General features: G+C 75.9%; 46 protein-coding genes (1 of these 46 running past the window's edge). 26 read left to right on the top strand and 20 right to left on the bottom strand.

Going from position 1 to position 57,509, the window contains the following annotated elements; all coding sequences use genetic code 11:
- The 7 genes in view from ACFY07_RS10850 to ACFY07_RS10820 are tightly spaced (at most 44 nt apart) and all read left to right on the top strand, a layout consistent with a single transcriptional unit that may run on beyond the window.
- On the top strand, window positions 1-1,339 hold the end of the coding sequence (locus ACFY07_RS10850) for a type I polyketide synthase (RefSeq protein WP_390868352.1). It extends 1,655 nt beyond the left edge of the window; only the last 1,339 of its 2,994 coding nucleotides appear in the window; its start codon lies off the left edge, out of view; the stop codon is at window positions 1,337-1,339.
- 44 nt (window positions 1,340-1,383) lie between these two features.
- Window positions 1,384-2,412 (top strand): 3-oxoacyl-ACP synthase III family protein, encoded by a 1,029-nt coding sequence (locus tag ACFY07_RS10845; RefSeq protein ID WP_390868351.1) that lies wholly within the window; start codon window positions 1,384-1,386, stop codon window positions 2,410-2,412.
- Window positions 2,413-2,455: 43 nt separating this feature from the next.
- Entirely contained in the window at window positions 2,456-2,695 is a 240-nt protein-coding gene (locus tag ACFY07_RS10840; protein WP_390868350.1) for an acyl carrier protein, read from the top strand.
- Entirely contained in the window at window positions 2,692-3,570 is an 879-nt protein-coding gene (locus ACFY07_RS10835) for a 2-oxo acid dehydrogenase subunit E2 (RefSeq protein ID WP_390868349.1), read from the top strand. The genes ACFY07_RS10840 and ACFY07_RS10835 overlap by 4 nt, the downstream gene beginning before the upstream one ends.
- Window positions 3,464-4,372: a 4'-phosphopantetheinyl transferase family protein gene (locus tag ACFY07_RS10830; protein ID WP_390868348.1), complete on the top strand. Its 909-nt coding sequence runs from the start codon at window positions 3,464-3,466 to the stop codon at window positions 4,370-4,372. Before ACFY07_RS10835 ends, ACFY07_RS10830 begins: the two co-directional genes overlap by 107 nt.
- A 13-nt stretch (window positions 4,373-4,385) precedes the next feature.
- Window positions 4,386-5,492, top strand: a complete 1,107-nt coding sequence (locus ACFY07_RS10825) for an alpha/beta hydrolase (RefSeq protein ID WP_390868347.1) — start codon at window positions 4,386-4,388, stop codon at window positions 5,490-5,492.
- Window positions 5,492-6,874 carry a wax ester/triacylglycerol synthase domain-containing protein gene (locus ACFY07_RS10820; RefSeq protein WP_390868346.1) on the top strand — a complete coding sequence of 461 codons (1,383 nt, stop codon included), beginning with the start codon at window positions 5,492-5,494 and terminating at the stop codon, window positions 6,872-6,874. Before ACFY07_RS10825 ends, ACFY07_RS10820 begins: the two co-directional genes overlap by 1 nt.
- Window positions 6,875-7,018: 144 nt before the next feature.
- Here ACFY07_RS10820 and ACFY07_RS10815 read toward each other — a convergent pair whose 3' ends face one another.
- The 4 genes from ACFY07_RS10815 to fdh are packed head-to-tail and all read right to left on the bottom strand — an operon-like array spanning window position 7,019 to window position 13,318.
- Window positions 7,019-7,834, bottom strand: coding sequence for a trypsin-like serine peptidase (locus ACFY07_RS10815; protein WP_390868345.1), 816 nt, complete (start codon window positions 7,832-7,834; stop codon window positions 7,019-7,021).
- Between the two features lie 38 nt (window positions 7,835-7,872).
- Window positions 7,873-9,039, bottom strand: coding sequence for an NrfD/PsrC family molybdoenzyme membrane anchor subunit (gene nrfD, locus ACFY07_RS10810; protein ID WP_390868344.1), 1,167 nt, complete (start codon window positions 9,037-9,039; stop codon window positions 7,873-7,875).
- Entirely contained in the window at window positions 9,036-10,058 is a 1,023-nt protein-coding gene (locus ACFY07_RS10805; protein WP_390868343.1) for a 4Fe-4S dicluster domain-containing protein, read from the bottom strand. The genes nrfD and ACFY07_RS10805 overlap by 4 nt, the downstream gene beginning before the upstream one ends.
- Window positions 10,055-13,318 (bottom strand): formate dehydrogenase, encoded by a 3,264-nt coding sequence (gene fdh / locus ACFY07_RS10800; RefSeq protein WP_390868342.1) that lies wholly within the window; start codon window positions 13,316-13,318, stop codon window positions 10,055-10,057. Before fdh ends, ACFY07_RS10805 begins: the two co-directional genes overlap by 4 nt.
- A 1,000-nt stretch (window positions 13,319-14,318) precedes the next feature.
- Here fdh and ACFY07_RS10795 point away from each other — a divergent pair.
- From ACFY07_RS10795 to ACFY07_RS10770, 6 genes are all read left to right on the top strand, one after another.
- The gene (locus ACFY07_RS10795) at window positions 14,319-15,083 is read left to right on the top strand and encodes a hypothetical protein (RefSeq protein ID WP_390868341.1); all 765 of its coding nucleotides are present in this window, start codon (window positions 14,319-14,321) and stop codon (window positions 15,081-15,083) included.
- A 211-nt stretch (window positions 15,084-15,294) separates the two neighbouring features.
- Entirely contained in the window at window positions 15,295-15,747 is a 453-nt protein-coding gene (locus ACFY07_RS10790; protein ID WP_230650215.1) for a MaoC family dehydratase, read from the top strand.
- Window positions 15,748-15,757: 10 nt separating this feature from the next.
- The gene (locus ACFY07_RS10785; RefSeq protein ID WP_390868340.1) at window positions 15,758-16,978 is read left to right on the top strand and encodes an acyl-CoA dehydrogenase family protein; all 1,221 of its coding nucleotides are present in this window, start codon (window positions 15,758-15,760) and stop codon (window positions 16,976-16,978) included.
- A 3-nt stretch (window positions 16,979-16,981) separates the two neighbouring features.
- Window positions 16,982-18,226, top strand: a complete 1,245-nt coding sequence (locus ACFY07_RS10780) for an acyl-CoA dehydrogenase family protein (protein WP_390868339.1) — start codon at window positions 16,982-16,984, stop codon at window positions 18,224-18,226.
- Window positions 18,223-19,359: an acyl-CoA dehydrogenase family protein gene (locus ACFY07_RS10775; RefSeq protein ID WP_390868338.1), complete on the top strand. Its 1,137-nt coding sequence runs from the start codon at window positions 18,223-18,225 to the stop codon at window positions 19,357-19,359. Before ACFY07_RS10780 ends, ACFY07_RS10775 begins: the two co-directional genes overlap by 4 nt.
- Before the next feature lie 149 nt (window positions 19,360-19,508).
- Window positions 19,509-20,393 carry a DedA family protein gene (locus ACFY07_RS10770; protein ID WP_390868337.1) on the top strand — a complete coding sequence of 295 codons (885 nt, stop codon included), beginning with the start codon at window positions 19,509-19,511 and terminating at the stop codon, window positions 20,391-20,393.
- On the opposite strand, the gene ACFY07_RS10765 is transcribed toward ACFY07_RS10770, so the two are convergent.
- A complete protein-coding gene (locus tag ACFY07_RS10765; RefSeq protein WP_390868336.1) occupies window positions 20,381-21,814 on the bottom strand; it encodes a dihydrolipoyl dehydrogenase family protein in 1,434 nt (477 codons plus the stop codon). The genes ACFY07_RS10770 and ACFY07_RS10765 overlap by 13 nt on opposite strands.
- 165 nt (window positions 21,815-21,979) lie before the next feature.
- Here ACFY07_RS10765 and ACFY07_RS10760 point away from each other — a divergent pair, with 165 nt between their 5' ends.
- Entirely contained in the window at window positions 21,980-23,164 is a 1,185-nt protein-coding gene (locus ACFY07_RS10760) for an exo-alpha-sialidase (RefSeq protein WP_390868335.1), read from the top strand.
- Between the two features lie 39 nt (window positions 23,165-23,203).
- On the opposite strand, the gene ACFY07_RS10755 is transcribed toward ACFY07_RS10760, so the two are convergent.
- From ACFY07_RS10755 to ACFY07_RS10745, 3 genes are read right to left on the bottom strand one after another with little or no spacing between them, the layout of a single operon-like run.
- On the bottom strand, window positions 23,204-23,644 hold the full coding sequence (locus tag ACFY07_RS10755) for a response regulator (protein WP_230649683.1): 441 nt from the start codon (window positions 23,642-23,644) through the stop codon (window positions 23,204-23,206).
- On the bottom strand, window positions 23,641-25,404 hold the full coding sequence (locus ACFY07_RS10750) for a CHASE3 domain-containing protein (protein ID WP_390868334.1): 1,764 nt from the start codon (window positions 25,402-25,404) through the stop codon (window positions 23,641-23,643). Before ACFY07_RS10750 ends, ACFY07_RS10755 begins: the two co-directional genes overlap by 4 nt.
- Window positions 25,401-26,660 carry a PP2C family protein-serine/threonine phosphatase gene (locus tag ACFY07_RS10745; protein WP_390868333.1) on the bottom strand — a complete coding sequence of 420 codons (1,260 nt, stop codon included), beginning with the start codon at window positions 26,658-26,660 and terminating at the stop codon, window positions 25,401-25,403. Before ACFY07_RS10745 ends, ACFY07_RS10750 begins: the two co-directional genes overlap by 4 nt.
- A gap of 280 nt (window positions 26,661-26,940) precedes the next feature.
- On the opposite strand from ACFY07_RS10745, the gene ACFY07_RS10740 reads away from it, so the two are divergent.
- From ACFY07_RS10740 to ACFY07_RS10730, 3 genes are all read left to right on the top strand, one after another.
- Entirely contained in the window at window positions 26,941-27,231 is a 291-nt protein-coding gene (locus ACFY07_RS10740; protein ID WP_390868332.1) for a hypothetical protein, read from the top strand.
- A 273-nt stretch (window positions 27,232-27,504) separates the two neighbouring features.
- Window positions 27,505-28,881 carry a cryptochrome/photolyase family protein gene (locus ACFY07_RS10735; protein ID WP_390868331.1) on the top strand — a complete coding sequence of 459 codons (1,377 nt, stop codon included), beginning with the start codon at window positions 27,505-27,507 and terminating at the stop codon, window positions 28,879-28,881.
- Between the two features lie 334 nt (window positions 28,882-29,215).
- A complete protein-coding gene (locus tag ACFY07_RS10730) occupies window positions 29,216-31,183 on the top strand; it encodes an amino acid transporter (protein WP_390868330.1) in 1,968 nt (655 codons plus the stop codon).
- A gap of 42 nt (window positions 31,184-31,225) precedes the next feature.
- On the opposite strand, the gene ACFY07_RS10725 is transcribed toward ACFY07_RS10730, so the two are convergent.
- Window positions 31,226-31,696: a hypothetical protein gene (locus ACFY07_RS10725; RefSeq protein ID WP_390868329.1), complete on the bottom strand. Its 471-nt coding sequence runs from the start codon at window positions 31,694-31,696 to the stop codon at window positions 31,226-31,228.
- A 190-nt stretch (window positions 31,697-31,886) separates the two neighbouring features.
- Window positions 31,887-32,438 (bottom strand): universal stress protein, encoded by a 552-nt coding sequence (locus ACFY07_RS10720; protein ID WP_390868328.1) that lies wholly within the window; start codon window positions 32,436-32,438, stop codon window positions 31,887-31,889.
- A gap of 641 nt (window positions 32,439-33,079) precedes the next feature.
- Between ACFY07_RS10720 and kdpF the strand changes: the two genes are divergently transcribed.
- From kdpF to ACFY07_RS10695, 5 genes are all read left to right on the top strand, one after another.
- Complete coding sequence (gene kdpF, locus ACFY07_RS10715; protein ID WP_230649698.1) at window positions 33,080-33,169, top strand: K(+)-transporting ATPase subunit F; 90 nt, start codon at window positions 33,080-33,082, stop codon at window positions 33,167-33,169.
- Entirely contained in the window at window positions 33,169-34,827 is a 1,659-nt protein-coding gene (gene kdpA, locus ACFY07_RS10710) for a potassium-transporting ATPase subunit KdpA (RefSeq protein ID WP_390868327.1), read from the top strand. The genes kdpF and kdpA overlap by 1 nt, the downstream gene beginning before the upstream one ends.
- Before the next feature lie 3 nt (window positions 34,828-34,830).
- The gene (gene kdpB, locus ACFY07_RS10705; RefSeq protein ID WP_390868326.1) at window positions 34,831-36,990 is read left to right on the top strand and encodes a potassium-transporting ATPase subunit KdpB; all 2,160 of its coding nucleotides are present in this window, start codon (window positions 34,831-34,833) and stop codon (window positions 36,988-36,990) included.
- Window positions 36,991-37,056: 66 nt separating this feature from the next.
- Window positions 37,057-37,686 (top strand): potassium-transporting ATPase subunit KdpC, encoded by a 630-nt coding sequence (kdpC, locus tag ACFY07_RS10700; protein ID WP_390868325.1) that lies wholly within the window; start codon window positions 37,057-37,059, stop codon window positions 37,684-37,686.
- Window positions 37,687-37,838: 152 nt separating this feature from the next.
- On the top strand, window positions 37,839-40,535 hold the full coding sequence (locus ACFY07_RS10695) for an ATP-binding protein (RefSeq protein ID WP_390868324.1): 2,697 nt from the start codon (window positions 37,839-37,841) through the stop codon (window positions 40,533-40,535).
- On the opposite strand, the gene ACFY07_RS10690 is transcribed toward ACFY07_RS10695, so the two are convergent.
- The 3 genes from ACFY07_RS10690 to ACFY07_RS10680 form a co-directional block, all read right to left on the bottom strand.
- Window positions 40,498-41,181, bottom strand: coding sequence for a response regulator (locus ACFY07_RS10690; RefSeq protein ID WP_390868323.1), 684 nt, complete (start codon window positions 41,179-41,181; stop codon window positions 40,498-40,500). The two genes, ACFY07_RS10695 and ACFY07_RS10690, sit on opposite strands and share 38 nt — an antisense overlap.
- A 139-nt stretch (window positions 41,182-41,320) precedes the next feature.
- Entirely contained in the window at window positions 41,321-43,873 is a 2,553-nt protein-coding gene (locus ACFY07_RS10685) for an ATP-binding protein (RefSeq protein ID WP_390868322.1), read from the bottom strand.
- Window positions 43,874-44,065: 192 nt separating this feature from the next.
- Window positions 44,066-47,743, bottom strand: a complete 3,678-nt coding sequence (locus tag ACFY07_RS10680) for a CDP-glycerol glycerophosphotransferase family protein (RefSeq protein ID WP_390868321.1) — start codon at window positions 47,741-47,743, stop codon at window positions 44,066-44,068.
- A gap of 617 nt (window positions 47,744-48,360) precedes the next feature.
- Here ACFY07_RS10680 and ACFY07_RS10675 point away from each other — a divergent pair.
- On the top strand, window positions 48,361-49,479 hold the full coding sequence (locus ACFY07_RS10675) for an LCP family protein (protein ID WP_390868320.1): 1,119 nt from the start codon (window positions 48,361-48,363) through the stop codon (window positions 49,477-49,479).
- A gap of 139 nt (window positions 49,480-49,618) precedes the next feature.
- Here the strand turns inward: ACFY07_RS10675 and ACFY07_RS10670 are convergent, their stop codons facing one another.
- The 3 genes from ACFY07_RS10670 to ACFY07_RS10660 form a co-directional block, all read right to left on the bottom strand.
- Entirely contained in the window at window positions 49,619-50,443 is an 825-nt protein-coding gene (locus ACFY07_RS10670) for a ZIP family metal transporter (RefSeq protein WP_390868319.1), read from the bottom strand.
- Between the two features lie 229 nt (window positions 50,444-50,672).
- A complete protein-coding gene (locus ACFY07_RS10665; protein WP_390868318.1) occupies window positions 50,673-51,446 on the bottom strand; it encodes a hypothetical protein in 774 nt (257 codons plus the stop codon).
- Window positions 51,447-51,629: 183 nt separating this feature from the next.
- Window positions 51,630-52,283, bottom strand: coding sequence for a hypothetical protein (locus ACFY07_RS10660; RefSeq protein ID WP_390868317.1), 654 nt, complete (start codon window positions 52,281-52,283; stop codon window positions 51,630-51,632).
- A gap of 799 nt (window positions 52,284-53,082) precedes the next feature.
- Between ACFY07_RS10660 and ACFY07_RS10655 the strand changes: the two genes are divergently transcribed.
- Both ACFY07_RS10655 and ACFY07_RS10650 read left to right on the top strand, forming a co-directional pair.
- A complete protein-coding gene (locus tag ACFY07_RS10655; protein ID WP_390868316.1) occupies window positions 53,083-53,955 on the top strand; it encodes a haloalkane dehalogenase in 873 nt (290 codons plus the stop codon).
- Window positions 53,952-55,007: an RNA polymerase sigma factor gene (locus ACFY07_RS10650; protein WP_390868315.1), complete on the top strand. Its 1,056-nt coding sequence runs from the start codon at window positions 53,952-53,954 to the stop codon at window positions 55,005-55,007. Before ACFY07_RS10655 ends, ACFY07_RS10650 begins: the two co-directional genes overlap by 4 nt.
- 87 nt (window positions 55,008-55,094) lie before the next feature.
- On the opposite strand, the gene ACFY07_RS10645 is transcribed toward ACFY07_RS10650, so the two are convergent.
- The 4 genes from ACFY07_RS10645 to ACFY07_RS10630 all read right to left on the bottom strand — a co-directional run bounded on the left by ACFY07_RS10645 (window position 55,095) and on the right by ACFY07_RS10630 (window position 57,272).
- Window positions 55,095-55,340, bottom strand: a complete 246-nt coding sequence (locus ACFY07_RS10645) for a hypothetical protein (protein ID WP_390868314.1) — start codon at window positions 55,338-55,340, stop codon at window positions 55,095-55,097.
- Between the two features lie 286 nt (window positions 55,341-55,626).
- Window positions 55,627-55,902, bottom strand: a complete 276-nt coding sequence (locus ACFY07_RS10640) for a CPCC family cysteine-rich protein (protein WP_390868506.1) — start codon at window positions 55,900-55,902, stop codon at window positions 55,627-55,629.
- Between the two features lie 198 nt (window positions 55,903-56,100).
- A complete protein-coding gene (locus ACFY07_RS10635; RefSeq protein ID WP_390868313.1) occupies window positions 56,101-56,412 on the bottom strand; it encodes a hypothetical protein in 312 nt (103 codons plus the stop codon).
- A 380-nt stretch (window positions 56,413-56,792) separates the two neighbouring features.
- Window positions 56,793-57,272, bottom strand: coding sequence for a GNAT family N-acetyltransferase (locus ACFY07_RS10630; RefSeq protein ID WP_390868312.1), 480 nt, complete (start codon window positions 57,270-57,272; stop codon window positions 56,793-56,795).
- Between the two features lie 127 nt (window positions 57,273-57,399).
- Between ACFY07_RS10630 and ACFY07_RS10625 the strand changes: the two genes are divergently transcribed.
- Window positions 57,400-57,509 (top strand): transposase (locus ACFY07_RS10625; RefSeq protein ID WP_390868505.1); only part of this gene is annotated, 110 nt, incomplete at its 3' end.

Below are 57,509 nucleotides of genomic sequence, written 5' to 3'. Positions count from 1 at the left end.
CCGGGCCGACGCGGCCCTCCGTCCGCACCTGGGCCTGTCGGTCCGCGACCTGCTGGACTCCGGGGACCTGCGGATCCACCGCACCGGCCTCGCCCAGCCCGCCCTGTTCGCGGTCGGCCTCGCCCTCGCCGAGACGCTGCGCGAGCTCGGTGCGGAGCCCGGCCTGCTGCTCGGCCACAGTGTCGGCGAGTTCGCCGCGGCCGTCGTCGCCCAGGCGCTCACCCTGGACCAGGCCGCCGCCCTGATCACCGCGCGCGGCCGGCTGATGGACGCGCTGCCGGACGGCGGCGGCATGCTCTCCGTCTTCGCCCCCGAGGCCGAGGTCCGCCCGCTGGCCGAGGCGGAGCCCCTGGTCGGCGTGGCTGCGGTGAACGGGCCCCGGCAGACCGTGCTCTCCGGCGACCTCCGGGCCCTGGAGCGGATCGCCGGCCGGCTGGCCGGGCAGGGCGTGGAGTCCAGACCGCTGAACGTCTCCCACGCCTTCCACTCGCCGCTGATGGAGCCGATGCTGGCCGAGTTCGCCCGCGTCGCCCGGGACGTCGGCGGGGGCGTGCCGCGCATCCCGTTCCACTCCACCGTCCGCGGCCGGCTCCTGGAGCCGGGCGAGGCGCTGGACGCCGCCTACTGGGTCGAGCACGTCGGCGCCACCGTGCGCTTCGCGGACGCCGCGAACGCCCTGTTCGCCGCCGGGCCCACCCACGTCGTCGAGATCGGCCCCACGCCGGTGCTGGGCGGCCTGGTGCGCCGGCTGCGCCCCCCGGCGGGGCTGCGCAGCCTGCACCCGCTGCCCGTCGAGGACTCCGGGCGGCAGCAGCTGGCCGAGCTGGTCGCCCGGCTGTACCAGGACGGACTCGACCCGGACTGGGAGGCGTTCTACCCGCAGGAGCAGCGCCGCGGGGTCCGCCTCGCCCCCTACGCCTTCTCCGACGCGCACCGCTTCTGGGCCGAGCCGCCGACCCGCCGCGGCCGCCCCCGGTCCTCCCTGCGCCTCCAGCCCGAACCGGGCGAGCCCCTGCCGCAGGAGCCGGCCGGACTGGTGCGGCTGGCCCCCGCCGGGCGCTCCGCCTTCACCGGCCGCGTCCCCGAGCGCGTCGCCGCCGCCGTGGCCCGGGTCGGCGGCTACAGCGTCGACGAGCTCTCCGCGCACTCCCGCCTGTACGAGGACCTCGGCTTCGACTCGGTGCTGCTGATGGAGCTCAAGAAGCAGCTGGAGCAGCAGCTGCCGGAGCTCGGCGCGCTGTCCGTCCCCGACCTGCTGCCCGTGCTCTCGTCGGTCGCCGAGCTGACCGCCTGGTGCGAGGCCCGTGCGGCGTCGGCGACCGCGACCGCCGCATCCTGACCCCTCCTGCCCGCCCTCCCCCCTCCTCATCCTTGGAGCTCCAGATGGAACTGACGGACCCGCGGACGGCGTACCTCGTCTCCGTCGGCACCTTCCTGCCGGGCGACCCGGTGGACAACGCCCGGCTGGCCGCCGCCCTCGGCGTGAGCGAGGAGTGGATCGAGGTCTTCATCGGCACCAGGACCCGGCACTTCGCCCGTGACGTCGAGTCCGGCGAGGTCCGCTTCAGCCTGGCCGACCTCTGCGCCCGCGCGGGCGAACGGGCCCTGGAGGCGGCCGGGCTGGGCCCGGAGTCGGTCGACTTCGTGGTCATGGGCACCGCCACCCCCGACCACCTGATGCCGGCCACGGTCAACCTGGTCGCGGACCGGCTGGGCATCGACCAGGTGCCCACCTACCAGCTCCAGTCCGGCTGCGCGGGCGCCGTCCAGGCCCTCGAGCTCGGGCGCACCCTGGTCGCCGCGACCGGCGGCACCGGCCTGGTCATCGGCGGCGACGTCTGCACCAAGCACCTGGACCTGCGCCGGGACCTGACCGGGGCCGCACCCAGCGAGCTGGTCAACTACGTGCTCTTCGGCGACGGGGCGGGTGCGGCCGTGGTCGGCCCGGAGCCCGCCGGCGAGGCGGTGGTCCTGCACCGGGTGCTCAACCGCCTGACGGGCCTGGGCCGTTCGCCGGGGCAGCTGATCGAGTGGTTCGGGGTGGCCGACCGGGACAGCGCCGGGCAGGCGGTCGAGGAGGACTACAAGGCCATCGAGCAGTCGGTCCCGGTCCTGGCCGGCGAGATCCTCTGGGAGCTGCTCGGCGACCTCGACTGGGCCCCGGAGGACCTGGACTACCTGCTGCCGCCGCAGCTCTCCGGCGTCATGACCGCGAAGATCACCGCCGAGCTGGGCGTACCCGGCGCGGAGGAGGTCTCCTGCGTGGCCGACACGGGCAACAACGGCAACGCCCTGCCCTTCCTGCAGACCGAGCGGCTCCTGCAGCGCATGACCAGCGGCCAGAAGGCCCTGGCCGTCGCGGTCGAGTCCAGCAAGTGGATCAAGGGCGGCTTCGCCCTGGAGAAGCTCTGAGCCGCCCCCGCCCCCGTTCCGTTCCCCCACCGAGGAGTTGACCGTGACCACGACGATCGCCACCCCGGCCGAGTTCGTCGGCCTGCTCCGCGACGCCACCGGGCTCGACCTGGGCGCCGCCGAGCTGGATCTCGACTACGACCGGCTGCCCGGCTGGGACTCGCTGCACCTGCTCAAGCTCGTCTCCGCACTGGAGCGGGCCACCGGCCGCCGGGTCCCCGTCGGCAGGGTGCTGGAGACCCGCAGCCTGGCCGAACTGCACTCCCTGGCGGTGGCCGGATGACCCCGCCCCGGTCGGAGCCGGTCCGCTCCCGCCGCCACACCGTCTACTTCCAGGAGTTCGCCGCCCGCCAGCGTCCGGTCTTCCTGGACACCGAGGTCGACATGGGCCGCGTCCTGGCGCACCGCGGGGCGCACCGGGCCGAGGGCCGCGCCTACTCCCACGTCGCCTACGTCCTGTGGGCGGTGGGCCGGGTGCTGGACCGCCACCCGGAGGCCAACGCGGTGATGGCCCCGGGCTGGCCGAGCCGCTGGCGCACGCCCCGGGTCGCCCGCTACACCGGCGGGGTCACCGCCAAGCTCGCCCTGGACCGGCAGCTCGACGGGCAGCGCACGGTGCTCTCCGCGCTGCTGCCGGGCCTGGAGCGGGCCTCCCTGGACGACGTCCAGCAGCGCATCGACCGCTACCGCGGTCCGGGGACGGAGCGGCTGCCGGAGTTCGCCGGGGTCCGCAGGCTGTCCCGGCTGCCGGTCGCGGCGGGGCGGCTGGCCTTCGCACTGGCCCTGCGGGACGTCCGCCGCCGCGAGCAGATCTTCGGCACGGTCGCCGTCAGCTCATTGGGCCACCAGGCCGTGGACGGCTTCCACTCGGTCGGCGGCACGGCGCTCACCGTCAACCTGGGCCGGGTGCTGGACCGGCCGGTGGTCCGCGACGGGGAGGTCGTCGTGGCCCCGGTGCTCCGGCTCGGCCTGGCCTTCGACCACCGCGTCCTGGACGGCGCCCTCGCCGCCGAGATCCTCGGCGCGCTCAAGCACACCCTGGAGGAGTTCGATGACGGCGTCGACGGTGCCGGGCGGGCCGCCGGCCACGGGACCGGCGTTCGGCCTGCCGATCAGGATCGCCGGCCGCTCGGGGCCCTGGCAGCAGATCCGGGCTGACCTGGACCGCCACGGCACCGCGGTCGTCTACGCACACGCCGAGGACTGGCGGCCCGACCAGGCGGCCGGGCCGCGGCTGAAGGAGCTGCTGGGCCGCCAGGACTGGGACCGCTACCTGGAGCAGCGCCACCCCGGGGTGCGCAGCCGCTTCGCCGCGTCCCGGGTGCTGCTCAAGTACGCGGCCGGCGCCGCCCTGCAGGTCCCGCCGGACCGGCTGGAGCTGGGCTACCTCGGCACCGGCCGCCCGTACCTGCGCGGGAACGACTCGCTCGACATCAGCCTCAGCCACACCGACGGGCTGCTCCTGGTGGGCCTCACCAGCCGCGGCGCCATCGGCGTGGACGTGGAGGACGCACACCGCAGGTTCCACGAGGCCGGGCTCGCACGGCACTGGTGCAGTGCCGAGGAGTCCGCGCGCGTCGACGCCCTCCCGGCGGAGCGGCGCGACCCGGAGCTGGTGCGGCTCTGGACGCTCAAGGAGTCCTACAGCAAGGCCCTCGGCGTCGGCATGCAGTTCCGCTTCACCGACTTCACCTTCGCCGAGGAGGAGGGTCGGCTCACCGTCCGCAGCGCCCACCAGGACAGCGGCGGTGAGGCCGCCTGGGCGTTCCGCACCTGGACGGTCGGCGCCGACTACGCCGTCGCGGTCGCCGTGCGCAGCTCGGGCTTCGGGCGGACCGACGACACCGCCGCGCACACCATGCTCGACCCGGGCTTCATGGACGCCGTCGCGTCGGTGCTCGCCGACGACCCCGACGAGGACGAGGCCCCCGGCACCGACCCCGCAGCCGACGACTGGTGAAAGGTGGCCCACCGTGGCCGAGTTGACCGAACTGAAGCAGTACGCCCGCCTGCACGCCCGCGGTCAGGGACTCGACCCGCGCCGGACCGCGCGGCTGCTGGCCGGCGTCCACGACGACGAGCCCGGCAGTCCCACCTCCTGGGCCCGGGTGTGGAGCCGGGCCGGCGACGAGCTCCTCGACCGCAGGCACTACCTGGACGCCGCCCGGCACTACACCCTGGCCCGGTTCCCCTACCCCGCGGACGAGTTCCGCGCCCGCGCCCAGCAGCGGGCGGTCGCCGCCGTCGACGCCTGGCGGAAGGAGCGCGGCGGCATCGAGCGCAAGGAGTTCGGCCTCCCCGGCGGGACGGTCCGGGCCTGGGCCTCGGGCCTGGACAGGGCGGCCTCGCGGCCGCTGCTCGTCGTCATGGGGGGCATCGTCTCCACCAAGGAGCAGTGGGCCCCGCTGCTGCCCAAGCTCACCAGGCTCGGCTTCGCCACCGTCGTCACGGAGCTCCCGGGTGTCGGCGAGAACGAGCAGCCCTACGGTCCGGACGCCTGGGGCTTCCTCCCGGAGCTGCTGGACCGCCTCGACGGCTGGGCGGACACCGCGGACACCTCCCTGCTGGCCCTCAGCTTCAGCGGCCACCTCGCGCTGCGCGCCTCGCTGGAGGACCGGCGCATCCGCCGCATCCTCACCGTCGGGGCCCCCGTGGCCCGCTTCTTCACGGACGAGCGGTGGTGGAGCACCCAGGTCCCCGGGATCACCAAGGACGTCCTGGGCCACCTGACCGGCGCAGCCGGCCACGACGCCCTCCTCGCCTCCCTCTCGGGCGGCGGCTGGGCCCTGACCCCCGACCGGCTCGCCTCCGTCACCGCCTCCTTGGGCTACGTCCTGAGCAGCCGCGACGAGATCATCCCGCGCGACGACAGCCGGCTGCTGGCCGCCGCCCTGGACCGGCTGGCCCTCAAGGAGTTCGACGACGTCCACGGCTCCCCGGCCCACCTCGGCGAGATGCGGACCTGGCTGCTGGCCACCCTGCTCCGCTTCCGCTCGGAGGCGGACCCGCGCGCCCGGGCGCTCGACCTGGTCCTCGCGGTGCAGGAGTTCGCCTCGCGCAGAAGAGGGGCCGGAGTCTGATGCCCTCCGCCGCCCCCACGGCGCTGACCGCGCTGGACTCCACCTTCTGGAGCCTGGAGTCCCGCGAGTCCCCGATGCACCTCGGAGCCCTCCTGCGCTTCGGGCCGGGCGGGCCGTCCGCCGACGTGCTCCCCGTGATGCTGGCCGAGCGCGCGGCCCGCTCCCCCCGGCTGCGCCAGATCGTCTCGGTGCCGCGCAACCCCTTCCAGGCCCCCCGATGGATCGCCGACCCGCACTTCCACGCCCCGCGCCACGTCCGCGTCCACGCCCTGCCGGGCGGGGGCGCGGCCGTCGAGCGCCTCACGGCCTCGCTGATGGCGGCGGCGCTCCCGCGCGGCCTCCCCCCGTGGGAGCTCCACCTGCTCGTCGGTCCGGGGGGCCCCGAGCAGGGCTTCCACCTGCTGGCCAAGCTGCACCACGCCACCGTCGACGGGCTGCGCGCGGTCGAGGTCGTCACCCGTCTCCTCGACCGCCTCCAGCGCTCCTCCCCCGCCGCCCCCGGCCGCGGCGCCGCCCCCACCCCCGGTTCCGCCTCCGGTTCCGCTTCCGCCTCCGTCCCTGCGGGCCGCCCGGCGGCACCTCCCCAGCCGCCCCCTCTCCTGCGCCGCCTCACGGACCAGGCACTGCGCTCCGCCTCGGTCGCCACCGACGTGGCCGCCACGGCGCTCGCCAACGCGGTGCGCCCCGGCGGCCACCCCCTGCACGGCCCGGCCGACGTCACCGACCGGGTGCTGACGCTCCGCTCGTTCCCGCTGGCCGACCTCCAGCGCATCCGCCGTGCCCACGGCGGCACGCTCCACGACGTCGTCCTCGCCCTCCTCGCGGGCGCCCTGCGCCGCTGGTACCTGGGGCTGGGACACGACCCGGAACGCCACAGCACGCGCGTGCTGGTCCCGGTCAGCCGCCGCACCCGGCCCGGCGAGACCCTGCACGGGAACCAGCTCTCCGGCTACCTCGTCACCCTGCCGCTCGCGGAGCCCGACGCGCTGGTGCGGCTGTTCCGCGTCCGCGAGTCCATGTCCGCCTGCAAGGACCACGGGCCGTCCCGCGGGGCGGGGGCGATCGCCACCCTCCCTGAGGTCCTCCCGGCCGGCGTCCAGCGCTTCACCGGCCCCCTGCTCCGCCCGACCGCGCCGCTCCTCTTCGACGCCCTGGCCACCGACGTCCCCGTGCCCGGCCTCCCGTTCACCCTCGGGGGCGCCCCGCTGGCCGCCGTGCACGCCCTGCCCCCGGTGGCCCACGGCCACCTCCTCGCCCTGGCCGCCAGCCGCTACCGCGACCGGGTCCACCTCACCGTCCACGGCACCGTCTCCGGGCACCGCGACCCGCGCCTCCTCGGCCCGGCCCTGAGGGCGGAGCTCGCGGAACTGCTGCGGACCTGACGGCAGGCCGTCCCGCGCGCCCCGGCCCGGGGCCGGGACGCGGCCACCGGCCGCTCCGGCTGCCCGCCCCGCCCGCGCGCACCGGCTCCCGCCGACCCCGGGCGCCCGGCCCCCGCGCCGACGGCGGCACGGGCCCCGGCGGGTTCAGCCGCCCGCGGCGACGGCGCGGCGGTAGAGGGCGGTGACGGCGGGCCCGAAGACGGAGCTGTAGGAGACCTCGTCCGTGTCGCCGCCCTGCTCGTGGCCGCCGATGACGCCGACGACGGTGCCGGTGCGGGCCGGGTCGGCGCGGTCGGTGCCGGTCACCCAGGGGCTGCCGCTGGTGCCCTGGCTGTAGGAGGAGCAGGCGATGCGCAGCTGCCCGGCGCTGATCCGGGTGGCGGTGTTGGTGCAGGTGAGGGGCTCCTCGCCGGAGTCGGGGTAGCCGGTGAGGCGGACCCGGGCGTGGTCGGCGGGGCTGGCGCCGAGGCGGTTGCCGCCCACCGCGTCCTCGACGCGGGCCCCGTCCGTGCGGCTGACGACGGCGAACGCGACGTCGGCGTCCTCGTCGCCGTCGGAGTCCCAGCGGGGGTCGGTGAAGGTCCGGGCGAGGTGCCACACGCCGTGGGGGGCGGTGCCGTTGCGGTACCCGGGGACGAAGAGCAGGTCGCCGCCCGCCCCGGGGTCGTCGAGGCAGTGGGCGGCGGTGAGGACCAGGCTGCGGCCGGGGCTGTCGACGACGCTGGCGGTGCAGAAGTGCCCGCTGGCGAGGCTGCCCCGGAAGAGTGCGCCGACCCGGGCGGCCTGGGGCGTGCGGTGGGAGACGTGGGCCGTGCCGGGGCGGTGGGCCAGGACGGCGCTGGTGGGCGAGGCGCCGGCGGCGAGCAGGAGGGAGGCGAGCAGGACGACGACGGCGGGGGCGCCGGGCCACCGGCGCCGCCCGGCGGCGGGCCCCGGCGCCTCGGCGGTCGCGGTCTTCACGCCCTTACTGTGCACCACGGCGCGCCCGCGCGCGGGGGTCACATGCCCTCCGGACCGCCGGTGTCCGCACGGCCGGCGGCGGCGCCCGTGCCCGGGGACCCGCCGTCCGGGCGGTCGCCGTCCCCGGGCCCGCCACCGGGACGTCCGCCGTCCGGACGTCCGCCGTCCGGGTGGTCGCCGGCCTGCTCGGCCCGGCGCCGCTCCAGGCGCTCGCGCTGCGGCAGCACCGTGTACTTCGGGTCCTCCGCCGACTGCACGCCCGCGTGGAAGACCCCGAACCGGGTGCAGGCGGAGGCGGCCAGCAGGGCCGCACCGCTCAGCGCGGAGACGGCGCGGCTGCGCCGCCCCAGCACCGCCCCGGCGGCGCCCGCCGCCGTGAGCAGTCCGGCGGCGCGCATCAGCCGCCCGGCCCTCCCCTCGCGGTAGGTCTCGGCGACGACGCCGAGGCGGCGCTCCATGGCCTTCACGGCGGCGGTCTCCACGGCCGCGCCGAGGAGCGCGGCGCTGCGCGCCGGGCCGCTCTCCGCGAGCGGGCCGGTGACGAGCGCCATGCCGGAGGCGGCGACGGCGGCGGAGCCGACGAAGACGACGGGCAGCTCGCGGTGGGCGTCGTGCCAGGCCGGCACGGCGGTGTCGGCGGCGAGGACGGCGGTGTAGGAGGCGACGGCGGGCCCGAGGAGGGCGGCGGCGCCGGTGGCGGTGCGGCCGAGGCGCGGGAGCAGGCCGGTCACGTCGAGGGCGGCGGCGGCGCCGGCGGCCGGGCCGTACGCGGCGAGCAGCCAGGAGCCGACGGACATCGGCGAGGTGGGCTTGAGGACCCGCAGCATGGTGTAGAAGCGCCCGGGGCGGCCCAGGTCGTGGACGAGGGCGGCCGCGGAGGCGGTGATCGCCGCGAGCGAGGAGAGCTTGAGGGCGCGGGCGGTGGCGGGCCGGCCGGTGGCCTGGGCGCCGGCGGCGAGGACGGACCCGGCGCCGGCGAGGCCGCCGAGGAAGAAGTACCCGGCGATGTCGAGCGGCTCCCAGCCGGGCTTCCTGATGACGGGCCGGCCGTAGTAGGAGGTGAACTCGGCCTGCGGCACCATGCTCTGCTCGGCGCGCCGCCCGCGGTGGCGGCCGCCGCGGCGGCGCAGGCCGCCGCCGACCTCGGCCTCCCGGCCGGGGCGCTCCCCGCGGAGGCCCTGCCTGGTGACGTCGGAGGTGCTCATCGGCGGCGGGTCCTTCCGAGGAGGGCGGCGAGGCCGGAGGGGCCGGGGCGGCCGTGGGCGGCGAAGACGGCGGCGAGGCCGCCGAGGAGGCCGGCGGCGGCGATCCCGGCCTGCCGCCACATGGCGGGCAGGTCGCGGGTGGTGACGACGGGGTCCGGCGGCAGGCCGTAGACCTCGGGTTCGTCGAGGAGGAGGAAGAAGGCGCCGTCGCCGCCGACGCCGTCCCCGGGGTCCTCGCCGTACAGGCGGGCGTCGGCGACGCCGAGGTCGTGCAGCTGCTCGACGCGGGCGGCGGCGCGCTCGCGCAGTTCGTCCAGGGGGCCGAACTGGATGGAGTCGGTGGGGCACGCCTTGGCGCAGGCGGGCTCCTGGCCGGCGCCGAGCCGGTCGTAGCACAGGGTGCACTTGAAGGCGCGTCCGTCGCCGGGGCGCTGCTCGATGACGCCGTACGGGCAGGCGGGGACGCAGTAGCCGCAGCCGTTGCAGACGTCCTGCTGCACCACCACGGTCCCGAACTCGGTGCGGAAGAGCGCGCCGGTGGGGCAGACGTCGAGGCAGGCGGCGTGGGTGCAGTGCTTGCAGACGTCGGAGGACATCAGCCAGCGCAGCTCGGTGCGGCCGTCGGCGGTGGGCGGCCCGGGGGTCGTGGGGGTGATCGCGGCCCGGTCGACGGGGGTGGCGGAGCCCTGGGCGGCGAGCGCCAGGACGTCGAGGCCGCTGTGGTCGACGTCGGCGTGGGTCATGCCCAGCGGCTTGCCCTGCTCGATGAAGGCGACGTGCCGCCAGGTGGAGGCGCCCAGGCCCTGGGAGTTGTCGAAGGACATGCCGGTGAACTCCAGCCCGTCCTCGGGGATGGCGTTCCACTCCTTGCACGCCACCTCGCAGGCCTTGCAGCCGATGCAGACGGAGGTGTCGGTGAAGAAGCCGACCCGGGGCGGGGCGTCGGTGTGCCCGGCGTCGCGGGCCGGGTCCGGCTCGGCGCCGGCGAGCAGGTTGCGGCCGATCAGCGAGTCGGTCATCCCTTGGTCTCCGTTCCGGTGGAGGCGGTGATCCCGGCCCGCTCCCGGTAGTCGCGGACGAGGTCCAGCAGGCGGGGCCCGCGCGGGCGGCGTCCGGGGCGGATGTCGGCGGTGAGCGCCTTGTCCTCCTGGATGTGCACGTTGGGGTCGAGCGCCATGGCGGTCAGCTCGTTGACGGCGTCGCCGGTGGTGTGGCCGTTGGGTCCCCAGTGGAACGGCATGCCGATCTGGTGGATCGTCCGGCCGCCGGCCCGCAGCGGCGTCATCCGCTCGGTGACCAGCACCCGGGCCTCGACGGCGCCGCGCGCGGTGACGACGGTGGCCCACCCGGCGTGCTCCAGGCCGCGCTCGGCGGCGAGCTCCGGGGAGACCTCGCAGAAGAAGGCGGGCTGCAGCTCGGCGAGGTAGGGGGACCAGCGGGTCATGCCGCCGGCGGTGAAGTGCTCGGTGAGCCGGTAGGTGGTCACCACGTACGGGAAGACCTCGGAGCCGGGGTCGCCGGGCCCGGGGTGCATCGGGTTGTGGCGGTGGGCGAGGAGCTGCCGCACGGGGCTGCGCTGCTGCTTGCCGTACACCGGGTTGCGGACCGGGGAGTCCTGCGGCTCGTAGTGGGTGGGCAGCGGCCCGTCGACCAGCCCGGCGGGGGCGTACAGCCACGCCTTGCCGTCGGCCTGCATGATGAACGGGTCGTCGCCGGCGAGGGCGTCGGTGCCCGCGGCGTCCTCGGGCGGCCGGTAGCCGGGGGCGCGGTCGGGGATGAAGTCGGGCACGTCGTGGCCGGTCCACCTCCCCTGCTCGGCGTCCCACCACACGTACGCCTTGCGCTCGCTCCACGGGTTGCCGTCGAGGTCGGCGGAGGCCCGGTTGTAGAGGATGCGGCGGTTGGCGGGCCACGCCCAGGCCCACTCGGCGGCGACCCAGTCCTGCTCGGTGTGCGGCTTGCGGCGGGCGGCCTGGTTGACGCCGTCGGCGTACACGCCGCAGTAGATCCAGCAGCCGCAGGAGGTGGAGCCGTCGTCCCTGAGCTCGGTGTACGCGCCCAGGGGCGCGCCGTCGGGCCCGCGGCCGTTGATCTCGGCGAGGACGGCCTCCGCGCTGGGCTCCTCCAGGGGGCCCTCGGTGGGGTAGTCCCAGACGAGGTCGAGGACCGGGCGGTCCATGGGGTCGGTGGACTCCCGCAGCCGCTCCTTGATCCGGCGGCCCAGGTGGTACATGAACCACAGGTCGCTGCGGGCGTCGCCGTCGGGCTCCTTGGCCGCGTGGTGCCACTGGAGCATGCGGTTGGTGTTGGTGAAGGAGCCGTCCTTCTCGGTGTGGGCGGCGGCGGGGAAGAAGAAGACCTCGGTGCCGATGTCCTCGGTGCGCATCTCCCCGGTCTCGATCTCCGGGCCGTCCTTCCACCAGGTGGCGGACTCGATGAGGGAGAAGTCGCGGACCACCAGCCAGTCGAGCTCCGCCATGCCGAGCCGCTGCATCTTCGTGTTGGCCGAGCCCACGGCGGGGTTCTCGCCCATGAGGAAGTAGCCCTTGCAGGTGCCGTCGAGCTGGGCGAGGACGGTCTCGTAGGTGCTGTGGGAGCCGGTGAGGCGCGGCAGGTGGCCGAAGCAGTAGTCGTTCTCGGCGGTGGCCGCGTCGCCCCAGTAGGCCTTGAGGAGGCTGACGACGTAGGCGCGCATGTTCGCCCAGAAGCCCTTCTCGGCCTTCACGGCCTCGACGAAGGCGTCGAGGTCCTCGTGCTGGTGGGCGTGCGGCATGGGGATGTAGCCGGGCAGCAGGTTGAACAGGGTGGGGATGTCGCTGGAGCCCTGGATGGAGGCGTGGCCGCGCAGGGCCTGGATGCCGCCGCCGGGGCGGCCGATGTTGCCCAGCAGCAGCTGCAGGATGCAGGCGGTGCGGATGTACTGGGCGCCGACGGTGTGCTGGGTCCAGCCGACGGCGTAGACGAACTCGGAGGTGCGGTCGGGGCCGGAGTTCTCCACCAGGGCGCGGCAGACCTCCAGGAAGGTCTCGCGGGGGATGCCGCAGGTCTCCTCGACCATCTCCGGGGTGTAGCGGGCGTAGTGCCGCTTGAGGACCTGGTAGACGCAGCGCGGGTGCTGGAGGGTCTCGTCGCGCTGCGCCCGGCTCGACGCGGGCGCGCCGCCGGAGCCGTGGGACTCGGAGCGGCCGGACTCGGCGACGCCGTGGTTCCCGGCGTTGCGCTCGTCGTAGAGGGAGTCGCGGTCCTCGGCGGCGGCCTGGACGTCGGCTCCCTCGTACTGCCAGCTGGAGACGTCGTAGTGGCCGGTCTCCTCGTCCAGGCCGGAGAAGACTCCGTCGAGGTCCTCGGTGTCGCGGAAGTCCTCGCTCACCAGGGTGGCGGCGTTGGTGTAGTGCAGCACGTACTCGCGGAAGTCGGAGCCGGTGCTGAGCACGTGGTTGATGATGCCGCCGAGAAAGGCGATGTCGGTGCCGGCCCGGATGGGCACGTACAGGTCCGCCAGGGCGCTGGTCCGGGAGAAGCGGGGGTCGACGTGGATCACCTTGGCGCCGCGGGCCTTGGCCTCCATGACCCACTGGAAGCCGACGGGGTGGGCCTCGGCGAAGTTGGAGCCCTCGATGACGATGCAGTCGGAGTTCTGCAGGTCCTGGAGGAAGGTGGTGGCGCCGCCCCGGCCGAAGGAGGTGCCGAGGCCGGCGACGGTGGAGCTGTGGCAGACGCGGGCCTGGTTCTCGACCTGGACGATGCCGAGGGCGGTCCACAGCTTCTTGATGAGGTAGTTCTCCTCGTTGTCGAGGGTGGCGCCGCCGAGGTGGGCGATGCCCATGGTGCGGTTGACCTGCTTGCCGTCCAGCTCGGACTGCCAGGTCTCCCAGCGGGTGCGCAGGATGCGGTCGACCACCATGTCCATGGCGGTGTCCAGGTCGAGGGACTCCCAGTCGGTGCCGTACGGGCGCCGGTGGAGCACCTCGTGGCGGCGGGCCTCGCCGGTGGTGAGCTGGAGGCTGGCCGAGCCCTTGGGGCACAGGCGGCCCCGGCTGACCGGCGAGTCGGGGTCGCCTTCGATCTGGACGACCTCGCCGTCCTTGACGTAGACGTTCTGGGCGCAGCCGACGGCGCAGTAGGGGCAGACCGACTTCACCACCCTGTCGGCGGTCTCGGTGCGGGCGGTGAGGGCGCGGGTCTGCCGGGACTCCGCGGCGGCGCCGCGCCCGAGCGGGTCGCCCCCGCTGAGCTGCCGGTACACCGGCCAGTCCTGGATCCAGGTGCGTACGCCCATGGCGCGTCCTCCCGTGGTGATCGGTCCGCGTGGTGCGGGTGCCCCGTCGGCACGGGTTCACGCCTGGCCCGGGGATCGCGCCGCAGGTCGGACGGATAATCCTCTTCGGGCGGGAATACGGTCTTTCGGGCTAACCGCACCCAGGATGCGGCGTGCCGCCTCCGGGGGGCCCGGAGCATCCTGCGTGTGAGCGAACGGCTTCTCCCCCGGACGGGTGCCCGGACCGGCGTCCGTCACTACGTCCGGACCGACGCACGGACCGGCGCCCGGACCGACGCACGCACCGGCGTCCGTCACTGCGTCCGCGCCGGCGCGGTCGCGCTGCTGGCCGCGGTCGCGGCGGGGGTGTGCGGCGGTGTCTCGGCGGCGTTCCCGCCGCCCGCGCCCCCTGCGCCCGTCCCGCCGGCACCCCCGGCCGTGGTGCGCCCGGCGCCGCCCGTCCCGCCCGCCGTGGTGCCGCCGCGCCCGCCGGTGCCGCCGGTGCCGCCCAGGCTGCCGGTGTTCCCCGCACCGCACCGGCCGCACGCACCCGTGCGGGTCCCCGCGCCCGCGCCGCGGCGGCGGCCCGCACCGGCGCCCGTACCGGCACCGCGGCCCGCCCCCCGGGAGGCCCCGGCGCCGAGGCCCGCCCCGCGGCCGGAGCTGCGGCCGTCCCCCGCGCCCGCCCCGGCGCCTGCGCGCCCCGCCCTGCCGCGCGCCGCAGCGGCGGCGCGCCCGGTCCCGCAGGGGGCGTCCACCGTCCGCACCACCCTGCTCGTCACCGTGCCCGCCGTCCTGACCGCCGTCGCCCTGCGGCCGCGGTCCGGCGCGGGCCGGGCGGGCGGCCGCCGGTCGTCCTGAGCCGGGAGGCCCCGGAGCAGGGCGCGCCCCTGCACGGGACCACCCCGTGCGGGACCGCCCCGCACGGAGCCGTCCCGCCCCGGCCTTCCCGGGCGACCGCCGCCGTCCGCCCCGCCACCCGTTCCCGCGCCCCGTTCCCGTCACCCCTGGAGGTACCGCCGTGTCCGAATGGCTCGCCCTCGCCCTCGCCATGGCCGCCGCCGGGGCGGTGGTCGTCTCCGTGGTGGTGCTGCGGCAGCGGCGCATCCCGGAGGACGACGACCCCTCCGAGACCCCCGACGTGATCGAGTACATGACGATGATGATCGGCGTGGTCTACGCCATCGTGCTGGGCCTGGCGATCGCCGGCGTCTGGGAGGGCCGCAGCGGCGCGCAGGCGGGCACGCTGCAGGAGGCGCAGGCGCTGCACGAGGTCGCCTCGCGGGTGCAGGTGTACCCGCCGGCCGTCCGCGACCGCACCCGGGCCGACATCGACGCGTACGTCTCCTACGTGGTGCACACCGAGTGGCCGCACATGGCGGCCCGGGGCGAGCTGACCGACCGGGGCGGGGCGCTGCTGGAGCGGGTGCGGCGCGACGTCACCGACCGCGCGCCGCAGGGCGACCTGGAGGGGCAGGCGTACCAGCCGCTGGTCGACCAGGTCGCCCTGGCGGACCTGGCCCGCACCTCGCGCGGCCAGAACGCCGGGGAGACCATGCCGCCGATCGTCTGGTTCGGGCTGGTCGCGGGCGCGCTGGTCACGGTGGGGCTGGTCTTCACGCTGCAGATCCGGCGCTCGGCCCGGGAACTGCTGCTGGCGGGGCTGTTCAGCGCCCTGATCGCCTTCCTGCTCTTCCTCATCTGGGACTTCGACGCGCCCTTCGCCCGCGGCCTGTCCGTGACGGCGGGGCCCTTCCTCGACCTCTTCCCGCACGTGGCGGGCTGACCGGCCGCCCGCCGGACCGCCCGCCGCACCGCCCGCCGCGCGGCAGCACCGCCGCCCTCCGCACCGCTCCCGGAGGCCCCCGCCCCCGTCCGCCGCACCCCGCGCCCTGCCGCGGGCACGGCGGGCGGGGGCGGACCGTTGACACGGCGGGCCGCCGGGATGAAGCATGAGCAAGCGCTTACTCACACTCCTCCCAGGACAGGACCCGGACATGCGCCTCTTCCAAGGGCTCGACGAACTCGCCGCGGCCAAGGGCGAGCACCTCGGACACAGCGGCTGGCACACCGTCACCCAGGAGCAGGTCGACCTCTTCGCCCAGGCCACCGGCGACCACCAGTGGATCCACGTCGACCCGGAGCGGGCCGCGGCCGGGCCGTTCGGCGGCACCATCGCCCACGGGTACCTCACCCTCTCGCTGATCCCCATGCTGACCTCGGAGATCTTCCGGGTCGAGGGCATCACCATGGGCGTCAACTACGGCACCGAGAAGGTCCGCTTCCCCTCCCCCGTCCGCGTCGGCTCCCGGGTCCGCTCCGGCGCCGAGCTGCTCGACCTGCGCGACGCCGCCATGGGGAAGCAGGCCGTGGTGCGCCACACGGTCGAGATCGAGGGCGGCGCCAAGCCCGCCTGCGTGGCCGAGACCGTCTCCCTGCTGGTCCCCTGAGGAGGACGCCGTGGACTTCGCGTACGACGCGCGCACCCTGGAGCTGCGCGAGCGCCTCCTCGCCTTCATGGACGAGCACGTCCACCCCGCCGAGCCGGTCCTGCAGGCCGAGCTCGCCGACCCCGCCCGCACCCCGTGGACGGTGCCGCCGGTCGTCGGCCGCCTCCAGGCCGAGGCCCGCCGGCAGGGGCTGTGGAACCTCTTCCTGCCCGGGGAGCACGGCGCCGGGCTCACCAACCTCCAGTACGCCCCGCTGGCGGAGGTGACCGGCCGCTCGGTCCAGCTCGCCCCCGCGGCGCTGAACTGCGCCGCGCCGGACACCGGCAACATGGAGGTGCTGGCGGAGTTCGGCGACGAGGCCCAGCGGAAGCAGTGGCTGGAGCCGCTGCTCGCGGGGGAGATCCGCTCCGCCTTCGCCATGACCGAGCCCGACGTGGCCTCCTCCGACGCCACCAACATCGCCACCCGGATCGAGCGGGACGGCGACACGTACGTGGTCAACGGCCGCAAGTGGTACATCACCGGGGCGATGAACCCCGACTGCCGCATCCTGATCGTCATGGGCAAGACCGACCCGGACGCGCCGAAGCACCGGCAGCAGTCGATGGTGCTGGTCCCCCGCGACACCCCCGGCGTCACCGTCCGCCGCGGGATGCAGGTCTTCGGCTACGACGACGCCGACCACGGCGGCCACGCCGAGATCGTCTTCGAGGACGTCCGGGTGCCCGCCGGGAACATCATCGGCGGCGAGGGCGAGGGCTTCGCCATCGCCCAGGCCCGCCTCGGCCCCGGCCGCATCCACCACTGCATGCGCGCCATCGGCCTCGCCGAGCGCGCCCTGGAGCTGATGTGCCGCCGGGCGCTGGACCGCAGCGCCTTCGGCCGCCCTCTCGCCGAGCAGGGCGTCGTCCAGGAGTGGATCGCCGAGTCCCGGGTGCGCATCGAGCAGGCCCGCCTGCTGGTGCTGAAGACGGCCTGGCTGATGGACACCGTCGGCAACCGCGGCGCCCACACCGAGATCCAGTCCATCAAGATCATCGTTCCGGCGGCCGTCGAGTGGATCCTCGACAAGGCCGTCCAGGTCCACGGCGCGGCCGGGGTCAGCCAGGACTTCCCGCTCGCCGCCATGTGGGCCGGCAACCGCACGCTGCGGCTGGCCGACGGGCCCGACGAGGTCCACAAGCGGTCCCTGGCCCGCCGCGAGCTCAAGCGCCACCTCCGGGAGTCCTGAGCCATGACGACCACCAAGGCGACCACCGGCCGGGGGACGACCGCCCCCGGGGGGACCGCGGCCACCGGGCCCGCCGTCACCGCCGAGGACGTGCGCCGCCGTGTCCGCGCCCTCCTCGACGCCCACGGCACCGCCGACCGCACCGCCTTCCTCCGCGCCCGCTTCGACGCCGGACTGGCCTGGGTGCACTTCCCCGAGGGCCTCGGCGGCCTCGGCGCCCCCGGCGGGCTCCAGGCCGTCGCCGACGCGGAGCTCGCCGCCGCGGGCGCCCCCGACAACAACCCCCGCGCCAACGGCATCGGCCTCGGCATGGCCGCGCCCACCCTCCTGCGCTTCGGCACGCCCGAGCAGCAGGCCCGCTTCCTGCGGCCGCTGTGGACCGGCGAGGAGACCTGGTGCCAGCTCTTCAGCGAGCCCGGCGCCGGCTCGGACCTGGCCGCGCTCGGCACCCGGGCCGTCCTCGACGGGGACACCTGGACCGTCGACGGCCAGAAGGTGTGGACCTCCGGCGCCCACACCGCCCGCTGGGCCATCCTCGTCGCCCGCACCGACCCGGACGCGCCCAAGCACCGCGGCATCACCTACTTCGTCTGCGACATGACCGACCCCGGCGTCGAGGTGCGGCCGCTGCGGCAGATCACCGGCGAGGCCGAGTTCAACGAGGTCTTCCTGACCGGCGTGCGCATCCCCGACGCCCACCGGATCGGCGAGGCTGGCGACGGCTGGCGGGTCGCCCAGACCACCCTCAACAACGAGCGCGTCGCCATCGGCGGCCAGCGCACGCCCCGCGAGGGCGGCATGATCGGGACCGTCGCCGCCACCTGGCGCGACCGGCCCGAGCTGCGCACCCACGACCTGCACCAGCGGCTGCTGCACGGCTGGGTCGAGGCCGAGGTCGCCCGGCTCACCGGCGAGCGGCTGCGCCAGCAGCTCGCGGCGGGCCAGCCCGGCCCCGAGGGCGCCGCGATGAAGCTCGCCTTCGCGCGGCTCGCGCAGCAGCTCAGCGGGCTGGAGGTGGAGCTGCTGGGCGAGGAGGGCCTCGGCTACGGCGACTGGACCATGGTCCGGCCGGACCACGTCGACTTCCTCGGCCGCGACGCCGGCTACCGGTACCTGCGCGCCAAGGGCAACTCCATCGAGGGCGGCACCTCGGAGATCCTGCGGAACATCATCGCCGAGCGGGTGCTGGGCCTGCCCCCCGAGCCGCGCACCGACAAGGACGTGCCCTGGAAGGAGCTCCCCCGATGACCACCCCCGACCTGCTCTACTCCGAGGTCGAGGAGGACCTGCGGGCGAGCGTCCGCGCCCTGCTGGCGGACCGCTGCCCGCCCGCGGCGGTCCTCGCCCGCGCCGAGGGGCCCGCCCCGTACGACGGGAGGCTCTGGCACGCCCTCGCCCGCGAGCTGGGCGCCGCCGGGCTCCAGGTGCCCGAGGAGCACGGCGGGGCGGGCGCCACGCTGCGCGAGACCGCCGTCGTGCTGGAGGAGCTGGGCCGGGCCGCCGCGCCCACCCCGTTCCTCGGCAGCGCCGTGCTGGCCACCACCGCCCTGCTCGCCTGCGCGGGCGGCGCGGAGCTGCTCGCGGCGCTCGCCGCCGGGGAGCGCACCGCCGCCCTCGCCGTCCCCCTGGCGGCCGCGCCCGGGACGGGGTTCCCGTGGGCCGGCCTCCCGCAGACGGTGCGGGCCGACGGCGCCGGCGCCCTCACCGGCCGGGTGGCCGCCGTCGCCGACGCGGCCGCCGCCGACGTGCTGCTGGTCCCGGCCGCCGGCCCGGACGGGCCCGGCCTGTACGCGGTCGAGGCGGACGCGGCCGGCCTCGCGGTGGCGCCCCGCACCTCCCTCGACCTGACCCGGCCGCTCGCCGACCTCGCCCTGCACGGCGTGCCGGCCCGCCGCCTGGCCGGTCCGGCGGAGGCCCCCGCCGCCGTGGAGCGGGCCCTGCTCACCGGCGCCGGGCTGCTCGCCTCCGAGCAGCTGGGCATCGCCGAGTGGTGCCTCGCCACCACGACGACCTACCTGAAGGAGCGCCGCCAGTTCGGCCGCCCGGTCGGGTCCTTCCAGGCCGTCAAGCACCGCCTGGCCGACCTGTGGCTGGAGGCGGCCGGGGCCCGGGCCGCCGCCCGGGGCGCCGCCGACGCGCTGGCCCGGGGCGCGGAGGACGCGCCGCTCGCCGTCGCGGTGGCGCAGGCGTACTGCGGCGACGCGGCGGTGCGGGCCGCCGAGGAGTGCGTGCAGCTGCACGGCGGCATCGGCATGACCTGGGAGCACCCGGCCCACCTGTACCTCAAGCGGGCGAAGGCCGACCAGATCGCGCTGGGCACCCCGGGCCGCCACCGCGCCGCCCTCGCGGTCCTCGCCGACCTGCCCGCCCCCACGGGCTGACGCCCCGGCGCCGCACCCGCACCCCACGGCCCCGGCGGGCCCCGGACACGGTCCCGGGGCCCGCCGGGGCCGTCCGCGCCCTCGCCGGACCGCCCCGGCACGGTCAAGCTGGAGGGGAACCCCGAGGACCCCGAGGAGCGGACCGGCGGATGCAGCAGCTCACGCAGTGGCTCGGCGACCTGGCCGGGGCCCCGGCCTACGGCGCGGTGGCACTGCTCGTCTTCTGCGAGGTGGCGGTCCCCTTCGGGTTCCTGCTGCCCGGCGAGACCTCCGTCGTGCTCGGCGGGGTGCTGGCGCAGCACGGACGGGTCTCGGTGGCCGCGGTCGCCGCCGTGGCCGCGGCGGCGGCCGTCGCCGGGGACTCCGCCGGGTACCTCGTCGGCCGGCTGACCGGCGGCCGGCTCCGGGAGGCCGCGCCGCGCGGCCGCAACGGGGAGCGGCTGCGGCGGGCGGAGCGGCTGATGGAGCGGCACGGCGCGGCCGCGGTCTTCGCCGGGCGCCTGGTCCCGTTCGTCCGCTCGGCCGTGCCGCTGCTGGCGGGCGCGGCCCGGATGCCGTACGGGCGGTTCCTGCTGGTGGACGCGCTCGCCGGGCTGGTCTGGGGCACGGGCTCGGCCCTGCTCGGCTACGCCGCCGGCGCGGCCTGGAGCCGGGCGGCGCACGCCGTCGGCGGGTCGCTGCTGGTCCTGCTGGCCGCGGCCTGCGCCGCCGCCCTGGCGGTGCGGCGGTACCGGGGCCGCGGGGACGGGAGGGGGTCCGCGGGGCCCGCTCCGGAGGAGGGGCGCACGGGCGGGCCCGGCCCGCGGAGGACTCCCGTCCGGGGCCCGGCCGCGGCGGCGGACCGCACCGCGGTGGGCCCGGACGCCGGGCGGCGGGCTCCGGGGGGCGCCGGCGCCGGTGAGGACGGCGGGAGCGCCGGCCGGCCCGGCGGGACGGGCGGCACGGGCAGGACGGGCAGCACGGGCGGCACCGGGAGCGGCGGCGCGGGTCCCGGGGGCGGACCCCGGGACCCGCGCCGGGTTCAGCCCCGGTAGGCCTCCAGCAGCCGCAGCCACACCTCGCTGACGGTCGGGTAGGACGGGACCGCGTGCCACAGCCGGTCCAGCGGCACCTCCCCGGCCACCGCCACGGTGGCCGAGTGCAGCAGCTCGGCGACGCCCGGCCCGACGAAGGTGACGCCGAGCAGCACGCCCCGGTCCTCGTCGACGACCATGCGGGCCCGCCCCCGGTAGCCGTCCGCGTACAGGCTCGCCCCGGCGACCGCGCCGAGGTCCTGGTCGACGGCGCGGACGCGGTGCCCGGCCCGCTCGGCCTCCGCCGCCGAGAGCCCCACGGCGGCGGCCTCGGGATCGGTGAAGACCACCTGCGGGACGGCCGCGTGGTCGGCGGTGGCCGCGTGGGCGCCCCAGGGCGCGGTGTCGGGCTCCCGCCCGGCGGCGCGCTCGCCGATGGCGGCGCCCGCGATCCGCGCCTGGTACTTGCCCTGGTGGGTGAGCAGGGCCCGGTGGTTGGCGTCGCCGACCGCGTACAGCCAGCCGCCCTCCACGCCGCGGACCCGGCAGGTGTCGTCGACGTCCAGCCAGGAGCCGGGCTCCAGGCCGACGGTCTCCAGGCCGAGGTCGGCGGTGTGGGGCACGCGGCCGGTCGCGAAGAGCACCTCGTCGGCCTCCAGCCGCTCCCCGCCGCCGAGGACGAGCGTCACGGGGCCGCTGCCGCCGGGCCGGTGCAGTTCGGCGACGGAGGTGCCGGTGCGGACGTCGACGCCGGCGCGGGCGAGCCCCTCGGCGACGAGCTCACCGGCGAAGGGCTCCATGCGGGGCAGCAGGCGCCCGCCGCGGACGAGCAGGGTGACGGCGGAGCCGAGGGCCCGCCAGGCGGTGGCCATCTCCACGGCGACGACGCCGCCGCCGACCACGGCGAGGCGGCCGGGGACGGTGTGCGAGCCGGTGGCCTCCCGGCTGGTCCAGGGCCGGGCCTCGGCGACGCCGGGCAGGTCGGGGACGGCGGCGCGGGTGCCGGTGCAGACGGCGACGGCGTGACGGGCCGTGAGCACCAGCCGCCCGCCCTCGGCGGTGTCGACGAGGACCCGGCGGGGGCCGTCGAGCCGCCCGTGGCCGCGGACCAGGTCGGCGCCGATGCCCTTGACCCAGTCGGCCTGGCCGTCGTCGTGCCAGTGGGAGGTGAAGCCGTCGCGGCGGGCGAGGACGGCGGCGGCGTCCAGCTCCCCCGTCACGGCCTCGCGGGCGCCGGCGACGCGGCGGGCGTCGGCGAGGGCGGCGGCGGGGCGCAGCAGCGCCTTGCTGGGCATGCAGGCCCAGTAGGAGCACTCGCCGCCGACGAGCTCGCTCTCCACGACGGCGGTGGCCAGCCCGGCGGCGCGGGCCCGGTCGGCGACGTTCTCGCCCACCGGTCCGGCCCCGATGACCACGACGTCGTACGTGTCGGACGCGCCCATGCGTGCTCCCCTTCGTGCTGCCGGCGGACCCGGTGCGGACCCGCTGCCATCCCTTCCCCCGGGCGGCGGGGGCCGAACCGGGGGCCCCGGGGGGGCTCGGGCGGGGCGCACCCGATCGGCGGACCGGGCGGTGTGGGCGGGGGCGGTGCGGCGCATCCTTCGGGGGTGCGCATCCCGACCGCGGCGGTCCTGCCGGCCGCCGCCCTCTCCGCCGTGCTCTGCGGCGCCCCGGCGGGATCCGGGGCCACCGCGGACCGCGGCGTCCGGCCGGCCCCCGCCGCCCCGGCGGTGCGGGCGGCACCGGCCGCGGCGGCCGCGGGCTGCACCGGCTCCGTTCCGTTCGCCTCCGGCGAGGACGGCTACGCGGTGTTCCGCATCCCGGCCCTGGCGTGGACGCGGGGGGTGCTGGTGGCGTTCGCCGAGGGCCGCCGCGACGGCCCGGCCGACGACGGGGACATCGACGTGGTGGCGCGGCGCTCCCTCGACGGCGGCTGCAGCTGGGGGCCGCTGCGGGTGGTCGCGGACGACGGCCCGGACACCGTCGGCAACCCGGCGCCCGTGGTGGACCGGGGGACGGGGCGCGTCGTGCTGCTGACGACCCGCCAGCACGGCGGCCGCGCGGGCGCGCGCGACCGGCGGGTGTGGCTGCAGTCGAGCCCCGACGGCGGCGCCTCCTGGACGGAGCCGGTGGAGATCACCGCCGACGTGAAGCGGCCCGGCTGGCGCTGGTACGCGACGGGCCCCGGCCACGGCGTGGAGCTGCGCTCCGGCCGCATGGCGGTCGCGGCCGACCACACCGACGGCGGCAGCCTGCACGGCGCACACCTGCTGCTCAGCGACGACGGCGGGCGCCACTGGCGGATCGGCGCGGTCGACGACCACGACGACGGGGAGCTGAACCCGGACGAGACGGCCGTCGCCGAACTCCCCGACGGCAGCCTCTACCTCAACACCCGCGACCAGTACGGGCGGACCCCGGCGACCCGGGCCTTCGCCCGCAGCGAGGACGGCGGGGAGTCGTTCACGGCGCCCTTCCGGCCGCTGCCGGGGCTCGCGGCGCCGGTGGTGCAGGGGTCGCTGCTCCAGGTGCGCGGCGCGCCCTGCCTGCCCCTGCTCCTCGCGGCGCCGGACGACCCGGCCCGGCGGCGCGGCATGGCCGTGCGGCGCAGCACCGACGGCGGCATCGGCTGGACCACGGAGGCCCGGCTCACGGACGGCCCGGCGGCGTACTCGGACCTGGCCGAGGTGGCGCCGGGGGTCGTGGGGGTGCTGTACGAGACGGGCGGCGGCGGCCCGTACGAGCGGATCGCCTTCCGGCTGGTCCCGGTGGGCTGCGGAGCGGGGTGGTGAGCGGCCGGGTCCTCCCCGGCCGGGCCGGCGGCGGGCGGCTCAGCGGCGCGGCAGGCGGACCACCTGGACGAAGAACTCGTCGATCTGCCGGACGGCGGCGATGAACTGGTCCAGGTCGACCGGCTTGGTGACGTAGGCGTTGGCGTGCAGCTTGTAGCTGCGCAGGATGTCCTCCTCGGCGGCGGAGGTGGTGAGCACCACGACCGGGATGAGCGCGAGGTCCGGGTCGGACTTGATGCGCTCCAGCACCTGCCGGCCGTCGTACTTGGGCAGGTTGAGGTCGAGCAGGATCAGGTCCGGCCGGGGGGCGTCGGTGTGGGCGCCCCGGCGGTAGAGGAAGTCGAGGGCCTCCTCGCCGTCCCGCACCACGTGCAGGGTGTTGCCGATCTTGTTGTCCTCGAACGCCTCCCGGGTCATCAGCTCGTCGCCCGGGTCGTCCTCGACCAGCAGGACCTCGATCGGGGCTGCGGGGGTGCTCATGCGGGGGCTCCTTCGGTGGAGGCGGCCTCGGCCTCGGCGTGAGCCTCGGTCTCGGTGCTGGAGGCGGTCGCGGGGCGGGAGGTGGCCTCGGCGGCGGGGGCGGCCTCGGCGGCGGCCGCGGGGCGGGGGACGGACGCGGCGGCGTCGGAGCCGGGGTCCGCGGCGTCCCCGTCCTCGGCGGTGCCCGCCTGCACGGCCGGCAGCGTGAAGTGGATGCTCGCACCCTCGGCGCGGTCGGTGTCCAGCCAGATCCGGCCGCCGTGGTGCTCGACGATCTTCTTGCAGAGGGCCAGGCCGATGCCGGTGCCGGTGTAGGCGTCGCGCCCGTGCAGCCGCTGGAAGATCACGAAGACCTTCTCCGCGAACTGCCCGGGGATGCCGATGCCGTTGTCGGTGACCGAGAAGTGCCAGCCCTCCTCCTCGTCCGGACGGGCCTCGATCCGGACCACGGGCGGCCGCGACGGGTCGCGGAACTTCACGGCGTTGCCGACCAGGTTCTGCCAGAGCATGGCGAGCAGCATGGGGTCGCCGGTGATCTCCGGGAGGGCGTCGGGCCGCTCGACCACGGCGCCGCTCTCCTCGACGGCGGCGGCGAGGTTGGCGAGCGCCTTGTCGAGGGTGCGGTCCAGCTCGACGGGGAGCCGGGCGTCGTTGAGCCGCCCCACGCGGGAGAAGGTGAGCAGGTCGTTGATGAGGACCTGCATGCGCTTGGCGCCGTCCACCGCGAAGCCGATGTACTGGGTGCCGCGCTCGTCCAGCTTGTCGCCGTAGCGCTTCTCCAGCAGCTGGCAGAAGGAGGCGACCTTCCGCAGCGGCTCCTGGAGGTCGTGCGAGGCGACGTAGGCGAACTGCTCCAGTTCGGCGTTGGAGCGGCGCAGCTCGACGGCCTGCGCGTCGAGGTCGGCGGCCTGCCGGGCGAGGGTCTCCCGCTTGGCCTGGGAGGACTCCAGCTCCTCCACGATGCGGTCGCGCATGGCCTCCACGTCGGCGGCGAGGAGCCGCAGGTCGGCGGGGCCGTCCTCGGTGATCCGGTGGCCGAACTGCCCGGCGGCCACCTTGCGGGAGTCGGCGCCCAGGGCCCGCAGCGGGCGTCCGACGATCATCTGGAGCAGCACCGCGAGGGCCGCGCAGGTGACCAGGAAGCCGCCGACCATGGCGCCGAGGACCCCGTCGCGCATGGTGCGGATGCGCTTGAGCTCGGCGCGGGCGCGGTCCCGCTCCCGGACCAGGTGGCGGTCCTGGTCGGTGAAGGCCGTACGCACCTGGTCGAAGGACCGCTTGCTCCGGTCCAGCAGGGCGCTGTCGTCGCCGGGCCGCTCGCCCGCGCGGGTCCTGTCGATCAGCGGCTCGGCGAAGTCGCGGCGCCAGGAGACGGCCGCCTGCTCGACCCGGTCCAGGTCGGCGGCGGCCGCGGGGCTGCCGGCGGTCATCGTGCGCAGCAGGCGTCCGGCCTCGGCGGCCTCGGCCAGGCCGCGGGTGTACGGCTCCAGGAAGCGCGGGTCGCGGCTGATGACGTAGCCCCGCACGCCGGTCTCCTGGTCGGCCAGGGCCGCCTGCAGGCGGTAGGCCTGGGTGCGGGAGGGCAGCACCTCGCCCTGGAGGTGGTCGGAGACGTCGGCGGTGCGGGACAGGAGCTGGGAGCCGACCACGGCGGCGACCACGACCAGCACGCCCATCAGGGCCAGGACGAGGTTGAACCAGCCCTGCACGGTCAGCCGGCCGGTCAGGGTGCGGCGGGAGGCGGACGGGGCGGGGCTCATGAGTCGGTCTGCTTCCATCCGAGGTGGACGAGGGCGACGTCGTCGGCCAGGCCGCCGTGTCCGGCGGCCGCGGCCTCGGCGTCGCTGATGAGGGTGTCGACGAACAGGTCGGACGCCAGGCCGGCGGCCTTGCGGGCCAGCGCCAGCAGGCCCCGCTCGCCCAGCCGCTCGCGGCCGCGGCCGGTGTGCCCCTCGAAGAGGCCGTCCGTGAAGAGCGCCAGCCCGGCGCCGGGCGGCAGGGGAAGCTCCTCCTGCGGCCAGTGTGCCAGGCCGGGCAGGAGGCCGAGGGCGGGTCCGCCGGGCGGCTCCACCCACTCCACGGCGCCGCCGACGCGCTGCAGCATGCCCGGGTGGCCGGCGCGCACCACCCGCACCCGGCGGCGGTCGGGGGTGAAGGAGAGGCTGGTCAGGGTCGCGAAGAGCTGCTCGCCGTCGCGCTCGGCCACCAGGATCTGCTCCAGCAGCTCCATGAGGGTCGACCCGGAGCTGCCGGCCAGGACGAAGGAGCGCCACGCCACCCGGAGGCAGACGCCGAGGGCGGCCTCCGCCGGTCCGTGGCCGGAGACGTCGCCGACGACGGCGTGCACCGTGCCGTCGGCGGTCTCCACCACGTCGTAGAAGTCGCCGCCGAGCAGCGCCTGGGCGCGGCCGGGGCGGTAGCGGGACACGACCTCGAAGCCGTCGCCGCGCAGCAGCGGCACCGGCAGCAGGCCGCGCTCCAGGCGGGAGTTCTCCTGCGCGCGCACCCGCTCCACCTGGAGGGCGGCGGCGGCCTGCTCGACCTGCTTGCGCTGGGCGGCGTAGCGGACGGCGCGGCCGAAGAGCTGCGGCTCCAGCTGTCCCTTGACCAGGTAGTCCTGGGCGCCGGCGGCGACCGCCGCGAGGCCGGAGGCCTCCTCGGCGAGCCCGGTGAGGACGACCACGGCGGCACCGGGGGCGGCCGCGAGGAGCTGGGTGACCGCGTCCAGGCCGTGGGCGTCGGGCAGGTGCAGGTCCAGCAGGATGCAGCCGGGGACGCCCTGCTCGGCCAGGACGCGGCGGGCGTCCGCGAGGGAGCGGGCCCAGGAGAGGGCGGCGGAGATGCCGCTGTCGGCGAGCAGCTCCTCGACGAGGAGGGCGTCGCCCGGGTCGTCCTCCACCAGCAGCAGCGCGACCGGGTCCCCCGGCCACGCGGAGCGGGACGCCTCCAGCGTCCCGCTCAGCACCGCGTCCGCGTTCCTGCGCGGCGCCGGCACCCCTTCCAGGGCCTCAGCCATCCTCGTCCCTTCGACCACCCGCCTGCGCGCACGGCGACACCGGGCAGCACACAACCAGGGGAAGGGTACTTGCCCGAGGGCACGTACAGGCGGTTTCACCGGCCGCAACAGCGGCGGGGAGCGGGCCGGTGGCGCTCCGGAACAGGAGCCTCACCCCTTTTGACCTGCTTTGTTGCATTTCCCTACGCCATCCTTACAGCCCCGGGGGGATGCTCGTCACAACCCCTTCGGGGAGCCCCACCGGGGGGCGGCAGCCCACCCCTCGCGATCGGAGACAGCGATGACCTTCGTGCCCTACGTCGAAGCCCTCGCCTTCTGGGGCAGGGCCGTCCAGAACGGCTCCGCCCCCCGCGACTACGCCATCGGTGTCCTGCTCGACCACCCCCTGATCACGGACCACTCCGCCGGCACCCCGGAGCAGAAGGCGGACCTGGTCGCCGGCGACCTCGACGCCTGGGAGGACCGGGTCGTGGAGATGCTCTGGGACCCGGAGGCCGACGTCGACGAGGGCCTGCGCCGCTCGCAGGGGCTGCCGGCCCGGCCCGAGCGCCCGCAGCGCACCTCCGGGTAGGACCGCGGCGGCCGCGACGGCAACGGGCCGGGCGGGCCGGAACGGATCGGGCCCGGACAGGACGGGCCGGAGCAGGACGAGCCGGTCCTGGCCCGGACAGGTCGGGCCCGGACAGGACGGGACCGGACAGGTCGGGACCGGACAGGTCGGGACGAGACAGGACAGGACGAGACAGGACAGGACGGCGGGACCCGGGGCGGCGCCCCGGGTCCCGCGCCGTCCGCGCGGCGTGTCACCGCGACGCGGCCCCGGCCGCCGCGCCACCGTTGCGGTATGCCCGTTTCGATCGCCCTCTTCACCTCCGACCTGCGCGTCCACGACCAGCCGGTGCTGCGTGCCGCGCTCGACGACGCGGACCGGGTGGTGCCGCTGTTCGTCCTGGACGACGCCGTCCTCGCCTCCGGCTTCACCGCCCCCAACCGCGCGGCCTTCCTCGCCGACTCCCTGGAGGACCTCGACGCCTCCCTGCGGGACCTCGGCGGCCGGCTGGTGGTCCGGCGCGGCGACCCGGCCCGGGTGGCGGCGGAGCTGGCCGCGGAGACCGGGGCGGACACCGTGCACGTCGCATCCGGGGTCAGCCGCCACGCCCAGCGGCGCGAGGACCGCCTGCGGGAGGCGCTCGGCGGCCGGCTGCGGGTCCACGACGCGGTGGTGACCGTCGTCGCCCCCGGCGCCGCGGTGCCCGCGGGCAAGGACCACTTCGCGGTCTTCACCCCCTACCTGCGGCGCTGGGAGGCCGCGGCCCGGCGCGAGGTCCTGGACCCGCCGCACCGGGCGGCGGTCCCGGAGGGGGTCCGCGGCGAGTCCCTGGCCGACGTCCGCGCCGCCCTGGCGAAGGCCGGCGGCGGGGAGCCCTCCCCGGGCCTGCCGCGCGGCGGGGAGACCGAGGCCCGCCGCCGCTGGGACGCGTGGGTGTCGGGCCCGGTGGCGGCCTACGAGGACCGGCGCGACGAGCTGGCGGGCGACGCCACCTCGCGGCTCAGCCCCTACCTGCACTTCGGCTGCCTGTCGGCGACCGAGGCGGTACGGGGCGCGGGTGCGGAGGGGAGCGTCGGCGCGGAGTCGTTCGTGCGGCAGCTGGCCTGGCGCGACTTCCACCACCAGGTGCTGGCGGCCCGCCCCGGAGCCGCGTCCGCCGACTACCGGCCGCGCGGCGACGCGTGGGAGGCGGACGCGCGGGAGGTGGCGGCCTGGCGGGAGGGCCGCACCGGCTTCCCGGTGGTCGACGCGGGCATGCGGCAGCTCGCCCACGAGGGCTGGATGCACAACCGGGCCCGGCTGCTGACCGCGAGCTTCCTCACCAAGACCCTGTACGCGGACTGGCGGCTCGGCGCCGCGCACTTCCTGCACCTGCTGGTCGACGGGGACATGGCCAACAACCAGCTCAACTGGCAGTGGGTGGCCGGCACCGGTACCGACACCCGGCCCAACCGGGTCCTCAACCCGCTGGTGCAGGCCAAGCGCTTCGACCCGCGGGGGGACTACGTCCGCCGCTGGGTGCCGGAGCTGGCGGGCGTGGAGGGGGCTGCGGTGCACGAGCCGTGGCGGCTGCCGCGCTCCCGGCGGGAGCAACTGGGCTATCCGGCGCCGGTCGTGGACCCGGGGGCGGTCGGGGAGCGCTTCCGGCGCGGGCGGGGCCTGGAGCCGTAGGAGGGCCGCTCCGGGACGGGCCGCGGCCCGGGCCGTACGGCGGGGCGGGCCGGGTGCGGAACCCCCGGCCCGCCCCGGCGGCCCGGCGGCGGCGGCCCGCCCCGGGCCGCCGCACCCGGCACCGCCGCGCCCGGGGCGTTAAGGTCGCGTCAAGATGCGGGGCCGCGGTGCACACCGCCGCACGCGCCGGGGATGCCCGCCCCACCGGCCCGTTGGCCCGCGCCCGGCGCCGGGACGGCACCCGCGCGCTCCCCGTCTGCGGTGACGGTTTCTCGTACGCTCGCCTGGCCGTCCACCCGGGCGGTCATATCGTCAGCCGGTACGACAGGAGTCCATGGTGTCCACCACCGTCCCCTCGCAGCAGGGCCGGACAGCCGGGGGCCGCTTCCGCGCCTGGCTGCTGGAGGGGCTGTCCGACCGGGCCGGGCAGCAGTCCGGCCCGCACGCCGCGCCGCAGGCCGGGCACGCCGGGCAGCGCTGGTGGCGGGTCATGTGCCTCACCGGCCTGGACTACTTCTCCACCCTGGGCTACCAGCCCGGCATCGCCGCCCTGGCGGCCGGCCTGCTCTCCCCGCTGGCCACGGTGGTCCTGGTCGTGGTGACGCTCTGCGGCGCACTGCCGGTGTACCGGCGGGTGGCGCACGAGAGCCCGCACGGCGAGGGCTCGATCGCGATGCTGGAGCGGCTGCTCTCCTTCTGGCAGGGCAAGCTGTTCGTCCTGGCCCTCCTGGGCTTCGCGGCGACCGACTTCCTCATCACCATCACCCTCTCGGCCGCCGACGCCACCGCCCACCTGGTGGAGAACCCGCACCTGACCAGCACCTTCCAGGGCCACGAGGTCGTCATCACCCTGGTGCTGGTGGCGCTGCTCGGCGCCGTCTTCCTCAAGGGCTTCACCGAGGCGATCGGCGTCGCCGTCGTCCTGGTCGGCGTCTACCTGGCGCTGAACGTGGTGGTCGTCGCGGTCGGCCTGTGGCACGTCGGCGGGTCGCCGCACCTGGTCACCGACTGGTCGCACGCGCTCACCGCCCAGCACGGCAACCCGGTCGCCATGGTCGGGGTCGCCCTGCTGGTCTTCCCCAAGCTGGCGCTGGGCCTGTCCGGCTTCGAGACCGGCGTGGCCGTCATGCCCCACATCGAGGGGGCGCCCGATGACACCGAGGAGCGCCCGACCGGCCGGATCCAGGGCGCGCGCAAGCTGCTGACCACGGCCGCGGTCATCATGAGCTGCTTCCTGATCACCAGCAGCATCATCACCACCCTGCTCATCCCGCAGAAGGAGTTCCAGCCGGGCGGGGCGGCGAACGGGCGCGCCCTCGCCTACCTGGCCCACGAGTACCTGGGCTCCGGGTTCGGCACGGTCTACGACGTCTCGACCATCGCCATCCTGTGGTTCGCCGGCGCCTCCGCCATGGCGGGCCTGCTCAACCTCATGCCCCGCTACCTCCCCCGCTACGGCATGGCCCCGCACTGGGCGCGGGCGGTGCGCCCGATGGTGATGGTCTTCACCCTCATCGCCTTCCTGGTCACCTGGCTCTTCAAGGCCGACGTGGACGCCCAGGGCGGCGCGTACGCCACCGGCGTGCTGGTGCTCATCACCTCCGCCGCGATCGCGGTGACCATCGCGGCGCGGCGCGCCCGCCAGCGCGGCTGGACGGCCGCCTTCGGCGCGATCTCGCTGGTCTTCCTGTACACGACCGGCGCCAACGTGGTGGAGCGGCCCGACGGCGTCAAGATCGGCGCCTGCTTCATCGCGGGCATCATCCTGGTGTCGCTGCTCTCCCGGCTCTCCCGCGCCTTCGAGCTGCGGGTCACCGGCCTGCAGCTGGACGCGATGGCGGAGCGGTTCGTGCGCGACGCCGCCCACCGCCGCATCCGGTTCGTCGCCAACGAGGCCGGGGTGCGCGACGCGGCCGAGTACCGGGACAAGCTGCGGCAGGTGCGTGCCGACAACGACATCCCGGCCGAGGACGACCTGGTCCTCGTCGAGGTCACCGTCCGCGACCCCTCCGACTTCGAGACCGAGGTGCGGGTGCACGGCGAGGTGCTGCACGGGAAGTACCGGGTGCTCACCCTGGAGGGCGCCGCGATCCCCAACGCCATCGCCGCGCTCCTGCTGCACGTGCGGGACGTCACCGGGGTGATCCCGCACGTCTACTTCGAGTGGACCGAGGGCGGCCCCGTCGGCCAGTTCCTGCGGTTCCTCCTCTTCGGGCAGGGCGAGGTCGCCCCGGTCACCCGCGAGGTGCTCCGCGAGGCCGAGCCCGACCGGGCCCGCCGCCCCCGCGTCCACGTGGGCTGATCCCCGCGGATCCCCCGCCCGGGCTGCGGTGGGCCGCCCCGCTCAGCCGCGCACCCGGACCCTCCCCCGGGCGGCGGTCCCCCCGGGGGAGGACGGCAGGTGCACGACGGCGGCCCGGACGCGGCGGCGGGGCAGCGAGCCCGGCAGGGAGGCCAGCAGCGCGGCCGCCGCCGGCACGGCCAGGCGGGGCAGCTCGACCCCCGGGCCGGCCCAGCCCAGGCCGCCGTACCGGTGGGCGACGAAGCCGTCGTGGAGCAGCCAGCAGGCGACGGCGACCACCGGGGCCGCCCAGGGCCGGGAGAAGGCCCCCACGGCGGCGGCCACGCCGGCGAGGAGGGCCAGGGACAGCCAGGAGGCCCGGTCCTGGCCGGCGGCGGCGAGGACGAGGCACAGCGCGGCCGCGCCGACGGCGGCCGCGGCGCCGGAGACGGGCACGGTCAGCCGGCCCGCGGCCGGCCGCAGGCGCCGCCCGCCCGGCCGGGCCTGGTACAGGGGACCCCTGAGGACGGACACGGCCGCCTCCCTCGCTCGTCGGACCTTCTGCCGGGCGCCGCGTCCGGTCCGGACCCGTCCGGAGCGCACGCGGCGCGCACCTCCAGACCACCACCCGCGGGCGCGGGCGGCAGGGCCCGTTGACGCGCCCCGAGCGGCGGGGGCCCGGATCCTGACGCGTCCTTGACGCCCGGCCCGGGGCCGGGGCGCCTCACCCGCGCGACGGCCGGCCGGCCCCCGCCACCGGTCCGTCCGGGGGAAGGCGCAGTCGGCGGACGCTGCGGCGGTGCAGCGCCTCCAGGTCGCGCCGGAGCGGGGACGGGGGCACGGCCAGCACCGGGCAGGAGGCGTGCGTCAGGCAGTACCGGGCCGGGGAGGGGCGCAGGGCCCGCGCCGGCACACCGCGCGGACCGGTGCCGACGACCAGCAGGTCGGTGTCGCGGTCCGCAGTGCGCACCAGGACCTCGCCGGCGCGGCCGCGCACGGCCCAGGAGAGCACCCGCACCCCGGGGTCGGCGCCGCCGAGCGCGGCGTCCAGCGCGGCGCGCAGCCGCTCACGGGCCAGCCGGCGGCACTCGCCGAGCAGCGGCGGGCACGGGAAGCGGCGGTAGCCGAACTCCCCGCCGGGGGGCTCCCAGGCCAGGACCGCCAGGACCTCGGCGCCGGTGCGCCGGGCCTCGCCCACCGCCCGGTGCAGCGCCGCCAGGCTGCCCAGGGAACCGCTGACCCCGACCACGACGCGTCGACCGCCGCCCTCGTCCACCGCGCACCGCTCCTGTCCTCGTCGTCCTCCGCCCGCAGCCCCCGCGCGTGCGGCCGGGGTGCGGGCGGGCCGTGCCCCGTGGCGGGGCCGTACGGCGGGACGGCCCGGCGGGCCGCCCCCTGCCATGCAACCGGGTCCGCAGCCAGGCCCCGGCCGCCCTTGACGCCGTCCTGACGAGGGGCGGCCGCCTCCTGACGGGACCCTGATCCGGCACCACGCCGCACCGCGCCATGCCGCACCACGCCGCACCGCGCCGCGCCGCGCCGCCGGACCCGGGAGGAGCGGCCCCCGGGAGGAGCGGCCCCCGGGAGGAGCGGCCCCGGGACCGGGCCGCCGGGCGTGCGGCGTCAGGAAGGCGTCAAGGCCCGCGAAGGGGCCGTATGGGCGGCGTCAAGGCGGGCCGCCGCTCCCCTGAGCAGGCTGTTTCCTGCTCCGTGGCCGGTCGTGCACCGGCACCGGGCCGCGCCCGGTCCCCCACCCCCCGAAAACCCCGGGTGATCCCATGCTCGACGTCGTCCTCATCGGCGTCACGGTCGTCGTCTTCGCCGTCCTCGCCCTGATCGCGCGGGGGGTGGAGCGCCTGTGAGCGCCCCGTCCCCCTGCATGTGCCAACCGTCCGCCGACCGTGCCGGAGTGAAGCGATGAGTGTCGAGAACGTCGTCGGTCTGGTCGTCGCCGTCGTGCTGGTCGGCTACCTGGTGCTGGCCCTGATCCACCCGGAGAAGTTCTGATGAGCCCCACCCTGGCCGGCTGGCTCCAGGCGAGCGTCCTGGTGGGCGCGCTGGCCGCCTGCTACCGCCCGCTGGGCGACTGGATCGCGCACCTGTTCACCTCGCCCCGGCACCTGCGGGCCGAGCGCGCCCTGTACCGGCTGACCGGCGTGGACGGCGACGCCGACCAGCGCTGGCCGGTGTACCTGCGCAGCGTCCTCGCCTTCTCGGCGGTCTCGGTCGTCTTCCTCTACGTCTTCCAGCGGGTGCAGGACCACCTGCTGCTCAGCCTCGGCCTCCCCGCCGTCACAGCGGACACGGCGTTCAACACGGCCGCCTCCTTCGTGACCAACACCAACTGGCAGTCGTACTCGGGCGAGTCGACCATGGGCCACCTGGTGCAGATGGCCGGCCTGGCGGTGCAGAACTTCGTCTCCGCCGCGGTGGGCATCTCCGTCGTGGCCGCCCTGATCCGGGGCTTCACCCGCAGCCGCACCGACCGGGTCGGCAACTTCTGGGTGGACCTCACCCGGGTCGTGCTGCGCCTGCTGCTGCCGCCGGCGGTCGTCCTCGGCCTGGTCCTCGTGGCCGCGGGCGCGGTCCAGAACCTCCACGGCCTCACCGACGTGCACACCCTCGTCGGCGGCAGCCAGTCGATCACCGGCGGGCCGGTGGCCTCGCAGGAGGTCATCAAGGAGCTGGGCACCAACGGCGGCGGCTTCTACAACGCCAACTCCTCCCACCCCTTCGAGAACCCCGACGGCTTCACCAACCTGCTGGAGGTCTTCCTCCTCCTGCTGATCCCGGTGGCGCTGCCGCGCACCTTCGGCCGGATGGTCGGGGACCACCGCCAGGGCTACGCGATCCTCTCCGTGATGGCGGTCCTCTGGGTCGCCTCCGTGGCGCTGGTCACCTTCTTCGAGGCGCAGCACCACGGCGCGGCCGCCCAGGCGGCGGGCGCGGCCGCGGAGGGCAAGGAGCAGCGGTTCGGCATCGCGGCCTCGGCGCTGTTCGCGGCGTCCACGACGCTCACCTCCACCGGCGCGGTGAACTCCTTCCACGACTCGTACACGCCCTTCGGCGGCGGCGTGACGATCCTCAACATGATGCTGGGCGAGATCGCGCCCGGCGGCGTGGGCTCCGGCCTGTACGGCATGCTGGTCCTCGCGGTCGTGGCGGTCTTCGTGGCCGGCCTGATGGTGGGACGCACCCCCGAGTACCTGGGCAAGAAGCTCGGCGCCCGGGAGATGAAGTTCGCCTCGCTGTACATCCTCACCACCCCCGCGGTCGTGCTGGTCGGCACCGGCCTGGCGATGGCGCTGCCGGGCGAGCGGGCGGACATGCTCAACAGCGGGCCGCACGGCTTCTCCGAGGTGCTGTACGCCTTCACCTCGGCGGCCAACAACAACGGCTCCGCCTTCGCGGGCCTCACGGTCAGCACCCCCTGGTGGAACACCGCGCTCGGCCTGGCCATGCTCGTCGGCCGCTTCCTGCCGATGGTGTTCGTCCTGGCGCTCGCCGGCTCCCTGGCGCGCCAGCAGCCCGTCCCGGCCACCGAGGGCACCCTGCCCACCCACAAGCCCCTGTTCGTGGGCCTGCTGACCGGCGTCGTCCTGATCGTCGTGGGCCTCACCTACTTCCCGGCGCTCGCGCTGGGGCCGATCGCGGAAGGTCTGTGAGCCATGCCGTCCCCCACCCCCACCGAGACGGGCCCCGCCGCCACCCCCGCACCGGTGCGGCAGCCGGGCGGGTCCCCCGGCCCGGACGCCGGCCCGCACCGGGTCTCCGGCGGCCTGCTGGAGCCCGGACAGCTCCTCGCCGCCCTCCCCGGCGCCCTGCGCAAGCTCGACCCCCGGGTCATGGTGAAGAACCCGGTGATGTTCGTCGTCGAGGTCGGGTCGGTGCTCACCACCGGCTCGGCGGTCGCCGACCCGAGCGTCTTCTCCTGGTCGATCACCGCCTGGCTCTGGCTCACCGTGGTCTTCGCCAACCTGGCCGAGGCCGTGGCCGAGGGCCGCGGCAAGGCCCAGGCCGACACCCTGCGCCGCACCCGGACCGACACCACCGCCCGCCGCCTCGTCGACTGGGCCCCGGGCCGCACCGCCGCCGCCGAGGAGGAGGTGTCCGCCACCGCGCTGCGGCTCGGCGACACGGTGGTCGTCGAGGCCGGTCAGACCATCCCCGGCGACGGCGACGTCGTCGAGGGCGTGGCCAGCGTCGACGAGTCCGCCATCACCGGCGAGTCCGCACCGGTCATCCGCGAGTCCGGCGGCGACCGCTCGGCCGTCACCGGCGGTACGAAGGTGCTCTCCGACCGGATCGTCGTGCGGATCACCTCCGAGCCGGGCAAGACCTTCGTCGACCGGATGATCGCCCTCGTCGAGGGCGCGGCCCGGCAGAAGACCCCCAACGAGATCGCCCTCAACATCCTGCTGGCGTCCCTCACCGTCGTCTTCCTGCTGGCGGTCGTCACCCTGCAGCCCATGGCGGCCTACGCGGGCGCCCCGCAGACGCTGGTCGTCCTGACCGCGCTGACCGTGGCGCTCATCCCGACCACCATCGGCGCGCTGCTCTCCGCGATCGGCATCGCCGGCATGGACCGCCTGGTGCAGCGCAACGTGCTCGCCATGTCGGGCCGCGCCGTGGAGGCCGCGGGCGACGTCAACACCCTGCTGCTGGACAAGACCGGCACCATCACCCTCGGCAACCGGCAGGCGGCCGAGTTCCTCCCGGCCGCGGGCACCGCCACCGGCGAGCTGGCGGACGCCGCCCAGCTCTCCTCGCTCGCCGACGAGACCCCCGAGGGCCGCTCCGTCGTCGTGCTCGCCAAGGAGACGTACGGGCTGCGGGCCCGTCAGCAGGGCGAGCTCGGCCACGCCGTGTGGGTGCCCTTCACCGCGCAGACCCGCATGTCCGGCGTCGACCTGGACGAGGACGGGACGGTGCGCAGCGTCCGCAAGGGCGCCGCCGGGGCGGTCTCCGCATGGGTGTCCGGCAACGGCGGCACGGTCGGTGCGGACGTCGGGGAGCTGGTGGAGCGGATCTCCGCCTCCGGCGGCACCCCGCTGGTCGTCGCCTCCCGCGAGGGGGACGCCGCGCCGCGCGTGCTGGGCGTCATCCACCTCAAGGACGTGGTCAAGCACGGCATCCGGGAGCGCTTCGAGGAGCTGCGCCGGATGGGCATCCGCACCGTGATGATCACGGGTGACAACCCGCTGACGGCACGGGCCATCGCCGAGGAGGCGGGCGTCGACGACTTCCTCGCCGAGGCCACCCCCGAGGACAAGATGGCCCTGATCAAGCAGGAGCAGGCCGGGGGCAAGCTGGTCGCCATGACCGGCGACGGCACCAACGACGCCCCGGCGCTGGCCCAGGCCGACGTGGGCGTGGCCATGAACACCGGCACCATGGCGGCCAAGGAGGCCGGCAACATGGTGGACCTGGACTCCAACCCCACCAAGCTGATCGAGATCGTCGAGATCGGCAAGCAGCTGCTGATCACCCGCGGCGCGCTGACCACCTTCTCCATCGCCAACGACGTCGCGAAGTACTTCGCGATCATCCCCGCGATGTTCGCCGCGGTCCATCCGGGCCTGGACCGGCTCAACGTCATGCAGCTGCACAGCCCGCAGTCGGCGATCACCTCGGCGATCGTCTTCAACGCCCTGATCATCGTGGTGCTGATCCCGCTGGCGCTGCGCGGCGTGCGCTACCGGCCGTCCTCGGCGGCCTCCCTGCTCCGCCGCAACCTGTGGGTCTACGGACTCGGCGGGCTCGTCCTGCCGTTCGCCGGCATCAAGCTCATCGACCTCGTCGTCCAGTTCGTCCCCGGGCTCCGCTGACCCGAGGCCCGAAGAGATCCGGGGCCCGGAGAGGTCCGGGCCCCGGAGGGAACGGAAGAAGCCACCATGGCAACCCCCCTCCCCGCAGCACTCCGCACGCACCTGACGGCGCTGCGCATGCTGCTCGTCATGACCGTCCTCCTCGGCCTCGCCTACCCGCTGCTGCTCACCGGCGTCGGCCAGGCCGCCTTCCCCCGGCAGGCGAACGGCTCCCTGGTGGAGTCGCACGGGAAGGTCGTCGGCTCCAGCCTGATCGGCCAGAGCTTCGACCTGCCGAAGAAGGACCCGGGCGACGCCGACGAGCCGGCGCGGCCGGACCCCCGCTGGTTCCAGCCCCGCCCCTCCGCGGGCGGCTACGACCCGACCGCCACCGGCGCCTCCAACCTCGGCCCGAACGACGAGGACCTGGTCAGGGCCGTCAGGGAGCGCCGGGCCGCCGTCGCCGCCTTCGACGGCGTCGCGCCCTCGCAGGTCCCCGCCGACGCGGTGACCGCCTCCGGCTCCGGCCTCGACCCGCACATCTCCCCCGCCTACGCCCGGGAGCAGGTCGCCCGGGTCGCGCGGGTGCGGGGGCTGGACCGGGCCGCCGTCGCCGCCCTGGTCGAGCGGCACGTCCAGGGGCCGGTCGCCGGCTTCCTCGGCCAGGAGCGCGTCAACGTCCTGGAGCTCAACCGGGCGCTCGACGCCCTGAGGTGACGCACGGCCGGCACATGCCGTGACCACCGGCCGGCCCGGCCGCGCGGGGGACGCCCCCGCCGGCGGGCCGGCCGCACCCCGTGGGACGACCCCGCCCCACGGACCGGTCCCGCCCCACGGACCGCCCCCGCCCACGGAGGAGGAGCGCGACGGTGACGCACGACCAGGACCCGTCCCCCGGCAGCCGCCGGCCCGGCCGCCTGCGGGTGTACCTGGGGGCCGCCCCCGGGGTCGGCAAGACCTACCGCATGCTGGACGAGGCCCGCCGCCGCGCCGACCGCGGCACCGACGTCGTCGTCGCCTACGTGGAGTGCCACGGCCGGGCCCGCACCGAGCGCATGCTGGAGGGCCTGGAGGTCGTGCCCCGGGCCGTCCGCACCCACCGCGGCGCGGAGTTCACCGAACTGGACACCGACGCGGTCCTCGCCCGGCGCCCCCGCGTCGCCCTGGTCGACGAGCTCGCCCACGCCAACGTCCCCGGCGGCCGCCACGCCAAGCGCTGGCAGGACGTCGAGGAGCTCCTCGCCGCCGGCATCGACGTGCTCACCACCGTCAACGTCCAGCACCTGGAATCCCTCAACGACGTCGTCGAGAAGATCACCGGGGTGCCGCAGCGCGAGACCGTCCCCGACGAGGTCGTCCGCCGCGCCGACCAGATCGAGCTGGTCGACATGGCCCCGGAGGCGCTGCGCCGCCGGATGGCCCACGGCAACGTCTACGCCGCCGAGAAGGTGGACGCCGCGCTCTCGAACTACTTCCGGGTCGGCAACCTCACCGCGCTGCGCGAGCTCGCCCTGCTGTGGGTGGCCGGCCGGGTCGACGAGGGCCTGCGCGACTACCGCGCCGCCCACGGCATAGGGAAGGTGTGGGAGACCCGCGAGCGGGTCGTGGTCGCCCTCACCGGCGGCCCCGAGGGCGCCACGCTGGTCCGCCGGGCCGCCCGCATCGCCGACCGCACGGCGGGCGGCGAGGTCATGGCCGTCCACGTCGCCCGCAGCGACGGCCTGGCCGGGGCCTCCCCCGCCGCCCTCGCCGGGCAGCGGCAGCTCGTGGAGTCCCTGGGCGGCACCTACCACGTGGTCGTCGGCGACGACGTGCCGACCGCGCTGCTGGACTTCGCCCGCGCCCAGGACGCCACGCAGCTGGTGCTCGGCACCAGCCGCCGGGGCCGCCTCACCCGCTTCCTCACCGGCCGCGGCATCGGCGAGACCACCGTCGACCTCTCCGCCGACATCGACGTCCACATGGTCACCCACGAGGAGGCGGGCCACGGCCGGCTGCCCCCGCTGGGCCGCCGCCACTCCCGGCCCCGCTCGGCGGCGGGCTTCGCCTCCGGGCTGGTGCTGCCCTGGCTGCTGACCCTGGTCCTCACCCACCTGCGCGAGGAGGTCAACCTCACCAGCGTCGCCCTGCTCTTCCAGCTCGCCGTGGTCGGGGTCGCCCTGCTCGGCGGCGTCGCCTCCGCGCTGCTCGCCTCGCTCACCGCCTCGCTGCTCCTGAACTACTCCTTCATCCCCCCGGTGGGCCGCTTCACCATCGCCGAGCCCAACAACGTCCTGGCGCTCGGCGTCTTCACCTGCGTGGCGCTCGCCGTGGCGGCGGTCGTGGACCGCGCGGCCCGCCAGACCGCGCGCGCCGCCCGCGCCACCGCCGAGGCCGAGACCCTCTCCGACCTGGCCGGGAGCGTCCTGCGGGGCGCCGACACCGTGCCCGCCCTCCTGGAGCGCTCCCGGGTCGCCTTCGGCATGGCGAGCGCCGCGCTGTTGCGCCGCGGCCCCGACGGCACCGGCGGGGCCGTCGCCCGCAGCGACGCCCCCGTCCCGGCCGCGCACCCGGCCCGGACGCCGGCGGCAGCGCAGGCTCCGGCACCGGCACCGGCACCGGCACCGGCCGGGGACGGCTCCGCGGCGGACGCGGCGGTCACCGAGGTCCCGGTCGGCGACGACGCCGTCCTCGTCCTCACCGGCCGCCGGCTGCCCGCCTCGGACCAGCGTGTCCTCGCCGCCTTCGCCGCCCACGCCGCGGCCGCCCTGGACCGCGAGCGCCTCGCCCGCGCCGCCGCCGAGGTCGAGCCCATCCGGGCCGCCGACCGCATGCGCACCGCCCTGCTGGCCGCCGTCAGCCATGACCTGCGGACCCCGCTGGCCGCCGCCCTCGCCTCCGTCGGCTCGCTGCGCAGCCCCGACGTGCACTTCCCGCCGGAGGACGAGGCCGAGCTGCTCGCCACCGCCGAGGACTCCCTCGCCAAGCTGGCGAGGCTGGTCGACAACCTCCTCGACATGAGCCGCCTCCAGGCCGGGGCCCTCACCCTGCACCTGGAGGCGACGGACCTGGGCGAGGCCCTCTCCCGGGCGGTGGACAGCCTGCCCGCCCCGCAGCCGGCGGTCGCGGGCGACGGGCTCGGCGCGGCCCCGCCCGTCCTCGCCGACCCGCCGCTCCTGGAGCGCATCCTCGCGAACCTCACCGCCAACGCCGCCCGCCACAACACCCCCGGCCGGCCGGTCACCGTCACTGCGGGCGCCCTCGGCGACCGCGTGGAACTGCGGGTCGTCGACCGGGGCCCCGGCATCCCGGCGGAGGACCGCGACCGGGTCTTCCAGCCCTTCCAGCGCCTGGGCGACACGGACAACACCACCGGCACCGGCCTGGGCCTCGCCCTCTCCCGCGGCCTCGCCGAGGCCATGGGCGGCTCCCTCGGCGTGGAGGACACCCCCGGCGGCGGCGCGACCCTCGTCCTCACCCTCCCCGCGGCGCCGTCCCCGTCGGGCGCCGCGCCCGCCGGCGGCGCGGCGCCCGGGGCCGGACCGACGGCTACGCCTCGAAGCGGTAGCCCATCCCGGGCTCGGTGATGAAGTGCCGGGGGCGGGACGGGTCGGCCTCCAGCTTGCGGCGCAGCTGGGCCATGTACACCCGCAGGTAGTTGGTCTCCGTGCGGTAGGCGGGCCCCCAGACCTCCTGGAGGAGCTGGGTCTGGGTGACCAGCCGGCCGCGGTTGCGGACCAGCACCTCCAGCAGGTGCCACTCGGTGGGGGTGAGGCGCACGTCGGCGTCGGCGCGCCGGACCTTCTTGGCGGCGAGGTCGACGGTGAACGCGTCGGTGGCCACGACGGCGCCCTCGCCGGTCCCGGCGGCGGGCTCGGCGCGGCGGACGGCGGCGCGCAGGCGGGCGAGGAGCTCGTCCATGCCGAAGGGCTTGGTGACGTAGTCGTCGGCGCCGGCGTCCAGGGCCTGGACCTTCTCGTCGGAGGCGTGGCGGGCGGAGAGGACGATGACGGGGACCCGGGTCCAGCCGCGCAGGCCGCGGATGACGTCGGCGCCGTCCATGTCGGGCAGGCCGAGATCGAGGAGGACCACGTCGGGGTGGCGGGCCGCGGCGAGCTTCAGGGCGCCCGTCCCGTCGGGGGCGGCGTCCACCTCGTAGCCGCGGGCCTTGAGGTTGATCACCAGGGCGCGGACGAGCTGGGGTTCGTCGTCCACCACGAGGACCCGGGTCATGGGGTGCGCTGCCTTTCGGTACGGGTCTGGATGCCGGTACGGGCCGGAATGCCGGTACGGGCCGGAATGCCGGTACGGGTCCGGACGCCGCCGGGGGGCGGCGCGGCCCGCGGCGGCCGGGGGCGGGTCCGGGGGCACGTCACGCGGCCTCCCCGGGGGAGGGCGGCATGCCCGCGGCGGCGCCGGCCGCCGCGGGCAGGGCGACCACCATGGTCATCCCGCCGCCGGGGGTGTCCTCGGCCGTCAGCCGCCCGCCCATGGCCTCCACGAAGCCGCGGGCCACCGCGAGGCCCAGGCCGACGCCGCTGCCGCGCGGGGCGTCCCCGTACCGCTGGAAGGGCTCGAAGATCCGGTCCTTGGCGTCGTCCGGCACCCCCGGCCCGCGGTCGGCGACCCGCAGCTCCACCCGGTCGCCGTCCGGCAGGCGCAGGGCGTCGGCGCGGACGACCACCGGGGTCCCGGGCGGGCTGTACTTGACGGCGTTCTCCACCACGTTGGCGACGGCCCGCTCCAGCAGGCCGGCGTCGGCGAGGACCATCGGCAGGTCCTCGCCGACCTCCAGGCGCACCGCGTCGACGGGGACGCCGCCCAGCGCCACCGGGACCACCTCGTCGAGGTCGACCTCGCGCAGCAGCGGGGCGACCGTGCCGGTCCGGAGGCGGCTCATGTCGAGGAGGTTGCCGATGAGGTGGTCGAGCCGGTCGGCGCCGTCCTCGATGCCGGCGAGCAGCTCGGCCTCGTCCTCGGGGCTCCACCGCACCTCCTGCGAGCGCAGCGAGGTGACGGCGGCCTTGATCCCGGCGAGGGGCGTGCGCAGGTCGTGGGAGACGGCGGCGAGCAGCGCGGTGCGGATGCGGTTGCCCTCGGCGAGGCGGCGGGCGCCGGCGGCCTGCTCGGCGAGGCGGCGGCGCTCCAGGAGGGCCACGGCCTGGGCGGCGTACGCGCCCAGCAGGCGGCGGTCGTCGGCGGGCAGGACCCGGCCGCCGAGCGCCAGCGAGAGGCGGTCGCCCACAGGGACCTCCGTCGCGGCGTCCTCGGGCCGCCCCGCGGGGTCGGGTCCGGCCGAGGCGGTGCGGCGCCAGGGGCCGCGGTCGCCGGTCCGCTCCAGCAGGGCGGCGGACTCGACCTGGAAGTCCTCCCGGACCCGCTGGAGCAGCGCCGCCAGGCTGTCCTCGCCGCGCAGGACGGCGCCCGCCAGGCGGCCCAGGGCCTCCGCCTCGGCGCGGCTGCGGGCGGCCTGCTGGGCGCGCCGCGCGGCGAGGTCGACGACGGAGGCGACGGCCGTGCCCACCCCGACGAAGACCAGCAGCGCCAGGAGGTTCTTCGGGTCGGAGACGGTGAGGGTGTGGGCGGGCGGGGTGAAGAACCAGTTGAGCAGCAGCGAGCTGAGGACGGCCGCGGCGATCGCCGGGAACACCCCGCCGGCGAGGGCGGCGCCGACGGTGAGGGTGAGGAAGAGCAGCAGGGCGGTGGGGAGGCCCGGGTCCCCGGTGACGCGGGTGAGCAGCAGGGTGAGCAGCAGCGGCCCGCCGCAGCCCAGGAGCCAGCCGGAGACGGCGCGGACGCGGCCGAGCTTGACCGGCAGCCGCCCGGGGAGGGCGGGGCGGCCGCGGGCGGCGTGCTCGTGGGTGACGATGTGGACGTCGATGTCGCCGGACTCCCGCGCGACGGTGGCGCCGACGCCGGGGCCGAGGAGGGACTGCAGGGTGCCGCGGCGGCTGGAGCCCAGCACGACCTGGGTGGCGTTGACGCCGCGGGCGAAGTCGAGCAGGGCGGTGGCGGTGTCGCCCCCGGCCACGGTGTGGAAGGTCCCGCCGAGGTCCTCCACCAGCTGCCGCTGGGCGGCCAGGTGCTCCGGCGGGGGGCCGGCGAGGCCGTCGGAGCGGCGGACGTGGACGGCGAGCAGTTCGCTGCCGGAGCCGCGGGCGGCGATCCGGGCGGCCCGGCGCAGCAGGGTGGCGCCCTCCGGTCCGCCGGTGAGCCCGACGACGATCCGCTCGCGGGCCGGCCAGGTCGCCTCGATGCCGTGCTCGGTGCGGTAGCGCTGGAGGTACTCGTCGACGCGGTCGGCGGTCCACAGCAGGGCGAGTTCGCGCAGCGCGGTGAGGTTGCCGGGCCGGAAGTAGTGGGAGAGGGCGGCGTCGACCCGGTCGGGGGCGTAGACGTTGCCGTGCGCGATGCGGCGGCGCAGCGCCTCCGGGGCCATGTCGACCAGTTCGATCTGGTCGGCGCGGCGGACCACCTCGTCGGGGACGGTCTCGCGCTGCCGGACGCCGGTGATGCCCTCGACGACGTCGCCGAGCGACTCCAGGTGCTGGACGTTGACGGTGGAGACCACGTCGATGCCGGCCGCGAGGAGCTCCTCGACGTCCTGCCAGCGCTTGGCGTGGCGGCCGCCGGGGGCGTTGGTGTGCGCGAGCTCGTCGACCAGGGCAACGCGGGGGCGCCGGGCCAGGACCGCGTCGAGGTCCATCTCGGTGAGGACGGTGCCCCGGTACTCCGTCCGGCGCCGCGGCACGACCTCCAGGCCCTCCAGCAGCTCGGCGGTGCGGGCCCGGCCGTGGTCCTCGGCGAAGCCGACGACGACGTCGGTGCCGCGGGAGGCGCGGCGGTGGGCCTCGGCGAGCATGGCGTAGGTCTTGCCCACCCCGGGGGCCGCCCCCAGGAGGATCCTCAACCTGCCGCGCGCCATGACCACCATTCTCCGCACGGGCGGCCCGCCCGCGCCCTCCGCGGTCCGGGGCCGCCCCGCCGAGCGTACGGCCGTCCGGGCGGCGGCCGGTCCGCGGGGCGGGGGCCGCCGGGCGATCCTGACGGCATCTTGACGGCGCCCGGTACGGGCCGCCCCGGCGCCGCTGCGCACCGGTCCGGGCGCCGGCGGCGCTCAGACGGTGGGCATGAAGGTGTGCCGGGGCCGCTGCTCGGGGACGTGCAGGCGCGGGTCGGGCCGGGGCAGGTCGCCGCCCGCCTCCAGGATGCGGTCGGCGAGCCGGTGCGCGGCATGGCCGTCGTCCAGGTCGCAGAACTCCTCCCGGAACCACCGGTACCGGTCGGCGTACGCGTACGCGACCTCCCCGACGTCCGCGATCGCCTCCACCAGCTCCCGCGAGGTGGACAGCAGCGGCCCGGGGGCGCACTGCTCGAAGTCGAAGTAGAAGCCGCGCAGGGTGTCCCGGTAGTGCTCCAGGTCGTAGGTGAAGAAGAGCATCGGCCGGCCGGTGTTCGCGAAGTCGAACATCAGCGACGAGTAGTCGGTGACCATGACGTCGGTGATCAGCGACAGGTCGGCCATGTCGGGGTAGGCGGACACGTCCCAGACGAAGCCGTTCCCGGCGCCCGGCACGGGGTCGACCACGTTGGGGTGGCGCCGGACCAGCAGCACGTGGTCGCGGCCCAGCACCCGGCGGGCGTGCTCCAGGTCGATCCGGAAGTCGAACTTGTACCGGCCCGCGCCGTGGAACCGGTCGTCGCGCCAGGTCGGGGCGTAGGTGACGACGCGCCTGCCCGGGGGGATGCCGATCCGGGCGCGGACCTCGGCGGCCCTCCTGCCCTGGTCGGCGCGGACGAGGACGTCGTTGCGGGGGTAGCCGGTCTCCGCGAGCTCGCCCTCGAAGCCGAAGGCCCGCCGCAGGATCGGCGTGCTGAAGCTGTTGGGCGAGACGAGCACGTCCCACTGCGCGACCTCGGACCGCAGCCTCTCCAGGTAGCGCCGGTCGGCGAAGTGGACCGCCTCGATGTCGTGGCCGATCCGCTTGAGCGGGGTGCCGTGCCAGGTCTGCACCACCAGCTGGCCCTCCCGCTTGCGGAACCAGTCGGGCAGGTGGTTGTTGGCGACGACGTACCGGGAGGTGGCCAGCGCCTCGTACCAGTCCGGCGACCACATGCGCACCGGGCGGACCGACGGCGGCAGCTCCACCTGGTCGTCCTTGACCACCCACAGGTGCTCCAGGCCGGTGCCGCGGCGCAGCAGCTCCTCGTGCAGGGCCCGGGGGCTGTCGGAGAACTGGCTGCCCTTGAAGGAGTCGAAGAGCACCGCCGGGCGCACGGGCCGGCGGCGCGCCTCGGGGTAGGCCCGGGTGCGCAGCAGCTTCTGCCGGTAGGGGCCGCGGGCGTCCTCGGGCATCGCGGAGTGCACCAGGAGCGAGAGCCGGTCCCACGCCTCGGACTGCAGCTCGTAGCGGCGGCCGTCCACCTCGAGGTCGGCGGGCAGGCCGGGGATCAGCCGCTGGTCGACCTTGACCATGAGGTCGGCCGGGGGTCCGTCCTCCCCCGCCTCCTGCGGGAGCGCGGCGTCCTGGCGGCGCAGGAAGAAGTCCCACCGGCCGGAGGCGAGCGGGATGCTCCCGGCGAGCGTCCGCATCCGGGCGGGGGTGAGCACCGCCCGGAACTCGTCGCCCAGCCACTGCAGGGGCACGGTCCGCTCGGCGCCGTGGGCGCGCGAGCGGACCACCAGCTGCGCCGTGGCGTACTGGGCGGCCGTCAGGAGGCGTGCGGCGGGGTAGCGGCAGCGCAGCTCCAGCGAGCCGTCGGGGTGCCAGGACACGGCGGAGGCGACGGGCAGCGCGGCCCGTTCGAACAGCACCAGGTAGCCGGCGCCGTTGCGGTGGACCACGACCTCGCGGTCGCCCTCGGGGTTCTGCAGGGCGTCGGGCAGGCGGTGGCAGCCGTCGGGGACGTCCTCGGCCACCACCGGGTGGAGCGGCGCCCTGCGGCCGGCGATGTGGAAGGAGGTCTTCCAGCCGTTGCTGCCCATGGTCCAGGACCGGGGCGTGTCCGCCCCGGCCTCGCGGCGGGAGCGGGGGACCAGCCAGGACATGGGGACCCGGGCGGTGAAGGTGCACCAGCCCTCGCCGCCGGGGGCGAAGCGCACCGGGGCGTCGTACTGGGCGGCGCCGGCCAGGCTGCGCACCCGCAGGGTGGCGCGCTCGGGGACCTCGGGGGCGAGGAGCACCCCGCGCAGCTCCACGGCGTCCCCGTCGGCGCGGTGCCCGGTGATGCGGCAGCGCACGACCTCGATCCGCAGCTTGAGCCGGCCCTGGACGAAGAGCGGCACGGCCCGGACGTTGCGGTCCACGTACCGGTACGGCGGGTGGGAGGCGCTCCCCGCGCTCCCGGCGACCATGCCGCGGTAGCGGAACAGGCCGCGGCTGAGGACGCCGGCGGCGACGTCCCAGGTGCCCTCGACCCACGCGCCCCGCTTCCTCAGGCGGGAGATGTCGATCCTGGTCTCGAAGCCGGACCAGTCGTAGCAGTAGCGGTTCTGCCCGGAGGCCTCGGTGGCCTGCGGACGGTGGACGGTCCTCGCGGGGACCACGACCAGCCGGCCCTGCCTGCGGTTGCGCAGCGCCACGGCCTTGATCGACATGCGGCGCCTGTGGACGTTGATGAAGCGGATGTACGCGGCCCCGGAGAGGTGGAGCCGGTCCCCCTCCCAGTGGGCGCCGCCGAGCGAGGAGAAGAGCGAGAGGTCCTTCTCCACCCGGTACGCGCTCTTGTCCACGCCCGCCTCGCGGTCGCCGAGGAAGGGGTAGTCGAGGTAGCGGTGCAGCCGGCGGCGGATCGGGGGCGGGCCGCCCTTGCGGGCGAACTCCACGACGGCGAGCAGCTCGTCGAGCTTGCCCTGGCGGACCAGCGACCATTTGACCCGCATCTCGGCGGGGAGGTCGTCGACGACGGACGGGTCGGCCTCGTCGATGAAGGCGTTGGCCGCCTCCATGAAGTACCGGCGGAACTCCTCGTCCGCGTCGGGGAGCACGTTCAGGTGGATCATCAGGTCGGACCTGAGGCAGGCCTGGTCGTACCTGCGCTTGTGCTCCAGGTGGGTCCCGCCGCCGAACTCCGCCAGGAAGCGGCTGACGGAGCGGACCGCGGCCACCCGGTCGCGCAGGCACGGCAGCTCGTGGTGGCGCTGGGTGATGGACGGGGCGGAGCCGCCGTCGCGGCGGCGCCAGTAGTAGACGACGTCCTGGACGACGTCGACCTTGGCGGCGCGGTAGTGGGCGGTCATGTTGACCCAGGAGTCCTCGTAGAGGACGCCCTCGGGGAAGGCCAGGCCGTGGCCGTCCCAGAAGGAGCGGCGGAAGAGCTTGTTCCACACGGTGCGGTCGTAGATCAGCGCGTCGAAGCGCGTGATGTGGGTGCCGCGGCGGCTCTTTCCCAGGGGGGCCCTGTGCAGCGGGGACTGCCAGCGCCGGGTGGAGTCCATCATCTGGACGTTGCCGGAGACGAAGTCGGCGTCGGAGCCGTCCAGGGTGCGGACCAGCAGCTCGTAGGCGTACTCGGGCAGGACGTCGTCGCCGTCCGCGAAGGCGAGGTACTCCGCGCGGGGGTGGGCGGCGCGGATGCCGGCGTTGCGGGCGGCGCCGGGGCCCTGCGCGGACTGCCGCAGCATCCGGAAGCGGGGGTCGCGGCGGCAGAAGTCCTCGGCGAGGCGCGGGGAGGAGTCGGTGGAGCCGTCGTCCACCAGGAGCACCTCGAAGTCCTCGAAGGTCTGCCCCGCGAGGGACTCCAGGCACTCGGGGAGGTACTCCTCCACGTCCTGGAAGGGCACGACGATGCTCACACGGGGATGCACGGGCGCCAACGGGTCCTCCGGGTCTCTCTACGTCGTGGCGCCCTGCACGGCCGGCCCACAGCCCTCTCGCTCGGGGCCGGCGAACGGCCCCTCCGGTCACGGACATGTCCCCCGGCCAAAAGAAAAGCAAAGGGTTTGTAACCAGTTCGTGAACCATACAACGTGCTTTCCGCCCGGAGAACTCGATCTTCCGGCGGCACCCCCGTCGGGCCGGCGCCGGAGAACGGCTTCGACCAGCGGTTTTATGCGCGAGGGCGCCCTCCGGCGGACACGGACGGCCCGACCGTCCTCGCGGAGAAGGTGTGAAGGTCACACCGTGCGCAGCGGCCGTCGGCCCTGCCCCCCGGCGGGCTCCGGCCGCCGCGGACGGACCACCCTGCGGCGGAAGGGGGGCGTGCCCCTATGCTTCCCGGGGCCGCCCCGCCGCCCCGCCGCCTCCCGGAACCGCACCCGCGGCCCCCGGAGGGCCGGACCGGCGGAGGGGGCCGGCGGCAGGGGGCAGGGGGGTCGGCGCAGTCGCCGGCCGGGGCCGCACGCCCGCAGTGCCCCCTCCGCGCCCTCCCGAACGACCGGACCACCAGCAGCGCAAGGAGCGTGGAGACGCCATGGCACAGAGCGCCCGTGAGCACGCCGCCGAGGAGCAGGCCGCCCCGGCCGGGAACGGCGGCGCGGAGGCCGCAGGACCGGCGCCCCGGCGCCGCCGCAGGTGGCCGAAGGTCGTCGGCCTGGTCGCGGGCGTGGCCGTGCTCGCCGGCGCCGGGACGGCCTACGGCCTGTACCGGCACCTGGACTCCAACATCCACACCGGCGTCGACCTCGGCCGGGAGCTGGGCACCGACCGCCCGGCGAAGGTGGCCGCCGCGGCCAGGGACGTCCTGGTCCTGGGCTCGGACTCCCGGGCCGGCGGCAACCAGGACCTGGGCGGCGGCAACGTCGGCGGCGCCCGCTCGGACACCGCGATGGTGGTGCACATACCCGCGGGCGGAGGCCGGGCGACCGTCGTGAGCATCCCCCGCGACACCCTGGTGACCCGCCCCTCCTGCACCGGGCGCAACGGCGCCGCCCTGCCCGCCGCGAAGCGGGTCATGTTCAACTCCGTCTACAGCCTCGCCGGGCCGGCGTGCGTGGTGAAGACGGTCGAGAAGATGTCCGGCGTGCGCATGGACCACTACGTCGAGATCGACTTCGTGGGCTTCAAGGACCTGGTCGACACCATCGGCGGCGTCACCGTCCGCACGACGAACGCCATCGACGACCGGCACAGCGGGCTGCACCTGGCCCCCGGCACGCACCGGCTGGACGGCACCCAGGCCCTCGCCTTCGTCCGCACCCGGCACGGCGTCGGCGACGGCAGCGACCTCGGGCGGATCGGGCTGCAGCAGCAGTTCATGACGGCCCTGGTGGCCGAGGTGAAGAAGCAGGACCTGCTGGGCAGCCCGGTCAAGAGCTACAAGATGGCCGACGCCGCCACCAAGCTGCTCACCACCGACTCCGACCTGGGGTCGCTGACCGCGCTCGCGGAGTTCGGCCGCAGTGTGAAGGGCGTCGACCCGGACACCATGGAGACGCTCATGCTGCCGGTCCGGTACGACCGGATCGACCCGAACCGGGTGGTGGCGGCCGAGCCGCAGGCGTCCGCGCTGTGGAAGGCGATCCGCGAGGACTCGCCCGTCCCGGAGTCCGCGAAGCACTCGCCCGCCGCCGGCGGCGGCGTCTCGGGCTGACCGCCGCGCGGTGACCGCCTCGGGGTGACCGCTGCGGGGTGACCGCCGCGGCCGGACGCCCCGGGCGGAACCGGCGAGGTTCCGGTCCGGTGCGGGCCGGTCCCGTCCAGTGCGGCCCGGGTCGGCGCGGCCCGGCGGGTCACACGCCGGCGGCGGTCACCACGGCGTCGGTGGCGAAGCCCAGGAAGAGGCCCAGCAGGATCGTCCAGGTGGTGAGCTCCTTCATGGCGGCGCGGCGGGCGACGGCCAGGAGCTCGACGACGACGTAGAGGATGGAGCCCGCGGCGAGGCCGAGGAAGGCGATGGAGAGGGTGTCGCTGACCACGTGCTGCCCGACGAGCGTGCCGAGGAAGGTGGGCCCGCCGCCGATCAGGCCGAGCAGGGCCAGGGCCCCCCAGGAGGGCCGCTCCCCCGCGGCGGCCAGCGGGGCGACGATCCCGAAGCCCTCGGTGGCGTTGTGCAGGCCGAAGCCGATGACGAGCAGGACGGCGAGGGAGATCTCGCCCCGGGCGGCGGAGTTGCCGATGGCCAGGCCCTCGGCGAAGTTGTGCAGGCCGATGCCGGTGGCGATCATCATGGACAGGCCGGCGGCCCGGGAGCGGACGGGGCGGGCCAGCTCGGTGGCGGCCGCGGCGCCCGGCCCCTCGGAGAGGGCAGCCGTCCGGCGCCGGGCGATCCAGCGGTCGTAGTGGACCAGGCCGGCCATCCCCGCGGCCAGGCCGGCGGCCATGACCAGGCCGTCGGTGAGGGCGGTCCCCCAGCGGTGGTCCCCGACGGCGGCGCCGACCGGCTCCCAGGCGGCGCTGAGGACGTCCCAGACCAGGAAGACCAGGATGCCGACGGCGACCCCGTTGAGGGCGGTCGCGAGGCGCGGCGCGGGGTTGCGCAGGCGTCCGATCGGCAGGCCGAGGTAGATGGTGAGGCCGGCGACGGCCCCGAGGAGGACGATCTGCGAGGAGGACACGGGGGCTCCAGCCGGGGCGGGGGACGGCCCGCAGACGACAGAACAGATGAGGCTTACCCAACAAGCTACTGCGACCGGCTCGCAGACCGGCACCCCGCCCCCTGCCCGGCCGCCTCCGGACCGCCCCCGCCCGGCCGGTCCGCCCGGCTGCCCGCCCGCCGGTCCGCCCGCCCGCCGGTCCGCCCGCAGCCGCTGTGCCCGCCGCCGGTCCGCCCTGCCGCACAACCGGTCAGCCGATCGGGGACGGCACGGGCTGCTCCTCGCGCCGCTCCGCCGCCCGCCGGCGCTGCTGACGGGCGGAGTGCGCGACCAGGACGGCGAGGACCGAGGCGAGGATCAGGGACGAGCCGACGGTCCCGTACCCGAGGCCGCCCTCGGTGACCGGCTTGCTGAAGAAGTCGCCCACGGTCGCGCCCAGCGGCCGGGTCAGGACGAACGCGGCCCAGAACAGCGGCGGGACCGGGATGCGGGTCGCGTACCGGGCGGCGACCACGAGCGCCAGCAGGCCGCAGACCAGCAGCGCCCCGCCCCGGTAGCCGAGGCCCGAGCTGTCGGCCAGGAAGTCGCCCAGGGAGGTGCCGAGCGTGTTGGAGAGCAGGATGGCGGTCCAGTACAGGAGCTCCCCGCGGAACGTGGCGATCCGTGTGACGTCGAAGGGCAGGCCGGAGGCCTTCCAGACGGCGAAGACCGCCGCCAGCAGCGTGACGAGGACCAGCGCGCCCCTGGCGTAGCCGAGTCCGGCGGTGCGGTTCATGAAGTCCGACATCGTGGTGCCGGCGGTGCTCGTGGAGAGGATGACCGTCCAGTACAGGGCCGGGTGCAGCCGCTCGGCCCGCAGCTGCGCGACCAGGCTCGCCAGGAAGAGGGCGACCAGGACGACGGAGCTCACGGCGTAGCCGACGGCCAGGGTCTGGGCGAGCAGGTCGCCGCCGGTCTCGCCCAGGGTGGTCGCCGCGATCTTCATGATCCAGAAGGCCAGGGCGACCTGGGGAAGCTTGTTCATGGGGGCCGATCTCTCGCGGGTCCTCGCACCTCCGCGCCATGCTTCCGGCGGGACCGGCCGCGCGCCGGCCGTGTCGGCCGCGCCGCACCCGATCGGGGGAGGCCGCCCGCCCCGCCCCGCCATCGGAGCGGGCGGGGCGGGTGGCGGGAGCGGGCGGCGGGACGGCGGCGGCCGGGCCTTCGGCTACGGACGCGCGGCCCGCTCCTCCGGGGCCGCGTCGGCGCGGGTGGCCGCCAGGCAGCCGACCAGGACGGCGATCACCGCCAGCAGGACCAGGCTGACCGGTCCGGTGCCCAGCTCGAGGCCGCCCCGGTCGCGGGAGACGCCCATCCAGTCGGCGAACGAGGCGCCGAGCGGCCGGGTCAGCACGTAGGCGGACCAGAAGGCGGCGACCCCGTTGAGGACGCGCACGCGGAAGGCGAGGGCCGGGACGGTGATCAGCGCGGCGAACGCGATGCCGGAGGGCAGGTAGCCCAGGTGCATGGTCACCGCGGTCAGGTCGCCGGCCGCGGTGCCGAGGGCGAAGGTCGCCATGACGGTCGCCCAGTAGAAGGACTCGCGGCGGCGGGTGCGGATGCTGTGGATCGAGAGCGTCCTCTCACAGGCGTACCAGCCGGCGAACACCGCGGCGAGGGCGGCGGCGAAGAACACGGTGGAGACGAGGTAGGGAATGCCGAGCCCCACGTGCAGGACGTCGGCGGCCATCGTCCCGAAGACGCTGACCATGACGACGGCGGTCCAGTAGACCCATGCCGTGGAGCGGCGGGCCCGGAACTGCAGGACGAGGGAGGCGGCCAGGACGACTCCGGCACGCAGGAATTCCCGCCCCCGGCGCACGGAATTCCCGCTTCCGGGAGCACCGGTGCGACGGCACGGCGGAGCCCGGGCCCTGCCGGATGCGGGAGGACGGCACCGGCACTTTACCGTCTACAAATCTGTAGACGCCAGGGGGTGGGGCAGCCTGCCGCCGCTGTCCGCCCGCGGCGACGGGACACGGCGCACCCCCGACCGATGCGGGTGGCGGGGCGGAGGGGACAGCGGGCGGAAGGGCGCCGACGGCTGCCGACGGGGGCCGACAGGGGCGCACACCCGTCGGCGACGGGGCGCGGACCGGCCTCCCCCCGCGGACGGCGGCGTCAGCGCCGTGCGGCGCCGGCCGGCCAGGGCTCGGGGCCTCGCTGCGCAAGAGCGCCCGCAGGGCGCGCGCCCGCCGCTCCTCCGCCTCCACGGCCCATCAGCCCCGACTTGTCGAGCGCCCATCCGACCGCCTCGTCGAGGCCCCCGTCGAGCCCGTCCTGGACCGGGTTCCCGATCTGGGGGATCGGGACCAGCGGCTCGTCGACGGACTTCCTGACCCACGCGCAGGCGCCGGCGTCCCGCTCGAACGCCCGACGGCGCGGCCGGAGGGCCGCGCCAAGCCCACGGAACCGTGCCGGGCGGGGGGTCAGCCGCCCCGCGCCCCGCACACCGTCCGCCCGCCACCCCCGGCTTCCTCGACAATTCCCCCTGCGGATGTCACAACCGCCCGGCAACCGGTGTCCAACCCCGTGGAAGCGGCCCGGCGGAGGGCCCCGGAGGACCCGGGGCGCCGAGGGCCCGAGAGGCCGCGAGAGGCCCCGAGAGGCAAGGACGGACCATGGCGACCACCGACGTGCTCGACTCGTTCCTGTTCCACACCGAGACCGGCCGGGACCCCGGCGGCGTCCCGGTGGTGTTCCTGCACGGCAACCCCACGTCCTCGCACCTGTGGCGGAACGTGGTCCCCCACGTCGCGGACCGGGCACGCTGCCTGGCGCCGGACCTCATCGGCATGGGAGCGTCGGGGAAGCCCGACACCGGCTACCGCTTCGCCGACCACGCCCGCTACCTCGACGCCTGGTTCGACGCGCTCGGACTGGAGGAGGCCGTGCTGGTCGGCCACGACTGGGGCGGTGCGCTGGCCATGGACCGGGCGGCCCGGCTCCCGGGGCGGGTGCGGGGGCTGGCGCTGGTCGAGACGTTCCTGCGGCCGATGCGCTGGGAGGAGTTCCCGCCGAAGGGCGCGGAGCTGTTCCGGGCGTTCCGCTCCCCGCAGGGGGAGGAGATGGTCCTGCGGGACAACATGTTCGTCGAGTTCAACCTGCCCCACGGCGTGGCGAGCGGCCTCGGGCCCGCCGACCACGACGTGTACCGCGCGCCGTACCCGGACCCGGCGTCCCGCAGGCCGCTCCTGGCGTGGCCGCGCGAGATCCCCGTCGACGGCGAGCCGGCCGACGTGCACGCGCGCGTCCTCGCCTACGGCCGCTGGATGGCGGAGAGCCCCGGGGTGCCGAAGCTGCTGATGACCGTCGAACCGGGCGTCGGGATGGGCTCGGCGGAGACGGCCGCCTGGGCGAAGGACGCCTTCGCCGGCATCGAGGTCGAGTCGGTGGGACCGGCCGGGCACCACGCGCCCGAGGACCGGCCCGACGCCATCGGCGCGGCGGTCGCCCGCTGGCTGGACCGCCACGGCCTGACGGCGGCGGCGTGAGCACCGGGGACGGCCGGGGCACCGCAGGCCCCCCGGACATCACGGGCGCCCCGGACGGCCCCGGGGCCCGGGGCCGCCCGCGCGCCACCGCGGCCACGGACCCTCCTGCTCCCGCGCTCCTCCCTGCCGCCGCGGACCCCGCCGCCCTCCCCGCCTCCCCCGCCGCCCCGGACATCCCGGAAGTCCTGGACGCCCCGGACGCCCCGGACATCCCGCACGTACCTGGCGCGGAGAAGGACCTCGTCGCCCGTGCCGTCGCCGGCGACGCGGCCGCGCTGGAGGAGGTGGTCCGCCTCCTCCAGGACCCCCTCTACCGGCTGGCCCTGCGCATGTCCTGGCGCCCGGCCGACGCCGAGGACGCCCTGCAGGAGATCCTGGTGCGGGTCCTCACCCGGCTGGCGACCTGGCGCGCCGAGGCGCGGCTGCTGACGTGGGCGTACCGGATCGGCGTCAACCACCTGCTGAACCTCCGCCGCAGGACCCCGCAGGAGGCGGCGGAGCTCAGCCTGGAGCAGTTCCGCGAGAACCTGGCCGACGGACTGGCGGCGGAGGACCACGCGGGCCCGGAGGCGGCGCTCCTCGCCGAGGAGGTCCGGCTCACCTGCTCGCAGGCGGTCCTGCAGTGCCTGGAGCGCGGCGAACGGGTCGCCTTCGTCCTCGGCCAGGTCTTCGACCTGCCGTCGGACCAGGCCGCGTGGATCCTCGACGTCACCCCGGCCGCGTACCGCAAGCGGCTGGAGCGCGCCCGGCAGCGGGTCCGGGCCTTCATGCGGTCGACCTGCGGGCTGGTCGACCCGCAGGCGTTCTGCCGCTGTGCGCGGCGGGTGGAGGCGGCCGTCGCGTCCGGCCGGGTCGACCCGCGGCGTCCGGCCCTGGCCACGCACCCCGTGAGCCCGGGCGGACGGGACGTCGCCGAGGCAGCCGCCCAGCTGCACCGCCTCCACGACGCCGCCGCCGTCCTGAACGCCCACCCCGACTACGCCGCCCCGCCCACCCGCGCGGCAGCCGTCCTCACCCTCCTGCGCTCGGGCCGGTTCCCCCTCCTGGAGTGAGGACGGCGGCCCTCGGGACGGCCGGCCCCGCGGGGCGGGCGACACGTCCCCGGCCGCCGCATCCGGGCGGGGGCGGCCCAGAGGCGGTCAGAGGCCGTCGGCACGGATCGCGTGGACGGGGCGGTTGCCCGCGTACTCGGCGAGGTTCCGGTTCACCGGCTCGCTGCAGGCCCGGTCCGAGGCCGATGCGCGGTGGAAGCCCAGGTCCTCGCAGCCCTTGTCGAGCCGGAGCAGCGTGGAAGGCGTGTCGGCCCCGGAGGCGACGGTCCGCAGGCTGCCCCGGTGTGCCGTAGCACATGCGGTGCGGCGGGAGGGTCGCGCCCCGGCTCCCATCACCGGCGAGGTTCAGGGGTCCCGGCGTTCGGACACGCGGTGCGCCGACGGCCCGCCCGCGTCCGCGCCCGCGGGTCCTGCGCGCCGCGGGCCACAACGCCCCGCGGCGAAGGCGCGTCCTGAAAGGGTGGGCGCAGACGGTTTCGAACCGCCGCCCCTGCTCTGTCAGTCCGAGCCCGTGCTCCTGCGGCCTGCTGGAACCCCTCTCCGTGTGCGGTGCCTGACCCGCCGCTGGTTGGCCCGGTCCACCGTCGTCGTCCGGCGACGTCGATGCCAACCGGTGATGTCAGGAGAGCGGATGCTCCTCAGGCAGCGGCTCGCGGACGAACTGGGTACGCCGCTCGTCACAGGCGCCCATGGCGTGGAAGTTCCGACGGGCCTCCGTCAGGCTCAGCCGGCCGTTCGGTCCGCCGCGCACCCGGTCGGCGTCGCGGTCGTCCTGGCCGTCGTCCTCCCAGAAGCAGACCTCGCAGATCTCGAAGGCTCCACGCTCGCTCAACGTGATGAAGCCGCAGCACGGACAGCGGTACGGCCCGCCCTCGGTACTGCCCTGCACAACCATGAACGTCACGGCGGCATGATGCGTCATCGCTACGAGAAGCACACCCGTTTTCCCCACTGTGGGCCGGCCTGCCGAGCACCAGTTTGAAAAACGGCGTATGCGGGTCGCGGCTGACCTGACAACTCCCCGACCAGGGCCGGAGCGCGATCGGCGCCGCTGTTCCCCGCGAGTCCCCGCCACGTCCCGGACGCCTCGTGCTCAGCGCGGTTGAGGCAGCGGGTCCCAGTGTGCCGTGAGATCGGCGCAGACGATCCGGATCGTTGCCGTGGTGAACCGGAGTTCGTGGCTGCAACCGGTCTCGTGCGGCAAGATCTCGTCCAGTCGGAGGCTGTTGTAGTCGCTGAGCACGAAGGGCTCACCATCGTCGGCGACCACGTCCACTTGGGTCACTTTCGTGTAGCGGAGCGTGAGGCCTTGCTCGCCCGCTTCGCGGCAGCAGAGCAGGCGCATCTCGAACCCACTCGATGGGACTCGCGTCGGCGGAAGCGCGCCGAGCTTCAGATCCTTCACGCATCGCGGCGAAGAGAAGTCGTAGTGATCGGAGTCGCAGGCAAAAGCCTGGGCGCCGGCGGGCAGCGATGCGCGAAGGCCAGGAAGCGCGGCCAGATAGGAGCTGGGGTCGTGCCAGAAGCTTCCCCTGCCCTCGTGCTCAACGACGACGTACTTGATGGCCCCCCCTTGGTGTTGGGTAAGGGTAGCGAGGCTGCAGACCCAGCGGACGGTCAGTTCTTCTGGAACTGATCAGCCGAGTCTGTCACCTGCGACCACTCGGTGCCGCCCGCTTCTGACCTGCGGCGGCGTGAGCACTGTCTGTCAACATCGGTCAGCGTCGGTTGGCCTCGCACGGCCCACAGACGGCCCGGTCTCTCACCGCCGGGTTCGCGAGCGCGTCAAGCTGAGACCCACTTCGCCATGATCAGGCAAGGCGTTCCGGGCGACAGATCGTTCGTCTCCTCCAGCGGGAGGAAGCCAAGGGATCTGTAGAAGGCCCTAGTCCGGGCGTATCCGGGGTCCGGATGCGATGCTCCGAGGGTCTTGACCTGGAGCACTTGGCAGTCGTCCTCCTTGAGGTCAGCAACGAGCACATCAACCAGTGCCCTGCCAACGCCTTGCCGATGCCATGCCGGCGCAACAGCCATCAAGTGGATCTCGGCCGACTCGGTGAAGTGTCTGCGGTGGAGCAGTACCCCCACGCAGTCGGTGCCCGCCTGGGCGACCAGGCCGGGAAGGCGCGTAGCCGACTCCACGTACTCGGCGTTGGCCTCCGGGATGGCGAACCATGCAGGAAGCTGGTTGATCAACCGGGAGGCTATGCCCGCGAGGTCGGCGGAGGCGGGGACACGGGAGATCTGGAAGGCGGCAGAGTCCACCGGTGGATCATGCCAACGGATCCCAGTCGCGGGCACTTGTTTTTTCGGCCCCCAGCCTGAGCTGCACTGATTTTCGTGGAGTCCTTGAAGCCTGGGTTACGATCCAGGCGTAAGGAGAACTACAGCAGTGCCAGCACCCCGTAAGTACCCCGATGAGCTCCGTGAGCGCGCCGTCCGCGAGGTCCGCTCGAGTGGCCGGCCGGTCGCGCATGTCGCCCGCGACCTCGGCATCCACAA

The sequence above is a fragment of the Streptomyces sp. NPDC001380 genome, from assembly GCF_042895785.1.
Classification (GTDB): domain Bacteria; phylum Actinomycetota; class Actinomycetes; order Streptomycetales; family Streptomycetaceae; genus Peterkaempfera.
This window is presented reverse-complemented; position numbering and strand designations above follow the sequence as displayed.

Excerpts from the sequence above, each read along its gene's own strand:
- ACFY07_RS10750 (WP_390868334.1), bottom strand. The coding sequence starts at position 25,404 with ATGAGCCCCGCCCCGTCCGCCTCCCGCCGCACCCTGACCGGCCGGCTG.
- ACFY07_RS10665 (WP_390868318.1), bottom strand. The coding sequence starts at position 51,446 with ATGAACAAGCTTCCCCAGGTCGCCCTGGCCTTCTGGATCATGAAGATC.
- fdh (WP_390868342.1), bottom strand. The coding sequence starts at position 13,318 with ATGGGCGTACGCACCTGGATCCAGGACTGGCCGGTGTACCGGCAGCTC.
- kdpC (WP_390868325.1), top strand. The coding sequence starts at position 37,057 with ATGGCAACCCCCCTCCCCGCAGCACTCCGCACGCACCTGACGGCGCTG.
- ACFY07_RS10745 (WP_390868333.1), bottom strand. The coding sequence starts at position 26,660 with ATGGCTGAGGCCCTGGAAGGGGTGCCGGCGCCGCGCAGGAACGCGGAC.
- ACFY07_RS10835 (WP_390868349.1), top strand. The coding sequence starts at position 2,692 with ATGACCCCGCCCCGGTCGGAGCCGGTCCGCTCCCGCCGCCACACCGTC.
- kdpB (WP_390868326.1), top strand. The coding sequence starts at position 34,831 with ATGCCGTCCCCCACCCCCACCGAGACGGGCCCCGCCGCCACCCCCGCA.
- kdpA (WP_390868327.1), top strand. The coding sequence starts at position 33,169 with ATGAGCCCCACCCTGGCCGGCTGGCTCCAGGCGAGCGTCCTGGTGGGC.
- ACFY07_RS10740 (WP_390868332.1), top strand. The coding sequence starts at position 26,941 with ATGACCTTCGTGCCCTACGTCGAAGCCCTCGCCTTCTGGGGCAGGGCC.
- ACFY07_RS10770 (WP_390868337.1), top strand. The coding sequence starts at position 19,509 with ATGCAGCAGCTCACGCAGTGGCTCGGCGACCTGGCCGGGGCCCCGGCC.
- ACFY07_RS10765 (WP_390868336.1), bottom strand. The coding sequence starts at position 21,814 with ATGGGCGCGTCCGACACGTACGACGTCGTGGTCATCGGGGCCGGACCG.
- ACFY07_RS10805 (WP_390868343.1), bottom strand. The coding sequence starts at position 10,058 with ATGACCGACTCGCTGATCGGCCGCAACCTGCTCGCCGGCGCCGAGCCG.
- ACFY07_RS10780 (WP_390868339.1), top strand. The coding sequence starts at position 16,982 with ATGACGACCACCAAGGCGACCACCGGCCGGGGGACGACCGCCCCCGGG.
- ACFY07_RS10640 (WP_390868506.1), bottom strand. The coding sequence starts at position 55,902 with ATGGTTGTGCAGGGCAGTACCGAGGGCGGGCCGTACCGCTGTCCGTGC.
- ACFY07_RS10845 (WP_390868351.1), top strand. The coding sequence starts at position 1,384 with ATGGAACTGACGGACCCGCGGACGGCGTACCTCGTCTCCGTCGGCACC.
- ACFY07_RS10730 (WP_390868330.1), top strand. The coding sequence starts at position 29,216 with ATGGTGTCCACCACCGTCCCCTCGCAGCAGGGCCGGACAGCCGGGGGC.
- ACFY07_RS10820 (WP_390868346.1), top strand. The coding sequence starts at position 5,492 with ATGCCCTCCGCCGCCCCCACGGCGCTGACCGCGCTGGACTCCACCTTC.
- ACFY07_RS10735 (WP_390868331.1), top strand. The coding sequence starts at position 27,505 with ATGCCCGTTTCGATCGCCCTCTTCACCTCCGACCTGCGCGTCCACGAC.
- ACFY07_RS10675 (WP_390868320.1), top strand. The coding sequence starts at position 48,361 with ATGGCACAGAGCGCCCGTGAGCACGCCGCCGAGGAGCAGGCCGCCCCG.
- ACFY07_RS10655 (WP_390868316.1), top strand. The coding sequence starts at position 53,083 with ATGGCGACCACCGACGTGCTCGACTCGTTCCTGTTCCACACCGAGACC.
- ACFY07_RS10685 (WP_390868322.1), bottom strand. The coding sequence starts at position 43,873 with ATGGCGCGCGGCAGGTTGAGGATCCTCCTGGGGGCGGCCCCCGGGGTG.
- ACFY07_RS10830 (WP_390868348.1), top strand. The coding sequence starts at position 3,464 with ATGACGGCGTCGACGGTGCCGGGCGGGCCGCCGGCCACGGGACCGGCG.
- ACFY07_RS10690 (WP_390868323.1), bottom strand. The coding sequence starts at position 41,181 with ATGACCCGGGTCCTCGTGGTGGACGACGAACCCCAGCTCGTCCGCGCC.
- ACFY07_RS10645 (WP_390868314.1), bottom strand. The coding sequence starts at position 55,340 with ATGGGAGCCGGGGCGCGACCCTCCCGCCGCACCGCATGTGCTACGGCA.
- ACFY07_RS10790 (WP_230650215.1), top strand. The coding sequence starts at position 15,295 with ATGCGCCTCTTCCAAGGGCTCGACGAACTCGCCGCGGCCAAGGGCGAG.
- kdpF (WP_230649698.1), top strand. The coding sequence starts at position 33,080 with ATGAGTGTCGAGAACGTCGTCGGTCTGGTCGTCGCCGTCGTGCTGGTC.
- nrfD (WP_390868344.1), bottom strand. The coding sequence starts at position 9,039 with ATGAGCACCTCCGACGTCACCAGGCAGGGCCTCCGCGGGGAGCGCCCC.
- ACFY07_RS10755 (WP_230649683.1), bottom strand. The coding sequence starts at position 23,644 with ATGAGCACCCCCGCAGCCCCGATCGAGGTCCTGCTGGTCGAGGACGAC.
- ACFY07_RS10775 (WP_390868338.1), top strand. The coding sequence starts at position 18,223 with ATGACCACCCCCGACCTGCTCTACTCCGAGGTCGAGGAGGACCTGCGG.